The sequence below is a fragment of the Pseudonocardia acidicola genome, from assembly GCF_012911935.1.
Lineage (GTDB): Bacteria > Actinomycetota > Actinomycetes > Mycobacteriales > Pseudonocardiaceae > Pseudonocardia > Pseudonocardia acidicola.
This window is the reverse complement of the sequence record NZ_JAAXLA010000008.1, coordinates 57143-111985: the sequence shown is the minus strand read 5'-3', so window position 1 is coordinate 111985 and position 54843 is coordinate 57143. Positions and strand designations below refer to the sequence as shown.

The 54843-nt window shown below is 73.6% G+C and carries 58 protein-coding genes (1 of these 58 running past the window's edge); 37 read left to right on the top strand and 21 right to left on the bottom strand.

Going from position 1 to position 54843, the window contains the following annotated elements; genetic code table 11:
• The 4 genes from HF526_RS06830 to HF526_RS06820 form a co-directional block, all read left to right on the top strand.
• Positions 1-192: the 3' portion of a ribulose-phosphate 3-epimerase gene (locus HF526_RS06830; RefSeq protein WP_169380415.1), read on the top strand. It extends 516 nt beyond the left edge of the window; only the last 192 of its 708 coding nucleotides appear in the window; the start codon falls outside the window, past its left edge; its stop codon occupies positions 190-192.
• Complete coding sequence (locus HF526_RS06825) at positions 192-1139, top strand: phosphoribulokinase (RefSeq protein WP_169380414.1); 948 nt, start codon at positions 192-194, stop codon at positions 1137-1139. Before HF526_RS06830 ends, HF526_RS06825 begins: the two co-directional genes overlap by 1 nt.
• Positions 1140-1324: 185 nt before the next feature.
• Entirely contained in the window at positions 1325-1489 is a 165-nt protein-coding gene (locus HF526_RS35160) for a hypothetical protein (RefSeq protein WP_239028393.1), read from the top strand.
• Positions 1490-1550: 61 nt separating this feature from the next.
• Positions 1551-2357, top strand: a complete 807-nt coding sequence (locus HF526_RS06820; RefSeq protein ID WP_338051338.1) for an SDR family NAD(P)-dependent oxidoreductase — start codon at positions 1551-1553, stop codon at positions 2355-2357.
• Here HF526_RS06820 and HF526_RS06815 read toward each other — a convergent pair.
• Positions 2338-3660, bottom strand: a complete 1323-nt coding sequence (locus HF526_RS06815) for a lipopolysaccharide biosynthesis protein (protein ID WP_169380412.1) — start codon at positions 3658-3660, stop codon at positions 2338-2340. The genes HF526_RS06820 and HF526_RS06815 overlap by 20 nt on opposite strands.
• Positions 3661-3879: 219 nt before the next feature.
• Here HF526_RS06815 and betA point away from each other — a divergent pair, with 219 nt between their 5' ends.
• Positions 3880-5553: a choline dehydrogenase gene (betA, locus tag HF526_RS06810; RefSeq protein WP_169380411.1), complete on the top strand. Its 1674-nt coding sequence runs from the start codon at positions 3880-3882 to the stop codon at positions 5551-5553.
• Positions 5554-5745: 192 nt separating this feature from the next.
• Here betA and HF526_RS06805 read toward each other — a convergent pair whose 3' ends face one another.
• The gene (locus tag HF526_RS06805) at positions 5746-6063 is read right to left on the bottom strand and encodes a carboxymuconolactone decarboxylase family protein (RefSeq protein WP_169380410.1); all 318 of its coding nucleotides are present in this window, start codon (positions 6061-6063) and stop codon (positions 5746-5748) included.
• Between the two features lie 180 nt (positions 6064-6243).
• Between HF526_RS06805 and HF526_RS06800 the strand changes: the two genes are divergently transcribed.
• From HF526_RS06800 to HF526_RS06785, 4 genes are all read left to right on the top strand, one after another.
• A complete protein-coding gene (locus HF526_RS06800) occupies positions 6244-6693 on the top strand; it encodes a DUF488 domain-containing protein (RefSeq protein WP_169380409.1) in 450 nt (149 codons plus the stop codon).
• Positions 6694-6705: 12 nt separating this feature from the next.
• The gene (locus HF526_RS06795) at positions 6706-7677 is read left to right on the top strand and encodes an NADPH:quinone reductase (protein WP_169380408.1); all 972 of its coding nucleotides are present in this window, start codon (positions 6706-6708) and stop codon (positions 7675-7677) included.
• 9 nt (positions 7678-7686) lie between these two features.
• A complete protein-coding gene (locus HF526_RS06790) occupies positions 7687-8586 on the top strand; it encodes an NAD(P)-dependent oxidoreductase (protein ID WP_169380407.1) in 900 nt (299 codons plus the stop codon).
• A 109-nt stretch (positions 8587-8695) separates the two neighbouring features.
• Complete coding sequence (locus tag HF526_RS06785; RefSeq protein WP_338051337.1) at positions 8696-9796, top strand: NAD(P)-dependent alcohol dehydrogenase; 1101 nt, start codon at positions 8696-8698, stop codon at positions 9794-9796.
• Positions 9797-10037: 241 nt separating this feature from the next.
• Here the strand turns inward: HF526_RS06785 and HF526_RS06780 are convergent, their stop codons facing one another.
• Positions 10038-10481, bottom strand: a complete 444-nt coding sequence (locus tag HF526_RS06780; protein ID WP_169380318.1) for a hypothetical protein — start codon at positions 10479-10481, stop codon at positions 10038-10040.
• Between the two features lie 80 nt (positions 10482-10561).
• Positions 10562-10909, bottom strand: a complete 348-nt coding sequence (locus tag HF526_RS06775; RefSeq protein ID WP_169380405.1) for a hypothetical protein — start codon at positions 10907-10909, stop codon at positions 10562-10564.
• A gap of 140 nt (positions 10910-11049) precedes the next feature.
• Here HF526_RS06775 and HF526_RS06770 point away from each other — a divergent pair, with 140 nt between their 5' ends.
• Positions 11050-11382, top strand: a complete 333-nt coding sequence (locus HF526_RS06770; RefSeq protein ID WP_169380404.1) for a DUF2795 domain-containing protein — start codon at positions 11050-11052, stop codon at positions 11380-11382.
• Between the two features lie 146 nt (positions 11383-11528).
• Positions 11529-12404: an alpha/beta fold hydrolase gene (locus HF526_RS06765; protein ID WP_169380403.1), complete on the top strand. Its 876-nt coding sequence runs from the start codon at positions 11529-11531 to the stop codon at positions 12402-12404.
• A gap of 16 nt (positions 12405-12420) precedes the next feature.
• Here HF526_RS06765 and HF526_RS06760 read toward each other — a convergent pair whose 3' ends face one another.
• Both HF526_RS06760 and HF526_RS06755 read right to left on the bottom strand, forming a co-directional pair.
• Entirely contained in the window at positions 12421-13752 is a 1332-nt protein-coding gene (locus tag HF526_RS06760) for a nicotinate phosphoribosyltransferase (RefSeq protein WP_169380402.1), read from the bottom strand.
• A 31-nt stretch (positions 13753-13783) separates the two neighbouring features.
• Positions 13784-13972, bottom strand: a complete 189-nt coding sequence (locus HF526_RS06755; protein ID WP_239028392.1) for a hypothetical protein — start codon at positions 13970-13972, stop codon at positions 13784-13786.
• 315 nt (positions 13973-14287) lie between these two features.
• On the opposite strand from HF526_RS06755, the gene HF526_RS06750 reads away from it, so the two are divergent.
• From HF526_RS06750 to HF526_RS06740, 3 genes are all read left to right on the top strand, one after another.
• The gene (locus HF526_RS06750; protein ID WP_169380401.1) at positions 14288-14818 is read left to right on the top strand and encodes a ferritin-like domain-containing protein; all 531 of its coding nucleotides are present in this window, start codon (positions 14288-14290) and stop codon (positions 14816-14818) included.
• A gap of 72 nt (positions 14819-14890) precedes the next feature.
• A complete protein-coding gene (locus HF526_RS06745) occupies positions 14891-15610 on the top strand; it encodes a hypothetical protein (RefSeq protein WP_169380400.1) in 720 nt (239 codons plus the stop codon).
• A gap of 48 nt (positions 15611-15658) precedes the next feature.
• The gene (locus HF526_RS06740; RefSeq protein ID WP_169380399.1) at positions 15659-15937 is read left to right on the top strand and encodes a hypothetical protein; all 279 of its coding nucleotides are present in this window, start codon (positions 15659-15661) and stop codon (positions 15935-15937) included.
• 75 nt (positions 15938-16012) lie between these two features.
• Here the strand turns inward: HF526_RS06740 and HF526_RS06735 are convergent, their stop codons facing one another.
• Both HF526_RS06735 and HF526_RS06730 read right to left on the bottom strand, forming a co-directional pair.
• The gene (locus HF526_RS06735; protein WP_169380398.1) at positions 16013-16387 is read right to left on the bottom strand and encodes a rhodanese-like domain-containing protein; all 375 of its coding nucleotides are present in this window, start codon (positions 16385-16387) and stop codon (positions 16013-16015) included.
• Between the two features lie 42 nt (positions 16388-16429).
• Positions 16430-17245 (bottom strand): aldo/keto reductase, encoded by an 816-nt coding sequence (locus HF526_RS06730; protein ID WP_169380397.1) that lies wholly within the window; start codon positions 17243-17245, stop codon positions 16430-16432.
• A gap of 245 nt (positions 17246-17490) precedes the next feature.
• Here HF526_RS06730 and HF526_RS06725 point away from each other — a divergent pair, with 245 nt between their 5' ends.
• The 12 genes from HF526_RS06725 (at position 17491) to HF526_RS06670 (ending at position 26203) form a co-directional block, all read left to right on the top strand.
• Positions 17491-18456, top strand: a complete 966-nt coding sequence (locus tag HF526_RS06725) for an AraC family transcriptional regulator N-terminal domain-containing protein (protein WP_169380396.1) — start codon at positions 17491-17493, stop codon at positions 18454-18456.
• 204 nt (positions 18457-18660) lie between these two features.
• Positions 18661-19680 carry a DJ-1/PfpI family protein gene (locus tag HF526_RS06720; protein ID WP_169380395.1) on the top strand — a complete coding sequence of 340 codons (1020 nt, stop codon included), beginning with the start codon at positions 18661-18663 and terminating at the stop codon, positions 19678-19680.
• A 62-nt stretch (positions 19681-19742) separates the two neighbouring features.
• Positions 19743-20213: a nuclear transport factor 2 family protein gene (locus HF526_RS06715; protein WP_169380394.1), complete on the top strand. Its 471-nt coding sequence runs from the start codon at positions 19743-19745 to the stop codon at positions 20211-20213.
• Positions 20214-20224: 11 nt separating this feature from the next.
• Positions 20225-20689, top strand: a complete 465-nt coding sequence (locus HF526_RS06710; protein ID WP_169380393.1) for a nuclear transport factor 2 family protein — start codon at positions 20225-20227, stop codon at positions 20687-20689.
• Positions 20690-20699: 10 nt separating this feature from the next.
• Positions 20700-22217: a ferritin family protein gene (locus HF526_RS06705; protein WP_169380392.1), complete on the top strand. Its 1518-nt coding sequence runs from the start codon at positions 20700-20702 to the stop codon at positions 22215-22217.
• On the top strand, positions 22217-22537 hold the full coding sequence (locus HF526_RS06700) for a toluene-4-monooxygenase system B family protein (protein ID WP_169380391.1): 321 nt from the start codon (positions 22217-22219) through the stop codon (positions 22535-22537). Before HF526_RS06705 ends, HF526_RS06700 begins: the two co-directional genes overlap by 1 nt.
• Positions 22538-22549: 12 nt before the next feature.
• Positions 22550-22849, top strand: coding sequence for an MmoB/DmpM family protein (locus HF526_RS06695; protein ID WP_169380390.1), 300 nt, complete (start codon positions 22550-22552; stop codon positions 22847-22849).
• Positions 22846-23886 carry a ferritin family protein gene (locus HF526_RS06690; RefSeq protein WP_169380389.1) on the top strand — a complete coding sequence of 347 codons (1041 nt, stop codon included), beginning with the start codon at positions 22846-22848 and terminating at the stop codon, positions 23884-23886. The genes HF526_RS06695 and HF526_RS06690 overlap by 4 nt, the downstream gene beginning before the upstream one ends.
• A 14-nt stretch (positions 23887-23900) precedes the next feature.
• Entirely contained in the window at positions 23901-24227 is a 327-nt protein-coding gene (locus HF526_RS06685) for a Rieske (2Fe-2S) protein (RefSeq protein ID WP_338051336.1), read from the top strand.
• Entirely contained in the window at positions 24224-25456 is a 1233-nt protein-coding gene (locus tag HF526_RS06680) for an FAD-dependent oxidoreductase (protein WP_169380387.1), read from the top strand. The genes HF526_RS06685 and HF526_RS06680 overlap by 4 nt, the downstream gene beginning before the upstream one ends.
• Before the next feature lie 13 nt (positions 25457-25469).
• Positions 25470-25889, top strand: coding sequence for an uL22 family ribosomal protein (locus tag HF526_RS06675; protein ID WP_169380386.1), 420 nt, complete (start codon positions 25470-25472; stop codon positions 25887-25889).
• Positions 25877-26203: a metal-sulfur cluster assembly factor gene (locus HF526_RS06670; protein WP_169380385.1), complete on the top strand. Its 327-nt coding sequence runs from the start codon at positions 25877-25879 to the stop codon at positions 26201-26203. The genes HF526_RS06675 and HF526_RS06670 overlap by 13 nt, the downstream gene beginning before the upstream one ends.
• 69 nt (positions 26204-26272) lie before the next feature.
• On the opposite strand, the gene HF526_RS06665 is transcribed toward HF526_RS06670, so the two are convergent.
• Complete coding sequence (locus HF526_RS06665; protein WP_169380384.1) at positions 26273-26968, bottom strand: alpha/beta fold hydrolase; 696 nt, start codon at positions 26966-26968, stop codon at positions 26273-26275.
• Positions 26969-27034: 66 nt separating this feature from the next.
• Between HF526_RS06665 and HF526_RS06660 the strand changes: the two genes are divergently transcribed.
• From HF526_RS06660 to HF526_RS06640, 5 genes are all read left to right on the top strand, one after another.
• Positions 27035-27220, top strand: a complete 186-nt coding sequence (locus HF526_RS06660) for a hypothetical protein (RefSeq protein ID WP_169380383.1) — start codon at positions 27035-27037, stop codon at positions 27218-27220.
• Positions 27221-27387: 167 nt separating this feature from the next.
• Positions 27388-28959 carry a hypothetical protein gene (locus HF526_RS06655; RefSeq protein WP_169380382.1) on the top strand — a complete coding sequence of 524 codons (1572 nt, stop codon included), beginning with the start codon at positions 27388-27390 and terminating at the stop codon, positions 28957-28959.
• On the top strand, positions 28956-29684 hold the full coding sequence (locus tag HF526_RS06650; protein ID WP_169380381.1) for a hypothetical protein: 729 nt from the start codon (positions 28956-28958) through the stop codon (positions 29682-29684). Before HF526_RS06655 ends, HF526_RS06650 begins: the two co-directional genes overlap by 4 nt.
• The gene (locus tag HF526_RS06645) at positions 29681-34063 is read left to right on the top strand and encodes a coiled-coil domain-containing protein (protein WP_169380380.1); all 4383 of its coding nucleotides are present in this window, start codon (positions 29681-29683) and stop codon (positions 34061-34063) included. Before HF526_RS06650 ends, HF526_RS06645 begins: the two co-directional genes overlap by 4 nt.
• Positions 34060-34221 carry a hypothetical protein gene (locus HF526_RS06640; RefSeq protein ID WP_169380379.1) on the top strand — a complete coding sequence of 54 codons (162 nt, stop codon included), beginning with the start codon at positions 34060-34062 and terminating at the stop codon, positions 34219-34221. The genes HF526_RS06645 and HF526_RS06640 overlap by 4 nt, the downstream gene beginning before the upstream one ends.
• A 56-nt stretch (positions 34222-34277) precedes the next feature.
• Here HF526_RS06640 and HF526_RS06635 read toward each other — a convergent pair whose 3' ends face one another.
• The 4 genes from HF526_RS06635 to HF526_RS06620 all read right to left on the bottom strand — a co-directional run bounded on the left by HF526_RS06635 (position 34278) and on the right by HF526_RS06620 (position 38607).
• On the bottom strand, positions 34278-36863 hold the full coding sequence (locus HF526_RS06635) for a winged helix-turn-helix domain-containing protein (protein ID WP_169380378.1): 2586 nt from the start codon (positions 36861-36863) through the stop codon (positions 34278-34280).
• A 192-nt stretch (positions 36864-37055) separates the two neighbouring features.
• Positions 37056-37820: a DUF2267 domain-containing protein gene (locus tag HF526_RS06630; RefSeq protein ID WP_169380377.1), complete on the bottom strand. Its 765-nt coding sequence runs from the start codon at positions 37818-37820 to the stop codon at positions 37056-37058.
• A gap of 31 nt (positions 37821-37851) precedes the next feature.
• Complete coding sequence (locus HF526_RS06625; RefSeq protein WP_169380376.1) at positions 37852-38223, bottom strand: PRC-barrel domain containing protein; 372 nt, start codon at positions 38221-38223, stop codon at positions 37852-37854.
• 6 nt (positions 38224-38229) lie between these two features.
• Positions 38230-38607: a DUF2267 domain-containing protein gene (locus HF526_RS06620; protein WP_169380375.1), complete on the bottom strand. Its 378-nt coding sequence runs from the start codon at positions 38605-38607 to the stop codon at positions 38230-38232.
• 241 nt (positions 38608-38848) lie between these two features.
• On the opposite strand from HF526_RS06620, the gene HF526_RS06615 reads away from it, so the two are divergent.
• Together HF526_RS06615 and HF526_RS06610 are read left to right on the top strand one after the other, a co-directional pair.
• The gene (locus tag HF526_RS06615) at positions 38849-39319 is read left to right on the top strand and encodes a DUF7144 family membrane protein (RefSeq protein WP_169380374.1); all 471 of its coding nucleotides are present in this window, start codon (positions 38849-38851) and stop codon (positions 39317-39319) included.
• A gap of 121 nt (positions 39320-39440) precedes the next feature.
• Positions 39441-40304 (top strand): YhjD/YihY/BrkB family envelope integrity protein, encoded by an 864-nt coding sequence (locus HF526_RS06610; protein ID WP_169380373.1) that lies wholly within the window; start codon positions 39441-39443, stop codon positions 40302-40304.
• Positions 40305-40458: 154 nt separating this feature from the next.
• On the opposite strand, the gene HF526_RS06605 is transcribed toward HF526_RS06610, so the two are convergent.
• Positions 40459-41025, bottom strand: a complete 567-nt coding sequence (locus HF526_RS06605) for a potassium channel family protein (RefSeq protein ID WP_211176845.1) — start codon at positions 41023-41025, stop codon at positions 40459-40461.
• Between the two features lie 107 nt (positions 41026-41132).
• The gene (locus tag HF526_RS06600; protein ID WP_169380372.1) at positions 41133-42482 is read right to left on the bottom strand and encodes a diacylglycerol/lipid kinase family protein; all 1350 of its coding nucleotides are present in this window, start codon (positions 42480-42482) and stop codon (positions 41133-41135) included.
• Between the two features lie 178 nt (positions 42483-42660).
• Between HF526_RS06600 and HF526_RS06595 the strand changes: the two genes are divergently transcribed.
• Positions 42661-44412 (top strand): SHOCT domain-containing protein, encoded by a 1752-nt coding sequence (locus tag HF526_RS06595; protein WP_169380371.1) that lies wholly within the window; start codon positions 42661-42663, stop codon positions 44410-44412.
• On the opposite strand, the gene HF526_RS06590 is transcribed toward HF526_RS06595, so the two are convergent.
• The gene (locus tag HF526_RS06590; RefSeq protein WP_239028402.1) at positions 44394-45878 is read right to left on the bottom strand and encodes a chloride channel protein; all 1485 of its coding nucleotides are present in this window, start codon (positions 45876-45878) and stop codon (positions 44394-44396) included. The two genes, HF526_RS06595 and HF526_RS06590, sit on opposite strands and share 19 nt — an antisense overlap.
• 73 nt (positions 45879-45951) lie before the next feature.
• On the opposite strand from HF526_RS06590, the gene HF526_RS06585 reads away from it, so the two are divergent.
• Both HF526_RS06585 and HF526_RS06580 read left to right on the top strand, forming a co-directional pair.
• Positions 45952-47394 (top strand): DUF2252 domain-containing protein, encoded by a 1443-nt coding sequence (locus HF526_RS06585; protein WP_169380370.1) that lies wholly within the window; start codon positions 45952-45954, stop codon positions 47392-47394.
• Positions 47395-47464: 70 nt separating this feature from the next.
• Positions 47465-48685, top strand: coding sequence for an AI-2E family transporter (locus HF526_RS06580; protein ID WP_169380369.1), 1221 nt, complete (start codon positions 47465-47467; stop codon positions 48683-48685).
• Positions 48686-49007: 322 nt separating this feature from the next.
• Here HF526_RS06580 and HF526_RS06575 read toward each other — a convergent pair whose 3' ends face one another.
• Entirely contained in the window at positions 49008-49148 is a 141-nt protein-coding gene (locus HF526_RS06575; protein WP_239028390.1) for a hypothetical protein, read from the bottom strand.
• 10 nt (positions 49149-49158) lie between these two features.
• Complete coding sequence (locus HF526_RS06570; protein WP_169380368.1) at positions 49159-50838, bottom strand: MFS transporter; 1680 nt, start codon at positions 50836-50838, stop codon at positions 49159-49161.
• A 182-nt stretch (positions 50839-51020) separates the two neighbouring features.
• Between HF526_RS06570 and HF526_RS06565 the strand changes: the two genes are divergently transcribed.
• Positions 51021-51425, top strand: a complete 405-nt coding sequence (locus tag HF526_RS06565) for a YccF domain-containing protein (protein ID WP_169380367.1) — start codon at positions 51021-51023, stop codon at positions 51423-51425.
• Here HF526_RS06565 and HF526_RS06560 read toward each other — a convergent pair.
• Genes HF526_RS06560 through HF526_RS06550 form a run of 3 tightly spaced genes read right to left on the bottom strand, consistent with a single transcriptional unit; the run spans position 51376 to position 54736 of the window.
• Positions 51376-52770 (bottom strand): glycosyltransferase family 2 protein, encoded by a 1395-nt coding sequence (locus HF526_RS06560; protein WP_169380366.1) that lies wholly within the window; start codon positions 52768-52770, stop codon positions 51376-51378. The two genes, HF526_RS06565 and HF526_RS06560, sit on opposite strands and share 50 nt — an antisense overlap.
• Positions 52761-53726, bottom strand: coding sequence for a glycosyltransferase family protein (locus tag HF526_RS06555; protein WP_169380365.1), 966 nt, complete (start codon positions 53724-53726; stop codon positions 52761-52763). The genes HF526_RS06560 and HF526_RS06555 overlap by 10 nt, the downstream gene beginning before the upstream one ends.
• Positions 53723-54736, bottom strand: a complete 1014-nt coding sequence (locus HF526_RS06550; RefSeq protein WP_169380364.1) for a glycosyltransferase family protein — start codon at positions 54734-54736, stop codon at positions 53723-53725. The genes HF526_RS06555 and HF526_RS06550 overlap by 4 nt, the downstream gene beginning before the upstream one ends.
• Between the last annotated feature and the right edge of the window lie 107 nt (positions 54737-54843).

Sequence of the window (54843 nt, the reverse complement as noted above, 5' to 3'; positions counted from 1 at the left end):
GACGTCGCGCTGGAGGTCGACGGCGGGATCGACCCGGTCACCATCGGTGCGGCCGCGGCCGCCGGGGCCGACGTGTTCTGCGCCGGGCCGGGCCTGCTGTACGGGCCGGGCACGATGGCCGACCGGGTCGCGGAGCTGCGCGGCGCCGCGGCCGCCGCGCGAGACCTCCGGCTGCCCGTGGGCGCCGGCTGATGCCGGGAAAGACCGTGCGGATCGCCAGGGAGAAGCGCCGCCACCACGGCGACCGCCCGGTGCTGCTGGCCATCGCGGGTGACAGCGCGGCGGGCAAGACGACGCTGACCGCTGGCCTGGTCGAGGCGCTCGGCCCGGAGCGGTGCGTCTCGCTGTGCACCGACGACTACCACCGCTACGACCGCCGGGAGCGCCGGGAGCTGCCGTTCACGGCGCTGCACCCGCAGTGCAACTACATCGAGATCATGGAGCAGCACCTGCAGCTGCTCGCGACGGGGCAGCCGATCCTCAAACCGGTCTACGACCACACGACGGGCGAGCTCACCCGCCCGGTGCTGGTGGAGCCCAACGACTTCGTGATCGTCGAGGGCCTGTTCCCGCTCTACACCAAACTGGCCCGGGCGTGCTTCGACGTGACGGTGTTCGTGGACCCGCCCGAGGAGATCCGGCGGGAGTGGAAGACCTCCCGGGACACGCGCAAGCGCGGCTACACCCCCGAGCAGGTGCGCGCCGAGCTGGACCTGCGGGAACCCGAATCCGAGGCCTACATCCGCCCGCAGCGCGCGCACGCCGACATCGTCGTGCGGTTCGCGCCGATCCCGGGCCGCGTCGACCCACCGGGGACACCGTTGTCGGCCGAGCTCACGCTGCGCCCGACCGTCCCGCACCCCGACCTCAGTGAGGTGCTCGCGCCAGGGATCAACCGGGCGATGCACCTGAGGCTCGGCCGGGACACCGACGGACGCCCGGTCGACGTGCTGCACGCCCACGGCTACGCCGCGCGCGCGGACAGCACCGCGGTGGAGCAGCGCATCTGGTCGTCACTGGGCGAGTCGGGGCCCGGCGCGCCGGACTGCCTGGGCCGCATCACCTCCGAGCTGCGCAGCGAGCCGCTCGCGATCACCCAGCTGATGCTCCTCTACCACCTGCTCTGCGCCGCGCGATAGTCCCCGGAGCAGGGGGCCGGCGGATCGCCGGGCGGCAGGGCGGAGCGCCCGCGACGGTGCCACACTCCGGTGATGCCGGAGCCGTACACCGCGGTCGGTCTCATCCCCACGGTGCGGGGGATCCGCACCCGTGGCGACATCGGGCGCAATCTCGAGCACATCGCGCAGCTGTTCGCGGCGGCGTCGTGGCTGTCGAGCCTCGACCACGTCACCGGCCGGTCTACCCGAAGAACCTCTACGCCGAGCGCGCCCCGTACACCCACGCGGAGTTCCGCGAGCAGGTCATCGAGCGCCAGATCGAGCTCATGGTCTCCCGCGGGGTGTGGGTGGACCCCGGGAAGCAACGCTGAGCCGGGCCCGTGGCGTGCGTTCTCAGGGTCGCTTCAGGGACACCGGGCTAGCGTCCCGGCCGTGCCCACAGCGCTGATCACAGGGGCGAGCACCGGCCTCGGTGCCGCGTTCGCCCGGCGCCTCGGCGCGGAGGGCCATGATCTCGTTCTGGTCGCCCGGAACCGGGACCGCCTGGAGGCCGCGGCGGCCGGGCACCGCGCGGCGTTCGGGGTGAGGGTCGAGGTGCTGGCCGCCGATCTCGCCGATCCGGCCGCGCGGGCGCGGGTCGAGCGGCGGTTGACCGACCCGGACCTGTCCCCGGTCGACGTGCTGGTGAACAACGCCGCGGTCGAGACCTGCACCGAGTTCGCCCAGGCCCGCCTGGGAGAGCTGCAGACCGAGATCGCGGTCAACGTGACCGCCGTGCTGAGCCTGACCCACGCCGCGGTCCCCGGCATGATCGGCCGCGGCCGCGGCGCGGTGATCAACGTGGCCAGCTTCGCGGGGTACCTTCCCCCGCGCGGCTCGGCGTACGCGGCGAGCAAGGCGTGGGTGCTGGCGTTCACCGACACCGTCGCGGCGTCGCTGACCGGCACCGGGGTGGCCGCCCTCGCGTTGTGCCCCGGGCGCGTGCGCACGGACAAGCACGTGCGCACGGGGCGGCCGGTCGGCAGGGAGGGCTCGCCGCTCTGGCAGGACCCCGACGAGGTGGTCGACGCCTGCCTCGCCGATCTGCGGCGCGGCCGGTCGCTGAGCACCCCGGGCTGGGTCTACGCGTCGGTCGTCGGCGTGCTCGAGCTGCCGCGCCGGTCGCTGCGCGCGCTGGCCCGGCTGGCCGGACGTGGCCGGACGTCGCGGCCGCCTGCGGTCAGCGTGGCACGCCGCTGAGCCGGCGTGCCACGGCGGGCGCGAGCACCGCCGCCGCGCAGGCCAGCTGCACCAGGATGTAGGCCAGCGCGACCGGGGTCAGAACCGTGCCGACGGGCCCCCGGTGGACCGGCAGCACCATCACCGGCACGAGCACCAGCATCGAGCTGACCAGCTGCAACCGGGCGTAGCTCATGGCCCGGCCCACGGCCTGCCGGATGCCCAGTTCGTGAAGCACCACGAGCCGGAAGGCCAGCCCGATCAACAGCAGGCGCAGCACGCCGGTGGCCTCGGCATAGGCCGGACCGAAGATCGACAGAATCGGGCCGGCCACCAGCACACCGATGGCGAGGGCGGGCAGGAACAGGCCGAACATCCGGCGCCCCGCTGCGGCCCCCAGGGCGCTCGCGCGGTCCGGCTCGCGCGCGATCTGCGCGGACAGCGAGCTGGTGAAGAAGGTGGCGGCGGTGTCGACCACGATGATCGCCTGCCAGGCGATGAAGAACGCGGCGCCGGGCTCGGGTCCGAAGCGCAGCGTGACCAGCAGCGGGACCTGGTTGAACAGCAGCGCGACGCCGATGTGCGCGACCGCGGTCGGGCCGATGAACCCGACGACCTCCGCACGGCTGGGCAGGGCGCCCGCGGTCGCGCGGCGCGACACCCGCACGACCTGCACGGCGATCACCGCGGCACCGGCCACCGCCCACAGCGCGATCGGCGCCAGCCAGGACAGCACCACACCGGTCGCGCCGAGTCCCGCCGTCCCGAGCGCGAGGACCAGCCCGACGCGCACCACCGCGAACCCGGCGTTGCGGATCGGGGTCCACCAGGCGCGGCCGATCCCGACCAGGACGAAGTCCTGCAGCACGAACAGGCACCAGCCCACCGCGGCCAGCCCGAACACGACGGCCCCCAGCAGCGAGGTACCCGCCGCCGGTGCCCGGCCCAGCGCGATCTCGCCCAGAGCCGGGGTGAACGTGGCGTAGCCCAGGCCGGCGACGACGCTCAGGGGCACCAGCACGGCGAGCGTGCGGGCGAGCAGCACACCGGAGTGCCGGCCGGCCGCGGGCAGCCAGCGCAGCAACCCGACGCCCACGTGTAGTTGTGCGCAGCTGGCGACCAGGATGAACGCCGAGACGAACGCCGACGCGCGGCCCACGTCGGCCAGCGGCATCACCCGGGCGACGATCAGCCAGCTCACGAACCCGGCCAGCGAGCCGATGACCGACGACAGCGCCAGCGCCAGCCCGTCGCCGCGGCCGGTGGCGGCGGGCTCGGCACTCGGTGGTGACTCGACCCGGATGGTGTCGCGATCCACGCTCACGCCGGGATCATCGCATCCGGCGATACCGCTCCCGTTCGACCGGCGCCATTCCCGCATTCGCCGGCAGCCGGTCGAATTAGGCGTTTTGTCGCAGTCTATTTGCCGTTCACGTAGCCGTGTTGTGGACGCCTTTTCTGCGATGGTCCACCGCTGCCTGTCGAGTGTTCCGATAACCTTCCGTGCCGCTGGTGGTAACCGTCGCCGAACAGGGGGAACACGATGGGCACGCCGCGCTACGACTTCGTCATCGTGGGCGGTGGATCGGCCGGGTGCGTGCTTGCGAACCGGCTGAGCGCCGATCCGGCGAACCGTGTCCTCGTCCTCGAGGCCGGGCGGCCGGACCACATCTGGGACGTGCTCGTCCACATGCCGGCCGCGTTGGCGTTCCCGATGGACAACGCGCTCTACGACCATCGCTACGTCACCGAGCCCGAGCCTCACCTGCACGGCAGGCGGATCAAGTTGCCGGCCGGGAAGCTGCTCGGGGGTACCAGCAGCATCAACGGAATGATCTTCCAGCGGGGCAACCCGATGGACTACGAGCGCTGGGCTGCGGGTCCCGGCATGCAGGACTGGGACTACGCCCACTGCCTGCCGTACTTCCGGCGATTGGAGGCCGCCCCCGGGGGGTCGGCGGGCTTCCGCGGGACCGACGGCCCGGTCCAGCTGGACCGGGGGCGGGCGGCGAACCCGCTGTTCCGGGCGTTCCTCGAGGCGGCCCGGCAGGCCGGCTATCCCACCACCGACGACGTCAACGGGTACCGGCAGGAGGGCTTCGGCACCTTCGACCGCAACATCCGCCGCGGCCGCCGGATGTCCGCGGCGCGCGCCTACCTGCACCCCGTGCGGCACCGGCGCAACCTCGAGGTGCAGTCCGGGGCGACCGTCAGCCGGGTCGTCTTCGAGGGCACCCGCGCGGTGGGCGTGGAGTACGCGCCCCGGCGCGGGCGGGCCCGGCTCGTGCGGGCCGGTGAGGTGATCCTGAGCAGCGGAGCCGTCAAGACCCCGCACATCCTGCAGGTCTCCGGCGTCGGTGACGCCGACCGACTCAGTTCGCTCGGCGTGCCGGTCGTGGCGCATCTGCCCGGGGTGGGGGAGAACCTGCAGGACCACCTCGAGGTCACGATCCAGCACAGTTGCACCCAGCCGGTGTCGCTCGGCCCGACCGCGGAGTTGCGCAACGGGCCGTGGATCGGCTTCCAGTGGCTGTTCCTGCGTTCCGGGCCCGGCGTCACGAACCATTTCGAGGCGGGTGGGTTCGTCCGCAGCAACGACGAGGTGGCCTACCCGAATCTCATGTTCCAATTCCTCCCGATCGCGGTGCGCAGCTATCCCAGCTCGCCGGTCGACCGGCACGGATATCAGGCCCATGTCGGCCCCGTCGGATCCGACTCGCGTGGTTCGGTGCGCATCGTTTCCGCCAACCCTGCGCAGCGTCCGGCCATTCGGTTCAACTACCTGTCGACCGAAAGGGACCGGCGGGAATGGGTCGAGGCGATCCGGGTCGGCCGCGACATCCTCGGGCAGCCGGCCTTCGCCCCGTTCGACGGCGGTGAGGCGGCGCCGGGGCCCGGGGTCCGCACCGACGAGCAGGTCCTGGACTGGGTCGCGGACCACGCCGTCTCGGCGATGCACTACTGCGGCAGCGCCCCGATGGGCGTCGGCGAACAGGCCGTGGTCGACCCGGCGACGATGCGGGTGCACGGCGTCGAGGGCCTGCGCGTGGTCGACGCCTCGGTCATGCCCGCCATCACCAACGCGAACACGTGCGCGCCGGTGCTGATGATCGCCGAGAAGTCCGCGGACCTCATCCTCGGCAACACCCTGCTGCCGCCCGCGGGCGTCGAGTTCCACCGCCACCGGGTCCCCGGCCCGATCGACGTCGCCGGCTAGTGCTGCGTGGGGCGGCCGGCGCGGTCGCGGCGGCCCTTCCCGCCTGAGTCGTCGCTCCGTGGCCGGAGGGGGCCAGCCGGAGGATGGCGCGGTGGTGCAGGACCCCGAACGCTGATCACAGCCCGGACCTGAGGCCCGGCCGTCGTGCACCACCTGAGTGCGCGGAGCGCCGGGCCCACCGCGTGCACGGTCTCACTCCTCGCCGAGGGTCTCCTGGGCGATCGCGGACGCCGAGATGGCGGCCGGGAAGCCGCCGTAGAACGCGAGATGGGTGATGAGCGCGGCGAGCTCGTCGCGGGTCACCCCGTTGGCCCGGGCCCGTTGCAGGTGGGCCGGCAGCTGCTCGGGCCGGTGGAGGACGACGAGCGCCGCCACGGTCGCGATGCTGCGGTCGCGCGGGCTCAGGGTCGGGTCCGCCCACACCGTGTCGAACAGTGGGCTGTCGACCAGGTCGCTGAGCTGCGGGGTGAAAGCGCGCGCCGCGTCGCGCGGTGAGACGTGCTCGGTCATGTCGTCGCCTTTCGTGACCGGGGTGCTAGCGGGAATGTTCGTACCGGACCCGCGGAGCCGGCGCCCGCCGGCGCGCGGGACCCGGGGAGCGCCCTCCGCCCGACAGGTCAGCGGGAATCGCGGCTGGTCGCGCCGTCAGGCCGAAGAAGTCGGGTCTGCCCCGCGACCAGGCTTGCCGCGATGAACACCCCGAGCAGCGGCAGCGGCCCAGAGCGGCCGGACGTCCAGACCCCGGTCGCGGTCCGGCCGGACGTCCGGGTGCGCCGCGTCCACGACCCCACGGACCCCCATGACGGCACCCGGGTTCTGATCGACCGCCTGTGGCCGCGGGGGCCGCGCAGGCACCGGGCCGCGATCGACGAGTGGTGCCCGGAGGCCGCCCCGTCCACGCAGCTGCGCCGCTGGTACGGCCACGGCCCGGACCGGTTCGACGAGTTCGCCCGCCGCTACCGGTTCGCGCTGCAGGACCCGCTCCGGTCCGCGAGGCTGCACCATCTGCAGGAGGTGGCGGCGCGCGGCCCGCTGACCCTGCTCACCGCGACCCGGCGTCCTGAGATCAGTGCGGCGGCGGGGCTCGCGGACGTGATCCGGGAGTCGGCGCCGGTCCCGTCGACCAGCGCGCGGGGATGAGGAGAGGCGCCAATGCGAGCTGCGGTCTACGACCACACCGGCCCGGCCCGGGAGGTGCTGCGGGTGGTGGACATCGAGCGTCCGGAACCGGGGCCCGGTGAGGTCCGGGTGCGGGTGCACGTCTCGGGGGTGAACCCGACCGACGTCAAGGCGCGCAGCGGTCAGGTGCCGCGCCCGATCGACGAGTTCCAGATCCCGCACCAGGACGGCGCCGGCGAGATCGACGCGGTGGGGGAGGGCGTCGACGAGAAGCGTGTCGGCCAGCGGGTGTGGGTCTGGTTCGCCGCGGCCGGCCGACGCTGGGGTACCGCGGCGGAGTGGACCGTCGTCCCGGACGACCAGGCGGTGCTCCTGCCCCCGACCGCGTCCGATGAGCTCGGCGCCATGCTCGGGGTGCCGGCGATGACGGCGCACCGCTGCCTGTGGGTGGACGAGCCGCCCGACGGGCAGACCGTGCTCGTCGCGGGCGGTGCCGGCGCGGTCGGGCACTTCGCCGTCGAGCTGGCGAAGTGGACGGGGGCCCGCGTCGTGGCCACGGCGGGCGGACCGGACCAGATCGCGCGGGCCCGTGCGGCCGGCGCCGACCCCGTCGTCGACTACCGCGCACCGGACGTGCTCGAGCAGATCCAGGCGTTCGCGCCGCTCGTCGACCGGGTCGTCGAGGTCGCACTGAGCGCGAACCTGCAGCTGGACCTCGCCCTGTCCGGCCCGAACACCCGGATCGTCACGTACTCGTCGCCGGAGCCGGAGGTCACCATCCGGGTCCGCGACTGCATGAACCACAACGTGGACATGCGGTTCGTGCTGCTGTACGGGGTGCCGCGCCCGGCGCTGCGGGCGGCGGTCCGCACGATCACCGTCGCGCTGACCGAGCTGGTGCTCACCGAGCTGCCGGTGCACCGGTTCACCCTCGACCAGATCGCGGAGGCGCACGAGGCCGTGGAGAAGGGGATCAGCGGCAAGGTGCTCGTCTACCTGCAATGAGGAGTTCACATGGCCGGCAACGGGATCGAACGGGTGGGCTTCATCGGCCTCGGCGCCATGGGCCGGCGGATGGCCGCAACGCTGCGGCGCGCGGGCTTCGAGTTGACCGTGTGGAACCGGACCCGATCGGTGGCCGAAGCCTTCGCCACGCAACACGGGGCCCTCGTCGCGGACACGCCCGCCCAGCTCGGGGCCCGGGTCGACGCCGTGGTCACCATGGTCACCGACGGCGACGCGGTGGCCGCCGTGCTCACCGGCCCGGACGGGGTGGCCGCGGGCGCCCCGCTCGGGCTGCTGTGCGTGGACTGCTCGACGATCGGACCCACCGCCGCGCGGCGCATCGCCGGTGTGCTCGCGCAGCAGGAGATCGCCTTCGTCGACGCCCCCGTCTCGGGTTCGCTGCCCGGCGCCGAGGCGGGCACGCTGACGATCATGGTCGGCGGCCGCGACGAGGACGTGCAGCGCGCCCGGCCGCTGCTGGACGCCATGGGCGAGCTGATCGTGCACGTCGGGGACCTCGGCCAGGGCCAGATGGTGAAGGTCATCTCGAACGCGATGGCCGTGGCCAACGTGGTGGCCGTCGGCGAGTCGCTGCTGCTGGCCAAGCGCGCCGGGGTCGACCTCGACGCCTTCCAGCGGGTCGTGCCCGGCACGTCCGGTGCCTCCCGGATGCTGGATCAGAAGGCCACCCCGATGCGCACGCACGACTACACCCCGATGTTCACGCTCGAGTTGATGCTCAAGGACGTGCGGCTGTGCCTGGAGGAGGCGCAGGCCAACGGCATCCCCTACGGCAGCGCCGCCCTGGGGCGGCAGTGGCTGGCGGCCGGCAAGGGCCGCGGTCTCGGCGAGCTGGACTACGCCGCCGTCATCGAGCCCCTCGAGGGCGCCGCGGGCGAACGCCTCTAGCGCGCGGCGCGCGACACCCACACTCTGACCCGTTCGGGACGCTGGAGCCGCCGACCCGGTGACGACGGGGCCGGACGCGGCAGCGGGGCCGTGGGAACGGAGGCAGCGGGTGCGCGCAGCGGTGGTGGACGAGCGGTCGGCCCCCTTCACGGTGGAGGACGTGCAGTTGGAGCGCCCGCGCCCGAACGAGGTGCGGGTGCGGATGGTGGCCACCGGCATCTGCCACACCGACCTCGCGGTGCGGGACCGGTTCCTGCCCACCCCGATGCCGATCGTGCTGGGCCACGAGGGCGCCGGGGTGATCGAGGAGGTCGGCTCGGACGTCCGTTCGGTGCGCCCCGGCGACCACGTCGTGCTCGGCTACGCCTTCTGCGGGGAGTGCCCGAGCTGCACGGCCGGCAAGCCGGCGTACTGCGTGCACCGCGGAGTGCTCCGATACGGCGGCACCAGGCCCGACGGTTCGCACACCCTGCGCCGCGCCGGCGGCGAGCTCTACGGCAGCTTCTTCGGGCAGTCCTCGTTCGCCGAGTACGCGCTGGCCGACGAGCGGTTCGTCGTGCCGGTGCCGGGCGACGCGCCACTGGAATACCTCGGCCCCCTGGGCTGCAGCGTGCAGACCGGGGTCGGCAGCGTGCTGGCGGCACTGCGCCCGGACCCGGGCGCGAGCCTGGCCGTGTTCGGGACCGGGCCGGTCGGGATGAGCGCGGTGCTCGGCGCCGGCCTGGCCGGCTGTGACCCGATCATCGCGGTGGATCTGCGTCCCGGGCGGTTGCAGCTGGCCCGCGAGCTCGGCGCCACGCACACGGTGAACCCGACCGAGGACGATCCCGTCATCGCGATCCGGGACCTGACCGGCGGCGGGGCGGCGTTCAGCGTCGAGACCACGGCGGTGCCCACGGTGCTGCGGGCCGCCGTCGACAGCCTGGGCATCCGGGGTCGGTGCGGCACGGTCGGGGTGGCACCCGCCGGGGCCGAGGCGAGCTTCGAGATGAACACCCTGCTGTTCGGCCGGTCGGTGCAGGGCATCCTGCTCGGCGACCGGGTACCGCGGGAGTTCGTCCCGGAGCTGGTCGACCTGCACCTGGCCGGGAAGCTGCCGTTCGACCGGTTCTGCCGGTTCTACGAGCTGGATCGGATCAACGAGGCCGTCGCCGCCACCGAGGGTGACGGAGAGGTGCTCAAGCCGCTCGTCACGTTCGGCAGGACCTGATCACCAGCGGATGCGCGTCCGCGCATCCCGGCACCGTCGAGGTCGCGGTGCTGCCGCCGGTGGACACCTCGGGCCGGCGGCCCGGGACCGTGGACGAGCACGTCGAGCAGGTCCGCGAGCAGTTCGTCCCGACGCTCGCGCACCGGCCGGGAGTCCACGCAGGACGAGCGCGTGCCGAGCCGGCTGCCGCCCCGCTGACCCGGGGCGCCCCATCCACCGGCTCGGCGCGACGCCCGGCGGGTCAGCCGCGGGGCCCCGCCCCGGCGCGCTCCCGGTTCTGCGCGCCCTCCGTGTGCTCCTGCCCCCCGGTGCCGGCCCGGTCCTCGCGGCGTTGCGCATTCTGCGCGCGCACGTCCTCGACGGCGAACCGCTCGGCGATGATCGACGCCGCACCGATCGCGAGTGCCACCGGCCACTCGATGATCTCGATGGCGGCCAGCGCGGCGAGCCCGCCGAGCCAGAGCAGCCGCTTGGGGTCGAGGTTGCGTGGTATCAGCAGCGGCAGGCGGCGTTCGCCCGCGGGGCGGCCGTCGCCGCCGGGGCGCTCCTCCCCGGCCTCGGCCGGGGCTTCAGCGACCGGGACCTCGGCCGGGGCTTCGGCGACCTTGGCCTCGGCGGGGGCCTCCTCGGTCGTACGGCGTGTCGTCTCGGTCCTCGTCGCCGCAGGGCGTGATCGGGGCGGCATGGCCGGTCTCCTTCCGTTGTCCGAACAGGTCGCGGCGGTTACCCGGGCCGCGGCCGGCCGCCACCATCGTCGTCCGGCCGTCACCCCCGCACCAGGTGCAGACGGCGGGCCAGCTCAAGTTGTTGTGCGACGCGCTCGGCCTCCTCGGCATCCTTCTGCTCGTCCTCCAGCGTGAAGACGGCCTCGTCGTCGCCCCCGACCGGCTTCGCGGCGCCTTCCAGGAACTGCCCGACAGCGCGGACGACGATCGGCAGTGCGTGGTGGGTCAGCAGCTTGATGAACGGCACCGCGGCGATGAACACCCCCAGCGGGGGTTCGACCAGTCCGGCAGTCACGGCGACCCAGACGCCGGTGTAGTAGCCGAGCGAGCGGGGCACGTCGACGGAGACCGGGCCGATGCAGACCTTGAGCACGCTGTCGGTGGCCATGCCGGCTCCTCCCAGGGGTGCACAGGCGAGTCAACCGGGAGCGGGGCCGACTGCAACCGACCTGCCAGTGCGAGGCCGCGCCCCGCGGCTCACGCTCACAGGCCCACGCCGGGCGGCGCCGCCGCGTCGAGCATGGGGTCATGGCGGCGTACACCACCCGCGACCGGCTCAAGAAGGCCCTGATCGACGCCGACTATCCGGCGACGAAGGAACAGCTCATCGAGACCGCGCTGCGCAACGGCGCCGACGAGATGACGCTCAAGGCGCTGCGGTCGATCCCGCCGGTGGACTACCACAGCTTCACCGAGGTGGAGGCCTCGGTCGAGATCCGCGATGACGACCCGGAGCTCGACGCGGCACTCAAGGCGGAACGCCGCAGGATGCACACCCACCCCGGGCTCAGCGAACGGACGAAGGATGTGCCTGCCCCCAACCCGATCGTCGAGGAGCTGGGGGAGAACCGGGGGAGCTGATCTCCCGCCGCGCATCCCCGCCCGGCGGCGGGGCGCCGCCCACGCCGCCGAACAGGGCCAGTGGCTGCGTGGTGCGGGTCTTCCGTCCCGTGCGCCGGATGTCGTCCGGTGCCGAGGATCGACGGGCAACCGCCGAGGAGGCGATGATGACATCCGGGGGCGACCCGGGCAGACGCCTGGGGTGGCCGTCCTGCACGGTCCGGGGCCGTCCGGTCTCGTATCTGTCTGCAGGCGACGGGCCACCACTGCTGTTCCTGCACGGCTGGGGCCTCAGCCACGCCTCCTACCGGGGCACCCTGCGCCGGCTGGTCGATCACGGGATGCGCGTGCTCGCTCCGGCGCTGCCCGGTTTCGGGGGGACCCCGGACCTGCCCGCGGACGAGCTGAGCCTGGCCGGGTACGCGCGATGGACCGGCGACTTCCTCGACGCGGTCGGCGTCGCCGAACCGGTGACGCTGGTCGGGCACTCCTTCGGCGGCGGCGTCGCGATCCGCATCGCGCACGACGGGCCCCACCGGGTCTCCCGGCTGGTGCTGGTGAACAGCATCGGCGGGTCGGCCTGGACCGACGGGACGGGCGTGCTCCGGGCGATGCGCGAGCGCCCGATGTGGGACTGGGGCCTGCACCTGCGTGCCGACGTGTTGCCGCTGCGCCGGCTGACCCGGGTACTCCCGGTGATCATGGACGACGCGGTCGGCAATCTGCTGCGCAATCCGCTGGCGATCTGGCGGGTCGCGAATCTGGCCCGCACCGCGGACCTGCGCGCCGAGCTCGAGGTGCTCAAACGGCGCCGGCTGCCGGTCGTCGTGATCTGGGGCCGCCGGGACCGGGTGATCCCGGCGGCGTCCATGGCGGCCCTGTCCGCGGCGCTCGGCGATCCGGGTGTGGTGACCGTGGACGGCAACCACAGCTGGCTGCTCAGCGACCCGCGCGCGTTCGTCGAGGTGATCACCAACGTGCTGCAGCCGGGCGTCGCGGACCCCGGTGAGGACGCCGGCCCGGCGACGGGCTGCTCCGCCTGAGCCGATCGACCCCGGCTCAGTCCGGAGCCGGCGCTGTCGCCAGCTCACCGCGCAGGTGCATGGTCGCGGCCACCAACGCGCCGCTGGGCCGGATCGCCAGCGGCCGCGGGCCGCGCAGCCGCCGGGCCGCCTCGGGCAGCCGGCGCAGATCGGCCTCGAACCGCTCCCGGGCGGCGGCCGGCTGCTCCGCCGGCGCCACCTGGATGCCGCCGACCATGACCGGCTCCAGCAACGCCCGGTACCCGTGCGGCGGGCGTTGCCGGCGCAGGCCGAGGACGTCGTCCTGCCCGGGGCCGCCCCGGAAGACCTGCTTGGCCTCGGGCGCGGTGGCCTTGCCGGGGGACAGCCTCATCACCGGCCGACCGGCGTACTCGACGAGCGTGTAGGCGGTGTCCAGCGCCTCGGCGTCGGCGCTCGTGCCCGGTGCCGTGCCGATGCCGTACGCGTCGATCGGGGCCCCCGTGCGGGCGAGCCGGGCGACGGCGTGCTCGTCGAGCCCGCCGCTGACCACGATCCGGGCCTCCGGCAACCCCGCACCGTCGAGCAGTGTGCGGACCCGGCGGGCCAGCGGGCCCAGGTCGCCGGAACCGAACCGGACCCCGATCGGGCCGCGCAGGGCCAGCTCACGGGCGACGTCGATCGCGGTGAACACCCCGCCCACCGTGTCGTAGGTGTCGACGACGAACACCACCCGGTCCGGGAAGTCCTCGGCGAAAGCGCGGAAGGCCGAGCGCTCGTCGGGGAAGGCCAGGACGTAGGAGTGCGACATCGTGCCGACAGCGGGCAGCCCGTAGCGCTGCGCGGCGGCGACGTCGCCGGTGCCCGCGAACCCGGTGACGGCACGCGCCCGGGCGGTGGCCATCGCGGCGTCCCGGCCGTGGCCGTGCCGGGCGCCGAGGTCCAGGCAGTCCGCATCGCCGGCGGCGATCCGGCAGCGGGCCGCCCTGGTGGCCACCGCGGTGGCGAAGGTGACCGTGTCGAGCAGGCGGGTCCCGACCAACTGGGCCTGGGCGATCGGCGCGTCGATCTCCAGCAGCGGCACTCCCGCCGGCACGATCCGGCCCTCCGGCACGGCCCTCACGTCACCGCTGAAGGTGAGCCCGGCCAGCGCCCGCGCCGCCCGCGCGGGCAGGCCGAGCTCCGTGCGCAGGTAGGGCCGCTCGTCGGCGTCGACGGCGAATCCGGAGAGGAACTCCAGGCACCCGTCCAGCCCGGCGGCGACCAGGAATCCGTGATCGGCCGGCATGGCCCGCGCGAACAGGCTGAACGTGGCGGTTCCGGTCATCCCCCGGCGCAGGTAGCTGGCTGCCATCTGCAGCTCGGAGAGATCGGTGTGCAGCGGGGTCATGGCGGTCCGTCGCGTCCGCGCGTCGCCGCGGTCACGGCCGGCCCGCCTTGGCCCGGCCCGCTGCAGCAGCCGGCCGCCGCCGGCACAGCGCCCGGGCGACCTCCAGCGCGACCGGGACACCGCCGCGCGGCAGCCCCAGCACGACGACGTCCTCCCCGCGCAGGTGCGTCAACCGCGCGGCCGGCCGCCGGCCGGCGTCGATGCGGTCGTCGAACAGCATCGCAGCACTGTCGCGGGAGTCGGTCCGGCCGGACCAGGGGCGAGGGTCCCGCGGCGGGTGGATCGTCCGGCCGGTCTGTCGTCACTGCGGCTTCAGTCCGCTTCGGACAGCGCCGGGCGGGCCGGACCGGTGCCCCGGGGCTGGTCACGGCGGGTGCGGCCACCGGCCGGGCCGGGCGGTCGCCTCGGTCTGGCGGGCCGAGAAGGACCGGGCGCGTTCGTCACGGCGGGTCGGCGCCACGACGTCGTCGGATCCACAAAGGTCGTCCTCGGTGTCGGTGACCCCAGCACCTTCAGCGGGGCATGGAGGAACGTCATGGCCGACTTTTTGACCGATGTGAAGGTTCTCCGCGACCGGGCCCGGGCCGAGATCGGCAAGGGTCCGGTGACCAGCGCGTACGGTGCCGATCTGGACCGGGTGCTCGGCGTGTTGCAGGAGGCCCTGGCCACCGAGATCGTGTGCGTGCTGCGCTACAAGCAGCACCATTATGCGGCGAAGGGGCTCGACGCCGAGCCGGTGGCGAAGGAGTTCGCCGAGCACGCCGCCGAGGAGCAGGAGCACGCCGACAAGTTGGCGGCCCGGATCGACCAGTTGGGCGGCGTCCCGGACATGAACCCGGACACGTTGACCGGGCGCGCGCACTCCCAGTACACGACCGCTGAGCAGTTGATCGACATGATCAAGGAGAACCTCGTCGCGGAGCGTGTGGCGATCTCGTCCTACACCGAGATCATCAAGTGGCTCGGGGACGGGGACGTCACCACTCGGAGGCTCTTCGAAGAGATCCTCGCGGTCGAGGAGGAGCACGCCGACGACATGATCAGCTTTCTGGAACGGATGACGTAGGAAGCCGGCGGCCGCTCGTCGGTGGCCGTCGGGAGAGCGGAGTCGCTCTGACATCCGCGGTGAGGCGCAGCCATGACAAATGCGGCAGTCGATGCCGATGTGCGCGATTACGACGTCGGCGTCTTCCGGCAATTGAACGACTTCCAGATAGCGAGAGGCCATCTCGAGGATGGCCGCGATTACGTCACCGAACTCGGGGACGTCATCTGTCATTACGGAATGCATGAGCTCGTCGGGGTGACGTTGCTGCACAAGCATTTCGAGATCGCCGACGACGAGCTGGTCGTCCGGGAGTTCGTCGACAACGTCTCCTACATGAAGCCCTGGCGGATCGACGCGCTGCCGCGGCTGCTGCCCTACCTGTGGAAGGTCGAGATCGACGACGGCCGGGCCGGCTACTTCCCGCTCGAGTTCGTCGAGTACCCCGCGCAGATCCGGCCCGAGGCCGAGCGCGACCTGCAGCGGTTGCGCGCCTCGTCGGCCTTCCTGGCCGCGTTCGCCAACAAGCTGGACGAACTGGGGCTGCGCGAGGTCTTCGGCCTCGCGCACCTGCGTTCCCGCGACGGCCTGGTCATCGGCGAGGGGGAGACGCTGCTGGAGACCACCGACGAGGAGCGGCGCATCCTCACCCTCCGCCCCGCGCGCGGGTCCGAGGTCGAGGGGCTCGACACCACCCAGACCCTGTGGATCTACCGGCCGGCGATGTCGCGGATCGGCGCGAGCATCACCGGTGCCGTATGCGGCCTGCATTGTGCCGCACATTGCTTTGTGCACTGCACCGCCCACTACTAATGAGTCGGCTCCGGCCGGCGAACCCTACATCGTTGAGGAGGATCGGGAATGACTCAAGGCGGACGGGGACGAGGGCGTACGCGGACCTCGGCGGGTGAGCAACAACCGCAGCAGGAACAGACCACCGGCGGCGGTGAATCCACCGAGCTGCGCGACTTCAAGACACGGGCACGGGCACTTCCCGAGGACGAGCGCGCTGAGGCCTTCCAGAGCGACGAGTTCCGCCAGTTGATCGCCCAGGCGGCGGTCCCGGCCGTCGTGGCGGAGGCCGAGTGCGCGTCCCACTGTTTCTCGCACTGCGGCAGCCACTGCTTCGGGCACGGCTGACCCCTTCGGCACGAGTGTCGGGGCCCGGTGCGCGTCCGCCGGGCCCCGACGCCGTCCCGCTGCCCGGGGCGCGGCTCACGCGCCCGCGATCGTCCCCGGGCTCCCGTCGGCGCGGACCACCGGCAACCCGGCGTTCGCCCACGCGGTCATCCCCCCGGCGAGGTTGCGCACGCCGAAGCCGGCGGCCAGCAGCCTGGCCGCCGCTTTCGCCCCCCGGTGCCCCGTCCGGCACGTCGTGACGATCAGCCGGTCCCGGGGCAGCGCGTCCGGGTCGAGTTGCTCCAGCGGCATGTTCACCGCCCCCGGGGCGTGCCCGGCGGCGAACTCGTCGGGCTCGCGCACGTCGACGAGGAGCGCGCCGTCATGGATCAGCCGGGTGGCCTCGGCCGGGTCGACCTGGGGGACGTCGGCGGTCTCGACACCACCGCCGGTGCTCGTCTCGGTATTCATGACGGCTCGGGTACCCACCACGGCCCGCGCATTGCGCAGCGGTCACCGCTTGCGGCGCAGGGCCGCGAGCCGGGCGACGGTCTCACGCTCCTCGGGGCCGAACCACGGCGGGGACCCGGCCTCGACGTTCTCGATCACTCGCCCCGGGTGCGAGGTGGCCGGGATGGCCACATGGCAGCGCGGATCGCTGAGCACCCACTTGAGCAGCACCTGCGCCCAGGTGCGTACACCGAACGGCTGCAGGAACGCGATCGCCTCGTCGCCGGGGTCGGCGGCCAGCAGTTCGCCCTCGCCGAACGGGCGCATCACGATGACGCCGAGACCCTGATCCGCGGCGAGCGGCAGGATCCGCTGCTCCACCTCCCGTTCGAACGGGTTGTAGGGGATCTGCACGGCCTGGATCCGGCCGGTCCTGATCACGGTCTCCAACTCGGGGAAGGCGGTGGCCGACCAGTGCGTCGCGCCGATCAGGTCGATCTGCCCGCCGTCGCGGGCCGCCTCCAGGGTCGGCAGGTGGTCCCGCCAGGCCACCAGGTTGTGGATCTGCATGACCTCGACCCGGCCTCCGAAGTACGCCAGCGCCCGCTTGAGCTGCTGGCGGCCCTCCTCCCTGGAGTCGGTCCAGATCTTGTCGGCCACCACCACCTCCGGGCGCCGGTCGCCCAGCGCCTCGGCCAGCAACTCCTCGGCGCGGCCGTACATGGGCGAGGAGTCGTAGAGCCGCACCCCGGCGGCCAGCGCCGTGGTGATCACCTCGACGTGGCCGCCGGTGCGCGCCGCGTCCTCGAGCCGCCGCCAGGTCCCCAGCCCCACGACCGGGACCTCCTGCTCCCACGTGCCCAATCGTCGCCGTTCCACCGGGGCAGGATCCCACCCCCGCGCGCCCTCAAACCCGCCCCGCAGACGGCGTTGTGCAGACCTGACGGTCCCTGGGGTACCGGCGTGGGCGCGCTGTGCAGACATGACGCGGTCAGTGCGGCTAAGCGATCACTTAGGAACGCGTTGTCAGGGACTGTGGCGCCCGTCATCATCGACGGCCACCGCGCGCGACGCGGCGCGTCCGGAGGGCGTGCGCTCGTGCTCCGAGCAGGATCGGAGACTTCGTGAACGGACGGGAACTGGCACTCGAGGAGCGGCTCGTCCCGGGCGACCTGATCGCGACGCTCGCCGAACGGACGCCTGTGGTGGGCCCCAACCCGACCGACTGGCCGGGACTGACCTTCTACAGGTTCCACGGGCCGACGGCCCCGCAGTGGGACGACGTCGGATCGCTGTCGCTGGCCGTCGTCGCGCAGGGCCGCAAGGCCGTCACGGTGAACGGGGTCCGCCACGTCTACGACCCGTTCAACTACCTCGTGCTCAACCGCGGCCTCCGGTTCACCGCGGAGATCCTCGCCGGGAGCGTGGAGAAACCCTACCTGTCGTTCGTGCTGCAGATCGACCCGGCGATGGTGCGCCGGATCTGCGCGGACATGATGGAACGGGCGGCCACGACGTTCCACCGTCCGGTGCCGCGCGCGACACCGGACGCCTACGTCTCGCCCCTGGACCAGGACCTGCTCGGCGCGGCGCTGCGCTTCGTCAGGTCGGTCGTGAACGGCTCCGACCGTCGGGTCCTCGCGCCCATCTACCTGCAGGAGATCGTCTACCGCATCCTGCAGTCCGAGCAGTGCGACCGGCTCGTCGACGCGGCGGCGGAGGAGAGCGGCAAGAACCCCGTCTCCGACGTCATCAACTACGTGACCGAACGGATCTCCGAGCCGCTCACCATCGCCGACCTGGCCGAGCACGTGTGCATGAGCCCGTCGACGTTCGCGCACCTGTTCCGTGACGTCACCGGGATGTCGCCCTACCAGTTCGTCAAGCGGCTGCGCCTGGACCGGGCCCGGGGACTGCTCGTCGACGGTTCGCGCAACGTCAGCGAGGTCGCCAAGAGCGTCGGGTACGCGAGCCTGTCGTCGTTCATCACGGAGTTCAAGCGGCACTTCGGGGTCACCCCGCGGGCCTACGCCGAGGCCCAGCGCGGCGGCGTCGCGTTGCGCGTCGACAGGGCGACCGCGCCGGTGTAGCCGCCGGCCGATGCGCGTCCGCGCCGCGCCCGGGCACCCACGCCCGGGCGCGTCGTGCTGCCCGCACACCGGTTGTGCCGTCCTCGCCAAGATCGCAGGAATGCGCAGATTCTCCGCAGGAATGGGGCTAACCCGCAGGTCCAGGCCTCCTTACTGTTTCCGATCACACCGCCGGACACCGTTGGCCCAGCCCCGGGAGTGCCCATGCCGCGACTGCTGTTCCTCGTCTCCAGTGCCCGCGAGATGACCCTCGCCGACGGCTCGCCCTACGAAACCGGTTACTTCGCCGAGGAGGCCGCCACGCCGTACCGGCGGTTCACCGAGGCCGGCCTGGACGTCGTGGTGGCGACCCCGGACGGGCGCCCGCCGCACGCCGACCCCTACGGCCTGGAGCCGATCTTCCACATCCCCGACGAGGACGAGGACTTCCTCGGCTCGATCACCCGCACCTTCGCCCCCGACGTCGACGACATCCGGCTGACGCTGCACCAGTTCACCGCGCTGGATCTCGCGGCGGCCCGCCGGATCGTCCTGGCGATGCGCGAGGCCGGAACGCCCACCGAGGAGGCGCGCGACCTCGTCACGGAGGCCGCGCACGCCGCGTGGCGCCAGGACCGCAACCTCGGCGACGTGCTTGTCGAGGACGGCCTGGCGGGTCCGCTGTCCCGGGAAGGCGTGGACCGGGCCGTGCAGGAGTACCGCGCCGCGTCCCGGCAGATCTCCGACGGCCTCGCCGCCGAGCTCGCCGCGATCCCCGGGTTCCGCGAGCCTCGGGACCTCTCGGCGATGACCGACGCCGAGGTCGCCGAGTTCGACGCGGTGTTCGTCCCCGGCGGGCACGGGCCCATGGTCGATCTCGCGGACAACCCCGGCGTGCGGCGGGTGCTGCAGACCCTGCAGGGGAAGCACTCCACCATCGCGATGCTCTGCCACGGCCCGGCCGCGCTGCTGGCCGGCGGCGGCCGCGACGACGGCCAGTGGCTGTTCGAGGGCTACCGGCTGACCTGTTTCACCGACGAGGAGGAGGACCAGACCCGCGTCGGCAAGCTCGGCATGCCCTGGTACCTCGACACCGCACTGAAGAACGCCGGCGCGATCTTCGACGACGCGCCCGCGGCCTGGGTGTCACACGTCGTCGTCGACCGCAACCTCATCACCGGGCAGAACCCCGGATCCTCCGACGCCGTCGCCGACGCCGTCCTCAAGTCGCTCGCGGTCCTGTGAGACCGCGTCAGCTGATCCGCCGGCTGCTGGGCCGCCGGCCGACCCCCGAGGAGCGCAGCCCGATGACCAGCCCCGACGGGCCCCCCAACACCGATCCGCGCAGCGTCGTCACGGCTTTCTTCCGGTCCCTCGCCGACCGCGATCTCGACGGCGCGTTCGCGCTGCTCGCGCCCGACGCCGAGGTCGAGGTGCTCCCGGCGGCCGGGCAGATCTCGATGGACCCGGCCTCGGCCGGACGGGCGTACTTCGCCGCCACCGTGAGCGCGTTCCCCGACCTGCTGCTCACCGTGCACCGCACGGTCGTGGTGGGCGACGGCGGCGACGGCGCTGTGCTGACCGAGCTCTCGCTCGAAGGCACCCAGGCCGCCGACTACCTCGGCGCACTCAACCAGGAGAAGCACCTGGACCTGCGGCAGGCGTGGCTGCTCCAGGTCGACGGCGGGCTCATCCGCAGCGTGCGGGGCTTCTGGGACGAGAACCAGCTGTTCCGCCGCCTGGCCGTGAAGCGGCTCGACCGGATCGCGATCGTCTGAGGGGACAGGACATGACACTCACCAGCCCACCGCGCACCGCGGCCCGGACGGTGGAGGCGTTCCTCGACGCCTACCGCCGCCAGCAGGTCGACGAGATGGTCGAGCTCTGCACCGACAACGCCGACTTCTCCTACGTGCCGATCGAGATCTGGGGCCGCCAGCGCGTGGTCCGCGGCGACGGCAAGGTCGCCACGATCGGCAAGACGCTCTGGACCGGGCTGATCAACGCCTTCCCGGATCTGACCAACACCGTGCACTCGGTGCGCGCCAACGCCTCCGGCGACGTTGTCGTCGAGGTGACCATCGGCGGCACCCAGGCGGGCGCCTGGGCCAACATGGCCGCCCGCGGCGGCTCGTTCGCCGAACCGCACCTGTTCGTCTTCCGGGTCACCGACGACGGGCTCATCGACTCCGTCACCGCGTACTGGAACAACGCCAGCATCAGCCGCCAGCTCGGCCACCTCGAAGTGGACTAGGGAGGCCCCAGTGACCCTGTTGAAGCGCGAGGAATACCAGCACCTCGTCCGTGACGTCGACTGGACCTTCACCTACGTCGACGACGAGGCCGTGTTCCCGGAGTGGCACTGCGGGACCGGCAAGGTGCCCCGCGAGGCGTGGCTGAACTGGGAGGAGGACTACAAGGTCTGCTACCCCGAGTACGTCGCGACCCAGCGGGAGAAGGAGGGCTCGGCGTACGCGGTCAAGGCCGCGCTGCAGCGATCCCGGGCCTGGGAGACGCTGTCGGAGGGCTGGAAGTCCTCGACGAAGATGCACTTCGGCGGGGTCACCCTCGTCGAGTACGAGGCGGTGCTCGCCGAGCTGAAGATGGCCCGGTTCGGGCTCAACGGCGCCTGGCGGAACATGGCGGCCTTCGGCGCGCTGGACGAGATCCGGCACTGCCAGATCACGCTGTTCTTCGGCCACGAGTTCGTGGGCAAGGACGCGCAGTACGACTGGACGCAGAAGATGTTCCACACCAATGACTGGGTGGCCATCTCGCTGCGCAACCTGTTCGACGGGATGATGGTCACCCCGAACGTGGTGGACCTGGCGATCCAGGTGCCGCTGACCTTCGAGACCGGCTTCACGAACCTGCAGTTCGTGGCGCTGTCGGCCGACGCGCTGGAGTCCGGCGACGTCAACTTCGCCAACATGATCAGCTCGATCCAGACCGACGAGGCCCGGCACGCCCAGCAGGGCGGCCCGACCCTGGAGATCCTGGTCGAGCACGACCCGATCCGCGCCCAGTGGGTCATCGACAAGGCGTTCTGGGGTTCCGCCCGCGCCTTCGCGGCGCTGACCGGGCCGGCGATGGACTACTACACCCCCCTGGAGCACCGGAAGCAGTCCTACCGGGAGTTCATGGAGGAGTGGATCGTCGACCAGTTCATCCGGACGATCGAGGACTACGGCCTGCGCAGGCCCTGGTTCTGGGACGAGTTCATGAAGGGCCTCGACACCTGGCACCACTCCCTGCACATGGGTCTGTGGTACTGGCGGCCGACGCTGTGGTGGAAGCCGACCGCCGGTGTCACCCGCGACGAGCGGGACTGGCTGCGCGAGAAGTACCCGAACTGGGAGACCGTGTACGGGGACAAGTGGGACGTCATCATCGACAACGTCAACTCTCAGAACATGGAGGCGACGCTCCCGGAGACGCTGCCGTGGCTGTGCAGCATGTGTCACCTGCCGTGCTGCACCCCGACCCTGGGCTATGACGGCAAGTGGCGGGTCCGGGACCACCCGCTGACCCACAACGGCGTCACCTACCACTTCTGCACGGCCGGCTGCCGGCAGATCTGGTGGAAGGACCGCGACAACCTCAACCACCCGACCGTCATCGACCGGTTCCTCGCCGGCGAGATCCAGCCCATGGACGTCGGCGGCATCCTCGGCTACATGGGGCTCACCCCCGACGTCATGGGCGAGGACCCCGACTACTCATGGGCGGCGGAGTACAAGGATCGGCTGGCCGTGCCGCGCGTCCCGGTGGCGGGTGCCTGATGACCACCACCGAGAACACCGAGACCACCGAGAACACCGAGACCACCGAGAACACCGAGGCCCCGGCCGAACCGCAGCTCGTCCCGATCAATGCGATCTTCGCCGAGGACTTCGTGCAGATCCTCGTCGCGGTGACCACGGCGAACACGATCGTCGAGGTCGCCGAGGCGGTGGCCCACCACGCCGAGGGTAAGCGCGTCCCGCGCCGGGACGCCGCGAAGGTCGTGTTCCACAACGGAAAGCGGCTCCGTCCGGATCTCACCGTGGCCCAGGCGGGAATCAACCCGCTCGACCACGTCCGCGTCGAGTACGACATCTGAGGGGGAGGAACCGTGGACAGACCGGTGGGGCCCGTGTTGCGCATGTGCGACGAGGTCGAGTCCGTGATCAGTGCCATCCGGGACGACAACCCGGAATCCGACATCGAGGTGATCGACCGCGGCTCCTACGTCCGCGTCCAGGCCCCGGGCCGGGTGCGGGTGACCGAGGCGTCGCTGCAGCGCCACCTCGGCCCGTCGTTCGAGCTGCGCTCGCTGGAGACGATGTTGTCCTCTTTCGCCGGGCGGATCAGCACGACGAGCGACGAGATCTCCTGGGAATGGACGACCAGGCGCGAGGGGGCCACCCGATGAGCGACAACACCGCGCCGCGGCGGCGGCGCACCTGGAGCGCGTTCGGCGACGTCCGGAGGCTGCCCAGCGAGTACGAGGTGATGACGCACGAGACGAACTGGACGCTGCGGGCGGGCCGTGCGTCGGCGTTCGAGCAGAACCCGTCGTCGGCGGCGAACCTGTGGTTCCTCACCTACCGGGAGAACTCGCCGCTGAAGGCGGAGGACTGGAACGGCTTCCGCGATCCCGACCAGCTGACCTACCGCGCCTACGTCGCCCACCAGAACGACGAGGAGACGAAGGTCGAGGGCCTGCTCGCCCAGTTCGCCGAGATCGGGGCCGACGCCGCGCACACCGACGGGTGGCTGCGCGTGCTCGGGACGGTGTTCACCCCGGCCCGCTACCCCCTGCACGGGGCGCAGCAGGTGCAGGCCTACATCGGGCACATCGCCCCGTCGTCCTACATCACCAACGCGGCCGCGTTCACCGCCGCGGACCTGCTGCGCCGGGTCACCCGCGTCGCCTACCGGACCCGTGAGCTCGAGCTCGCCCGGCCGGGGTGCGGCATCGGGACGGCCGAACGCGCTCTGTGGGAGGACGACCCGGCCTGGCAGGGCGCCCGTAAGGCGATCGAGACCGCGCTGATCGCCTACGACTGGGCCGAGGCGTTCACCGCGATGAACCTCGTGCTGCTGCCCACGCTGGACGACGTGCTGCTGACCCAGTTCGGCCGGTTGGCCAAGGCCAACTCCGACGACCTGAGCTGGCTGCTGTCCGGCCTGCTGGGTGCCGACTCCAAGCGGCGTGACCGGTGGAGCGCGGCACTGGCGGCGTTCGCGGTCGCCGACCGGCCCGGAAACGCCGACGTGCTCACCAAGTGGATCGACAAGTGGGCGTCGCGGGCGGACGAGGCCGCGGCCGGGCTCGCCGGACTGCTGGCCTCGGCGCCGGTGGACCCGCCGTCCGTCGAGGACGTCGTGGCCTCGGCGCGGGCGGCCCGGGCCGCGTTGTACGAGCAGGCGGGCATCGTGCCCACCGGCCTGGCGGCGAGCGGCTGACGATGAGTGCAGCGGTGACGAACACGGCGTCCTGGGTCCCGGTGCTGCGGCTCGACGAGCTCTGGGAGGGTGAGATGACCGCCGTCACGGTCAACGGGGTCAGCGTGCTGCTGGTCAACGTGGACGGGGGCGTGCGGGCCTACCGCAACCGCTGCCCGCACCAGGAGTGGGCGCTGGATGAGGGCGATTTCGACGGTGAGGTCATCGTCTGCTCCCGGCATCTGTGGGAGTTCGACGCGCGCAGCGGCGCCGGTCGCAACCCGGCGACCTGCTCGCTGGCGGGTTACCCGTGCCGGGTCGACGAGAACGGCATGATCCAGGTCGACCTGGGCTCGCCGTGACCCGGCGCCGGTTCGTCATCGTCGGGGGCGGGGTGGCCGGGGCGTCGGCCGCCTCGACCCTGCGCCGGGAGGGGTTCGACGGGGAGGTCCTGCTCGTCGGCGACGAGCCGCACCTTCCCTACGAACGGCCTCCGCTGTCGAAGGAGTGGCTGGCCGGAACGGCTCCCTCGCCCGCCGTGTACCCCGAGCAGTGGTACGCCGACAACGCCGTGGAACCGCTCACCGGGACCAGGGTGGCGGGGCTCGACGTGACCGCACGCCGGATCACGCTCGGTGACGGTCGTACGGTGGGATACGACGCGGTGCTGATCGCGACCGGCGGGCAGGCGCGCCGGATCCCCGGGCTCAGCGACGTCGACGCGGAACGGGTGCACCACCTGCGCACCCGTGCCGACTCCGATGCGTTGCGGGCCCGGCTGCGCCCGGGCCGGCGCCTCGTCGTCCTGGGCGGTGGGTTCGTCGGCTGCGAGGTCGCGGCCACCGCCCGCACGCTGGGCGTCGAGGTGACGATCCTGGAGATGGCGGCGGCGCCGCTGGAGCGGGCGCTGGGCACTGAGCTGGGGGGAGTGTTCGCCCGGATCCACCGCGCCGCGGGCGTCGAGCTGCGCTGCGGGGAGCGGGTGGAGTCGGTGGCCCGCAACGGCGACGGGCTGGTCGTGCACACCGACCGCGGCACGCTGGAGTGCTCGACCCTGCTCGTCGCGGCCGGTCTGGTCCGCGACACCGAGGTGTGGGCCGCGGCCGGGGTGCCGTGCGCCGACGGAGTGCTCGTCGACGCCGGCTGCCGCACGGACCTGCCCGGGGTGTTCGCCGCCGGCGACGTGGCCGCGCACGAGCATCCGCGGTACGGGCGGCTGCGGGTCGAACACCACGACAGCGCCGTGCGGCAGGGCGCCGTCGCCGCCCGGAACATGCTGGGTGCCGGGGTCGTGTTCGACGATCCGCACTGGTTCTGGTCCGACCAGTACGAGCACACGCTGCAGAGCTACGGCGGTGTCGGTGAGAGTGGGCTGGACGCGGTCGTGGTCCGGGGCCGGCCGGACGAGGCATCGTTCGTCCGGTTCGGACTGCGCGGGGGCCGGGTGGTGTCGGTGCTCGGGCTGGACCGCGGGCCCGAGGTGATGGCCGGACGGCGGCTGGTGCAGTCCGGGGTCCCGGTGGCGGCCGACCAGTTGCGCGACGAGTCGGTGGAGCTGCGCCGGCTCGTCCGCAGGCCCGCCCGGGCATGAGGGGGGAGCGACGGTGGAGATCTCCTACGCACCGGGACTGGTGGTCGCCGAGGCGCCGCAGGCCCGGATCGACCAGGCGGCGGCCCGGCGGGCGCTGGACCGGGTGATCGGACTGCCCGCCAACGAGGCGTTGGCGCTACTGATCCATCCGGGGTCCGGTACCTGCGAGCCGGTGGCCCGGGTGCTGCAGGGCGCGGTGTCCGCGGCCCGGCGCGACCTCGGGGTCGCCGCCGCGACCTGCGCGGTCTACGGCGGCGAGATCGCCGACGGCGAGCCGGTGACCCGGGTGCGCCGGCAGGCGCACGGGCTGGCCAGTTGGATCACGACGCAGACCACCCGGATCCGGGTCGAGCTGCGGGTGCCGGTGCTGCGGCTGGTGACCGGGACGACGAGCGAACCGGACGATCAGGGAGGGGCACGATGGGCCCGGTAGCCGGCACGAGACCCGCCATCGCCGACGTCGAGGAGGCGTTGCGCGAGGTGATCGATCCCGACCTGGGGGTGAACGTCGTCGACCTCGGCTTCGTCCGCGAGATCGACCTGGCCGCCGACCCGGCGGTCCTCACGATGACGCTGACCTCACCGGCGTGCCCGCTGACCGGCGTCATGGAGGACCAGATGCGCACCGCGCTGGCCGACCTGCTGCCCGCCTACGAGGTCCGCTGGGTCTTCCTCCCGGCCTGGACCCCGGCCCGCATCACCGACGACGGGCGCGACCAACTCCGCGCCATCGGTTTCACCTTCTGACTGCACGGCCTGGGAGCCGTAACGCTCCCAGGCCCTGCGCCCAGGGTGCGTTGTGGGGAGATGACGCGGTCAGGGATCGAGGGTGAGGAGGAGGGCGGCCAGCTCTTGCGGGCGGTTCTCCGCGACCAGGTGGCTGGTGGCGATCTCGTGGTAGTTCCAGGCCGGGGAGGTCCGGGCGTGCTGCGCCGGGGCCTCGAACGCGGCGCCGTCCGGGTCGGCGGTGGCCCGGATGTAGGTCAGCCGCAGCGGAAGGTCCTCGAGTGGCTTGGCCAGCCGCACCGGTTCGGTGAACGTCCGGATCGGCTGCGCGGTACGCCGCGGGCGGGAGAACGCCGCCTGCTCGGGGTTGTCGTACTCGCGCTCCAGCGGCGGGATCAGCCATGGAGCCCCGAGCTCGGTCCCGGCAGGCGAGCCGCCGCCGCGCAGCGTGCTGACGCTGTCGCCGTCGCCGGGGACGAACGCGTCGAGGTAGACGAGGTCGCGCACCCGGTCGCCGATGTGCTCGAGCGCCCCGGTGACGACCATGCCGCCGTAGGAGAACCCGAGCAGCACGATGTCGTCGAGGTCCTCGTAGCGGATGGTGTTGACGACGTCGAGGATGTGCGTCGACAGGCTCACCTGCGGGCTGGTCAGGTGCGAGCGTTCGCCGATCCCGGTCAGGCTCGGGGTGAAGACCTCGTGGCCCGCGGCGCGCAGCAGCGGCCGGAGCTTGCGGAAGCCGTAGGAGCCACCCCACGCGCCGTGCACCAGGACGTAGGTCGACATCAGCGTCTCCTCCTCGCGATCGGTTCGAGTGTCGATGATGCGCGAACGATGCCAGGCTCTGCACCCATGAGCGACGAGCAATGGTTCTACTGCCTCAAGCACCACGCCGTGGAGCCCCGCGAGGGCTGCCGGGCCGACGACCGGCTGGGCCCCTACCCCGACAAGGAGACCGCCGCCCGGGCCCTGGAGATCGCCCGGGAGCGCACCGAGGCCGCCGACCGCTACGACCAGGAATGGGACGAGACCGACTGATCCGAATGCCATCGGGGTGGCTTTGCTGACGTCCAGTGCCGGCGAGGCCACCCCGATGCGTGTCGGAGTGGGGCGGGACCCGGAGGCTGTCGGGGGCGTGTCCTAATGTGCCTCCCGGCGATCGACGCGTGCCGATCGCCGGGGGCGGCAGTACGCGGTCGAGGGTGATGACGGGTTCGGTTCCGGGGGCGACGCCCGGTGGTGGCGTGGTCTCGCCCGCCGCGGATGCGACGGCGCGCGCCCGCTGGCGGTCGCTGGTGCTCACCGACCCGGTCGCCCGGCTGGTCCGCAACGCCGCACACGCCGGCATCGACGACGAGGTCTACGACCTGCGCCAGCTCGCGCTGGCCGCGGTCGATCTCGTCGTCGGGTCGATGGGGTTCGCGCGGGAGGCGACCCTCGACGAGGTCGTCGACGCGCTGGCCGGGATCGCCGCGCGGATGCGCCCGGCCGAGGAGCACGCGAGCGAGTGGCGCGACGTCGCCCGGGCCGTGATGAAGGGCCTGCTCAACGACGCGCACGAGCAGCGCCGCTTCACCTACCACTTCGCCGAGATGTCCCACGGCGGGCAAGCCCGTTTCGAGCCCTACAGCTTCCGGCTGCTGTCGCTGCGCGACTGCGAGTACGGGCCGGTGCTGGTCGCGAGCGACCAGGCGGTGACGCTGTTCCTGCACGGCCTCGACGTCGACCTCGAGGACGCCGACCGGGCGCTCGCCCACGTGCTGCAGCGCCAGCTCGACGACCAGCGCTTCGACGCCGCGGTCCGCACCGCCGCGCAGGCCGAGCGCACGAGCGTCGGCATGTCCGCCACGCTGACCGAACTGCTCGACACCACCCGGCGCGACGTGGGGGCGCACGACTGGCTGGTCGACGTCCCCGAGCGGCTCGTCCGGGCCCGCCGGCACGTGGAGAGCCGGATCGCCGAGGACGACCGGTTCCTCGAACACGTGCAGGCCGGCCTGGACGCCGAGGCCTCGCCCGACGTGCGCGTCGCGTCCGGTCGGATCGTCGACCTGCTCGGCCGGGCCAAGCAGATCCACCTCGACCTGGAGCGGCGGCTGGTCGGGGCCCGGGAGGTGTTCCTGGCCGCACAGGTCCGGCAGCGGCTCGCCCGGCGCCGGCGGCTGCGGATGATGGCGCTGGGCGACCAGCTGCTCACGCCGGTGCTCGGTCTGGACCGGGAGGCCGCGGGCGCCGTCGTGGCGGAGTTCGCCGACCGGGCCCTGGGGGTGAGAGTCGCGCGCCTGGTGCGGTTCGACGACCTGGTCGACGCCTTGTGGGCGTCGCCGCGGGTCCGGGAGGCGCCGGAACCCGAGGCCGAGGACCTCGGCCTGGACGCCGCAGACGACGAGGCCGAGGACGTCCAGCGCTACCCGTCCGCGGTCGTGGCGGCGGCCCGCGCCGTCCTGGACACCGCCGAGTGCGCCCCGGTGCGGCTGTCGGAGCTGCTCGACGCTCTCGAACGGGGTGCCGGCGGCGGCGACCTCGACGCCGCCGAGGTCGCCGAACTGGTGCTGCTCTCCGCGTTGTGGGCCTTCGCCCCCGACGTCGGGGACGACGAGCCCGCAGAGGCGCCCGGTGAGCTCGACGTGCTCGCCGCCGGGCTGGTGGCCGAGGACGACGGAACACCGCTGCGCCACCGGCTCGCGGCCGGGCGTGACCTGCTGATCAGCCGCCGGCCCCGGGCCGGGATGGACGTGGCCGCCCTCGACGGCGAGCTCGAGGGGAGCCTGGCATGACGAGTGTGGCGGCGGATCTCACCGACGTCCGCGCGGCCGCGGAGCTGGTCGCCTTCGGCCTGACCCGCCGGTCGCGCCCGGTCGAGGGCAGCGAGTACCGGACGCTGCTCGATCGCTACCGCACCGAGCTGCGGTTCCGCGACGTCGTCGACACCATGGCGGAGGGACTGGGCCTGGCCGTTCTCGGCACGCCGCGGTCGGGCATCGTGCTCGCTCCGGAGCCCTCCGGCCCGTTCGCCACCAAGCTCGGTGATCTGCGGGCGATGGACGCGGGCGAGAAACTCGTCTTCGGCCTGGTGCTGCTGGGGATCGCCGCGTACGCCTACCCGAACGAGGTGGACTTCGACGACCCGGAGACCAAGCTGGTCGACGTCGTCAAGATCGACGACTTCATCCGGGCCGCGATCGGTGCGCTCGCGGCGCAGGCGGGCGGCTCTGCCGCCGAGGGCAGCCCCGAGGAGCGCGCCCGCGCCGCCGCCGAGGTCTACGCCGACCTGCCGCAGCTGATCACCACCCAGACCGGGCGGCGTGGCCGGGGCTGCACCCTGCGGGCCGTCGAGGAGGTGTGCGGCTGGCTGGTCGAGCAGGGGGCGGCCCGGGAGGCACCCACCCTCGGCCCGGACACCTATCACCTGACCGACCGCTTCCGGCTGCTCGTCGCCGACAGCGCCGGCAACGCAGCGCTCGACGTGCTGCGCGAGGTCCGCCGGGAGGCCGCGTCATGAGCACCGGCACGGTGATGTGGAAGATGCGCCGGGTCCGCCTCGACCGCATCGGGCCGGCGGCGGCCCGGTTCCTCGACGTCACCCTCGACTTCACCGACGACGCGGGCTACCCGCTCGACACGATCCTGTGGCTGCGCAACGGCGGCGGGAAGTCGACGGTGCTGTCGCTGATCTGCGCGCTGATCCGGCCGCACCGCCGCGACTTCCTCGCCACCGCCGCCACCGGCAAGCACCTCGAGGACTACGTGCTCGGCGCCGACACCGCGCACGTCGTCGTCGAGTGGTCCGGGCCGAGCGGGCGCCGGCTGGTCACCGGGGCGGTGTACGAGTGGGCCGACCGGACCCAGCCGGCCGACCCGAACCGCGACCACGACCGGCTGGGCGCGCGCTGGTACGTGTTCAGCCCCGCCGAGGGACGCGCCGAACTCGATCTGCTGCCGTTCACCACGGACGGGCGGCCGACGCCGATGCGCGAGTTCGTCGCGGCAGTCCGGGCCTGGGACGCGATCCCCGGCTGCGGCGTCGCGGTCACCGACGGCCAGGACCGGTGGAGCCGGCTGCTCGACGACCACGGACTCGACCCGGCGATCTTCACCGCGATCCTGCAGATGAACGCCACCGAGGGCGGTATCGAGGGACAGTTCCAGTTCTCGGGCGCCGACAAGTTCGTCCGCTACCTGCTGGAGCTGATCGTCGACCCGGAGGTCTCGGGTCAGGTCTCGGCGATCCTCGAGCGGGTCCGTTCCGGGCTGGCCGAGCGCCCGGAGCTACTGGCCGACCTCACGTTCGCCGACGAGGCCGCGCCGCTGCTGCGCGAGCTGGCGCAGGCCCGCGGCGAGCACACCCGCGCCGCCGAGGCCGCGGCCGTGCAGGAACGGGCCGCGGCGGCGCTGGCCACCGAGCTCACCGCGGCGGCCGAGCAGGCCGAGCAGGACGTGCGAACCTCCGGCGAGGTCGTGGAGGCGCAGACCGCGCGAGCGGCGCAGGAGGCGGCGGCCGCCGCGGCGGCGACCACCCGGGAGACCGGGTTGCGCCGGCTCGCCGCGCAGTACCGGCTGGCTGCGGCCCGCGCGGAGGGCGACCGGCTGCGCGCCGAACAGGAGCGGGCGGGCGCCCGGCTCGCGGCGTGGAACGCCGTCCCGGCGCTGCAGGCGCTGCGGGCGGCCCGGCACCGGGTGGCGTCGCTGGAGGAGCAACTCACCGCGGTCACCGCCGAGGCCGAACCGCTGCGCCGGCGGCGCGACGAGACGGCGGTGACCTACGCGGTCGCGCTCGACGCCGCCATCGCCGAGGCCGACGAGCGGATCGCGCGGCTCGTGGCGGACGCCGAGGCGGAGCGGGCCGGGGAAGACGCCGCGCGGACGCGCTGGCAGCAGGCGTCCCAGGAGCGCGGTCGGCTCTCCGGCAGCCTGACGACGCTCACCGGGACGCTCTCGGACCTCGACACCGACATCGCCACCGCCGCCGCCGCGGGCCACCTCGCGGCGGGGGAGGACATCGAGGCGGCGATCGAGCGCCACGAGGCCACCGACCAGGAGGCCGCCGACGCCCTCGACGAGCTGCGCGCCGACCGCGCGCGGCTGCAGGAGCGCCGCAGCGAGCTGGCGGCGGCCGCGGACGAGCTCGACGCCGAGCGCCGCACCGTCGAGCAGCGCCGCCGCGACGACCTCGTCCGGCTGCGCGGCCTGACCGAACGCATCGACGAGCTGGCCGGCGACGAGCGGCTGCGCGCGCTCGCCGGCGGCGCGGACATCGACCCGGTCGCCGAGGCCGGCGACCTGGTGGAGGCCCTGACCGTGGCGATCGCGCGGGCCGAGCGGCAGCGCATCGAGCTCGCGGTCGACGGTGCGGAGGACGAGCGGTCGCTCGCGGCGCTGGCCACGACCGGCCTGCTGCCGGGGACCCTCGACCTGGTCCGGGCGCACGACGCTCTGGAGCGGGCCGGGATCCCGGCGGCCACCGGCTGGAGCTACCTCGCCCACGCCGTGCCACCGGACCGGCACGCCGCGGTCCTGCAGGCCGCGCCCGCGCTGGCCGCCGGGCTGCTGATCTACGACCCCCAGGACCTGCCCGCGGCCCGGCGGGTGCTGACCGACGCGGCGCTGCGGCCCACGTCGGCGGTGGTCCTCGCGACCACCGCCGACCTCGACCGCGTGGTCACGGCGGCGGGTGTGGACGGGGAGACGCCGTTCCTCGTGCCGCCCGCGCCCGCGCTCACCGACAGGACCGCGGCGGGTGCGGAGATCACCGCCCGGGAGCGGGCCCGCGCCGGTCGCGCCGCCACGGACGCCGAGTTGGCCGGCGCCCACGACCAGGACGCCGACCGCAGGCGCCGGCTGCAGCAGCTGCGGGCCGACTGCCCGCCGGGCACCGTGGAGGCCCTGACCGCGTCGATCGCGACCACCGACCAGCAGCTCACCGAGCTCGCCGGCGAGCTCGCCCGGGTGGCCGCCGAGCATGCGGCGCTGGCCGACCGGGAGACCGCCCTGGAGGTGCGCCGCACGGAGCTGGAGGGCAGCAGGCGGGCGGCCGCGGCGGCTCAGGGGGTGCTGTCGGGTCTGCTCATCCGGGCCCGCAACGCCGCGCCGCAGCGGACCCTGGCCGCGGCGTTGCCCGGGCAGATCGCCGACTGCGCCGCCGCGATGGACCGGGAGGCCGGGGCGGAGGCCGAGCACCGGCGGCGGGCCGAGGCCGCAGTGGAGCAGACCGCCGCACTGCGGCGCACGGTGGCCGCGCAGCGTCACGAACGGGCGGCACTGCCCGCTGCGGCGCCCGGTCACGCGTCCGGGGTCCTGCCGCTGGCCGCCGCGAGGCGGGCATGGGAGACCGCCGACCAGGCCTACCGGCGGGAGGTCTCGGAGTCGGCCCTCGCGGTGTCGCTGGAGGAGGCGAAACGGGCCGTCGAGGGTCCCAGCGCGCAGGTCGAGGGGCTGTCGGCACCGGTGCGAGAGGCGGCCGGGGCGCTGCTCGACACCCCCGACGCCGCCGACCCCGAGACCCGGGCACTGGCCACGGCGCGCGCGGAGGCGGAGGCATCCCGGCTCGCCGAGGCCATCGGCGAGGCGACTGCCGAGACCCGGGAGGCGCGCCGGGAGCTCGACCGCCACCCGGCCGGTACGGACGACGACGCGGAGCCCGAGGCGGCGCCGCCGGCGACCCGCGAGGAGGCCCTGCTCGCCGCCGAGGGGGCCGAGCAGACGCACCGGGAGCACCTGGCACGGCGCGACGAGGCCGAGCACGCCGCGCGGACGGCCCGGGAGCGCCAGGCCGCGGCCCGGGAGCGTGCCACCGGGATGCGTCACCTGGTCGAGCTGCTGGGTGTCCCGGCGGACGACACCTCCGGCACGGCGGGAGACCCCCGCACGGTCGACGAGGCACACGAGGCCGTCGCGGGGATGAAGGCCCGGCTCGACGCGGCCTCCGCCGAGACCCGCCGGCACGCCCGGGCAGTCGACGAGATCGCCCGGCGGATCGTGCTGTGGGCCGCCGCCGACCGCTTCGCCGGGGTCAAGCCCGAGGTGCGCGACCGGTTCCGGATCACCGACGTCGCCGCCGAGCTCGGCCCCGTCGCCGACTCGCTCGCCGCCGACCTCGACGTGTTCGCCGCCAATCTGCGCGAGCGGCTCGCCGAGCTCGACGAGCACAAGGCCGTCGTCGTCACGGCCATGACCGGGATGGTGCGGCAGGCGCTGAAGTCACTGGCGCGGGCGCAGGCGCTCTCCGAGCTGCCCGACACGCTCGGTGACTGGGCGGGCCAGCGGTTCCTGGAGGTCGGGCCCCGGGCGAGCGTCGAGACGGCCGACGCGGTCGTCCGCGACCGTTGCTCCCGGCTCGTCGACGCGCTCACCGCGCGTGGCGTCGAGGTCCCCCGCGGCCAGGAGCTGCTGTGGCAGGCCACCAGCGCGGTCGTCGGCGACGGCAACTGGAAGGCCCGGGTGCTCAAGCCGTCGACCACGTTCGCCCTGGAGCGGGTATCGGTGGAGCGCATGCGCAAGTGGTCGGGCGGGGAGAAGGTGACCATCTCGCTGCTGCTGTTCTGCATGGTTGCCAAGTTGCGCGCCACCAGCCGCGGCCGCGACCTGCCCGGCTTCGGCGCGCTGCCGCTGGACAACCCGCTGGGCAAGGCCAACTACGTGGTCTTCCTGAACCTGCAGCGCAAGGTGGCTGCGGCCAACGGCGTCCAGCTCATCTTCCTGACCGGCGTCGGTGACATGAAGGCGGTCGGCCGCTTCCCCAACATCATCCGGCTGCGCAACACCGCCAACCGCAATCGCGAGTACGTGCGGGTGGCCGACCGCACGCTCGCCGGCGACGACCCGGCGGGCGTCGTCGACATCACGCGGGTGTGGCGCGACGACCCGGTGCTGACCCTGCTGTGAGCGCCTCGGAGTCCGGGCTCTCGCCCTTGGCGCAGCGGCTCGCCGCGGTGGTCGCGACATCGAGGCGGGCCCGGGTGGCGCTGATCGTCGAGAACTTCGCGACCTCTGCGAATGCGCACCTCGCGGCCGACGGCGTCGGTTGGTCGGGCACGCCCTGACCGGCAGCGGGCAGCCGCACCTGGGCCGACCCTCGACACGCCACCCGCCGGGCCGGTCAGACGTGGCCGATGAGCGGCGCTCCGTCGCGCACCGACGACGGGCCGGCAACGGGTTGCAGCGGCAGCAACGCCCGCTCGTAGGCGGTCACGACGGCGGTGCGGCGGGTGCTGACCCCGAGCTTCGCGTAGATCGCCCGAACATGCGACTTCACCGTGTTGATGGAGATGGCGAGGTCGTCGGCGATCTCGTCGAGGGACAGCAGCGAGGGCAGCAGCGACAGGACGGTGAGCTCCCGCTCGCTGAGCAGCGTGGCGCGCGCGGGGGCCTCGGCGGGCCAGCGCGCAGCGACGGCCCGCGCGGCCAACGGCTCGGCCGTGCCGAAGCTGCCCAGCGTGTGCACCAGCAGCTCCCTGACCTGCGGGCCGGCGAGGGTGAACGGGCGCAGGGCGTCGAGCGCCTCGGCGTGATGCAGCGCGGCGTCCAGCGCGCGCCGGGCCGCCGGGCGGTCGTCCCCGGCGAGGGCCAGCCGGCACTCGAGCAGCCGCGCCTCGACCATCGTCGGCGAGGCCAGCGGACGGACGGTTCCGGCGAGCAGCGGCGCAAGCCGTTCCCGCGCGGCCGGCAGCCGGCCCTCCGCGGTGTCGGCCCAGGACCGCATGAGCACCAGCTCGCCGGCGACGTCGAGTCGCTCGGTCAGCCAGCTGAGCACGGTGGAGGCGGCCGCCGCATGGTGCAGCAGCAGCGCGGCGCGGTGTTCCAGCAGCGCCGCCGCGGCCACCTGCTCGGCCGGCACGAACAGCGCACCGAGCTCCAGGCGGGCCTGCTGCATCGCGCTCAGCCCGGCCGCGGGCTCGCCGAGGTCGAACCGGGCCGCTGCGTGCAGCACGCCGAGCACGTGGGCCAGCGACGGATGCACCGGACCGGCGAACCGCAGCCCCAGCGTGGCGTGATGGCGGGCGAGTTCGGGTTCGGCCCGCAGCAGCGCCGCGTCGGCCAGCATCGCATGTGCGGTGCGCGACCACGCCGACCCCTGCCAGCCGCAGGCTCCGGCGAGGACCGCCGCGTCCTCGCTCTCGGCGACCATCGCCCGGGGATTCCCCCCGAGCCCGGCGGCCACGCCGGCCAGCGTCGCGCACTGCATCTCGAGGTAGCGGTAATCGTGCTGGCGCGCGATCCGCATGGTCGCCGCGAGCTCGGCGGGGACGCTGCCGCGATCGACGAACCAGAGCAGCCGGGAACGCGCCCGGGTCACCCGGGCCAGCGCGTCGACGGCGGTGTCGGCAGGGGCCACCCCGTCCAGCCGGCGTGCCGCCCGGCGGGCCCGGTCGGGCTCGCCGGTCGCCACGGCCACCCCGAACTCGGCGGCGTCGCGCAGCACGGCGAGCTCGGTCGACCCGCTGTCCGGCAGGCCGGCTCCCACGGTCGCGAGCTCGCGTTGCGCTGCGGCCGGGTCACCGTCCTCGAGGTACAGCAGGGCAGAGGCCAGGGCCGGCCACGGGTCGTTGCGGTGCGGCCCCGAGTCGAGCCGGTCGAGGGCTCGCCGCAGCGCGCGGTGATCGCCGGTGAGCAGCAGCGGGACGGCGAGCCGCTGCAGCAGGCCCTGCAGCCCGGCCCGGTCGTCGGCCCGGACGGCGTGCTCGATGGCCTGGAGCGGCCGTTGCCGGTCGGCCCACCAGCCGGCCGCCCGCATGTGCAGCCCGGCCACCAGACCCGGACGTTGCCGCTCCAGGTGCGCCTGCAGGTACGACCGCAGCAGGGGGCGTGTCCGGAACTCCTCGACCGCCTGCGGCCGCTGCAGGACCAGTGACGTCCGGTGCACGAGGTCGTCGAGGAGCTCGGGTGCGTCCTCGCGGTCGGTCAGCTCCGCGGCCAGACCGGGCGGCACCGCGCTGCAGATGCTGGTGAGGCGCAGCAGCTCCTGGTGCTCGTCCCGCAGCCCGGCGAGCACCTCGCCCTCCAGGTACTCGGCCAGCGGGTGGTGGTCGGCGGCGAAAGAGGTGAGGAAGGCGTCGATGTCGGCGGTGTCCCGCAGGGAGATCGCGGCCAGCCGGAGCCCGGCGGCCCACCCGTCGCAGATCTCGTGGAGCGTTCTGATCTGCTGCGGCCCCAGCGCCAGCCCGCTGGCCGCGACGAGTCCCGCGGTCTCGGTGCGGGAGAACTGCAGTTGGTCCGCGCGCAGCTCGGAGAGCCGGTCCTCGAGCCGCAGCCGGGACAGGCCCAGCGGCGGGTCCACCCGGCCGGAGAGGACGAGATGCACGCCGGGCGGACGGCTCCGCAGCAGCGTGCGCAGGGCCCGCAGCGCCTCGGGATCGCGGATCTCCTCGACGTTGTCCAGGACCAGCCGCAGACCCCGGGGGAGCGCCTCGACGGCGCTGATCAGTTCGTCGACGGTGTCCGGCGGCTCGCCTGGCAGCACGCCCAGCAAGCCCGACCACAGCCGCGCGGGGTCGTTGTCCTCCTCGTCGAGCCGCAGCCACGCGGTGCGAACGCGCCCGCACCGCGCCCAGTCGGCCAGGGCGGTCGTCTTCCCGAACCCCGGCGGCGCGCTGACCAATGTGATCGCCGTGCCGGCGGCTCCGTCGAGCAGCGCACGGACCCGGGGTCTGCCGACGAAACCCACCGGGGGCTCCGGTATCGCCATCTTCGATGGTGACAGGTGCACCATGCTGTCAACCTCCGGGTCCCACCACCATCACCGGCGAAGCATGAGGCGATCGACGCTAGCCGCGGCCGCTGCGGACCAAGCAGAGACTTTGGTCCTGGGATGGGGTGCGCCGCGGCCCGGATCGACCGCGCCGCGGCGCACGGAGATGTGGTGGCCCGTTGGGCCATGTCAGTAGGCCCGCTGGGTGCCCAGCAGGTGCCGGTACTCCTCGGGCAACTGCACCCTGACATCGAAGAACTCGTCGCCGACGTCCTCGCGCAGCGTCGCGAACACCGCCGGGATCGCCCGGGCGGCGCGTTCGATGGGCAGCCCGGAGCGCTCGGCCACCCGCAGCCCGAATTCCTGCACCGTCATCCGGGGGTTCTGATGCTCCTTGCCGCGATGCAGCGCCTCGTGCAGCGCCAGCGGCAGGTTGGCGGCGAGGTCGTCGGCGTCGCCGGGCGCGACGCGCTCCGCGAGGGTCTCCAGCACCGCCTCGCTGACCCGCCGGGCCTCGTCGGTGCCGATCCCCCCGGCGCGCCGGGACACCCGTTCGAGGAACCGATCCAACGGGTCGATCACCGAACGGCCGGACAGCAGCGGTCCGTAGTCCTGGGGAAGCTGCGCCTGAACGTGGGCGAAGACGTCCGGGCCGATCGCCTGCGGCAGGATCGCGAACACGGCCGCGGCGTCCCGCTCGGCGCTCTCCGGGTCGCTGCCCTCCCGCTCGGCCACCCGCCGGACGAACTCCTCGGCGCTGAAGGCCCGCGGGCCGGTGTCGGTGTAGAGGTAGGGCTGCAACTCCGGCGGCAGCCGCTCCATGACGTCGGCGGCCTCCGTCTTGGACAGGTGCTCGGCCAGCGTGGTGAGGACGGCTTGCACGGCCCGCTCGGTGCCTCCCCGGTCGCGCTTCGTCATCTGCTGGACGAGCGTGATGAACTGTTCGTAGTCCATCCCCGGTTCCTCTCTGCGGCGTCGCCGCCGCTCATCGGGCCGTGATCCAGTCCCAGACGCGTCGCAGCCTGGCCTCCAGCGGGCTCTCCGCCGGAATGCTGCCGTCCACGGCCACCCGTGGCCGGGACGGCTCCCGAGGTTCGTGCAGGTCGTCGCGCCGTACCGCGAGCAGCACACCCCGTTCGTACAGCCCGGCGATCTGGTCGGCGTCGGCGTAGCGGTGGTTCCCGGGCAGCGGCTCGGTGTGCACGATGACGCCCTCGAAGATGTCCATCGGGACGTCGGCAAGCACGTGGTCGACCACCCCGATGCGCTGCCCGTCCCGGTCGTACACCGCAGTTCCCTCGGCGAGCGCGAGGTAGGCGATGGGCCGCCCGAGATCGTGAGCGGTGACGGGGTCCACCACTGGCTACCCCGTGGTCTCGACGAGCTGGGCGAACTCCTTGCCCAGCTGGCCCATCACGTCGTGCCATTCCTTACCGGTCACGGTGTCGCGGATCGTGGCGAGCACCGCGACGATCCCGGCCGCCGCCTTCTCCTCGTCGACCTCCGCGCGTTCGGCCACCCGGCGGCGGAACTCGGCCACGCCGAAGCTCTCCGCGTGTTCCGAGGTCGGCAGCAGGTCTTCGCGGAACGACCGCGGCAGCTGGTTGGCCAGATCCTCGGCCTCGCCCCCGGTCAGCCGCTCGGAGAGCGTCCGCATCGTCGCGTGGGCGATGGCCTCGGCCTCGATGCGCGACAACCCGGCGCGCTCGGCGACCTTCTGGATGAAGCTCTCGTGGGACATCGGCTACTCCCCGGTGTGCTGTGCGGATCACCCTCGTCGTGTCGCGGGCCGCGGGCACCGACCTGGCCCGGCCAACTCGGTGCCGCCGGCTCGGCACCACAGGACAGGGCGACCCACGCGATCACCTGCCGCGGGTGAGGTTCGGCGGCGCCCGGCGTCGCACGATCGACGCGTCCGGGTTGTCCTTGTTCGGTACCTGCTGCCGTCGACTCGCCCGGACGGGAGAAGGGGAGTGGGAACGATGTCCGAGACGAGTCATGCCGCCGCGACGGGAGCGGACCAGGTCCGGTCGGGCGCGCCGCCGCGAACGACGGTCACCGAGCCGTCCGCCTGGGTGGGTTGGGCCGTCTTCGCGGCGGTCCTCATGATCCTCATGGGGGTGTTCCACGCGATCGCCGGTCTCGTGGCGCTCTTCAACCAGACCTACTACGTGGTTCCCGCAGCGAACATGGTGGTGACCGTCAGCTACACCGGGTGGGGCTGGGTGCACCTGATCGGCGGCATCGTCATCTTCCTGGCGGGGGTGGCGCTGCTGGCGGGGCAGACCTGGGCCCGCGTCGTGGCGATCGTCCTCGCCGGGCTCAGTGCGATCGTGAACGTCGCGTTTCTCACGGCGTGGCCGGTGTGGTCGGTGATCGTCATCGCACTCGACGTCATGGTCATCTACGCGCTCACCGTGCACGGCAAGGAACTGAAGGCCGAGGCCTACTGAGGCCTGCTGAGGTGACCGGCCCGGCCGCCGCCGGCGGGCTGCTCGCCGTGCGGGCCGCCGCCCGCTGCGGCGGCGGAAGAGGAGTCCGGATGCGGCGGCCTGCGGTCGGAGCGTCGGCGTGATGCGGGTCGGGGTCCGCATCACGCAGACCCGTAAGCGGATCGACGAGTCGCGGGTGGGGCACGTCCAGCGCCGGTTCACCGAGCTCGACCTGGTCAACCAGGCGACCATCCTGGCCGCGCTCGCGTTCATGCTGCTCATCCCGGTGCTGGTGACCGTGGCCGCGCTGCTGCCGCTGGGCACCGCGGACGGGGTACCGGCGGCCGCCGGCCGTCGCTTCGGCCTGACCGACGCGGCGACCGCCGACCTGCGGCAGCTGTTCCCCACCCGGGCGACCGTGCGCGGGGCGTCGACCGCGTTCGGCACCGCCCTCACCCTGCTCTCGGCCTACGCGTGGCCCACCGCGCTGCAGAAGGCCTACGAGATCGCGTGGAACGTCCCCGCCAAGGGCTGGAAAGCGCTGTGGCGCCCGCTGGTGTGGCTGGTCGTGTTCGTCGCCATCGGCGCGCTGCTGCTCGAGGTCGGCCCGCTGATCAACGTCCCGGAGCCGGGCCGGTCGGCGCTGCAGTTGCTGATCTGGGCTCCGCTGCTGTTCGTGTGGACGTGGTGGACCCAGCACTTCCTGCTCGCCGGTCGAGTGGGGTGGCGGCTGCTGCTGCCCGGGGCCGTCGCGATGACGATCGGACTGCTGGCCCTGCGGCTGGGCGCGACACTGTTCCTGTCCTCGACGATCACCTACCACTACCGCGAGTACGGCCCGCTCGGCATCGTGTTCATGCTGCTGTCCTGGTTCATCGCGTTCAGCGTGGTGATGCTGGGGGGCGCGGTCGTCGGTGTCGCCCTGCGTGAACACCGGCTGCGCCGGGCCGCTGCCGAGCGGGCGGCCCCGATCGACTCCACCGGTGAGGTCAGCCAGCCACCCTGACGGCGTGGAAGTTCCCCACGGCCGTGGGCACCGACAACGCCCCGCAGGTCCTGGAGGCCTTCGGCGGCACCGACGCGGAGTTGCTGCACACGAACCTGTCCGCGGAACAGGAGAAGAAGCTGCGCGAGGCATTCGCCGAGACCGAGGACCGAGGTCACCCGCCGCGCCCGACCGGGCCGTCGTCGGGCCGGTCGGCGTCGCGACGGCTGCGGCCGAGCCGCACCGCGCCCAGCACTGCTCGCAACAGCACTCCGATGACGAGCAGGTTGGTCACCATCTGCACCGTCACGACCACGCGGGCGACCGGGGTCACCGGCGCGATGTCGCCGAACCCCACCGTGGAGAACACGGTCATCGTGAAGTACAGCGCGTCGGTGCGGCCGACGGGCTGGGTGAACGACAGCGGCTGGCTGTCGGCGAGCATGTAGTAGAAGGCGGCGAACAGCAGCAGGTACAGGGGGACGGCGGCCGCGAGCGTCTCGATGGCCCGCATGGCGGGATAGGGGGAGCGCACGATCGACCGGACCTGCCAGGTCGCGAACACGGTGATCGCGACGAGGCCCCCCAGGAGCTGGAGCAGGGTGACCGGAGTGGCTCTGCGGGTGAGCGGGACCAGGTAGTAGACGGTGATCAGCGCAGCTACCGTGAGCGTGGAGCGCAGCAGCGCCCAGGCCACGGCACGCCTGTTGGGGCCGGTGGCGGTTTGGTCGTCTCCGGTCATGGCGGTCATGCTGGGCGCGGCCCCGGCTGCGGTCGCCACCTGTGCAGGATGACCGGCCCGGTCGCCGGCCGCGGCTCACGACGACGTGTCCGGCAGCACGCCGTCGATCATGTGACCCGGCCGGCGGCGATCGCGGCGAGCGCGCGCAGGCCCGCCACGACGCCGTCGGGTTCGAGCGCGGAGGGTGACGCTCCGGGGTGGCGGCGAGCGACCCGGGCGCGCAGCACCCCGGGGCGGATCCGGAACCGGATCGGGGGCGGGAGCACGACCGTCTCGCCGTCGACTCCGAGCGGCACCGGTCCCTCGGAGTCCACGTCGAACGCGGTCGCCGACCACAGCCACCACGGCGACGGCGTCGCGCCGCCATCCTGCGGACGGGCCGGGATCACCGCGACCCCGAGCACGCCGGCGTCGATCCGCGGGCGGGTGCCGGCGCCGGCACCGTGCCCGAGACGATAGCGGTTGTTCGAGACCAGGATCGTGGCCGCCGCCCGGAGCGGTTGCCCGTCCGGCCCGGTCCAGCACAGCTCCGGTGCGCGGTCGTCCGGGTAGAGCACGATCGGCAGCGTGCCGAGCAGGGTGCGCAGCTCGGCGTCGGGGTGGCGCTCCTTCCGCACCCTCCCGGCATAGCGGCCCATCGAGACGGTGTTGACGAACACCCGCCCGTTGACGTCGCCGAGATCGACGAGGTGTTCGCCGCCGTCGACGAACGCGTCGAGGGCGCCGACGGGGTCCTGAGGATCCACGCCCAGGTCGAGCGCGAACTGGTTGCGGGTCCCGGCCGGGATGCACGCGTAGGGCAGCGCGTACTCCGCGGCCACCCCGGCGACCACCGCCTGCGCGCGGTCGTCGCCGGCGACGGCGACCGCGTCGGCGCCGTCGGCCACCGCGGTGCGCACCAGCGCGTCGAGGTCGTCTCCGGGGGTGAGGCCGATGGTCCGGATCCCGCGGGCCGCCGCCTCGTCGGCCAGCCCGACCCGGGCCGCCGCGCCGCTGCCCGAGCGCGGGTCGACGAACAGCACGGGGCGCTGCGGCCGCGGCGCCGCCGGCAGCCGCACCTGCACCCGGAACGCCACCCGGGCGGCCGCGTGCGACAACCAGACCCCGGTGCTGATCACCAGGAGGTCATGCCACCCGCCGTCGGACGTCAGCGGCAGCGCGGCCCCGGCCAGCGCGAGGGCCGCGATCAGCAGGCCCGCGAGCCGGGTGACGCCCCGGCGCAGCACCCCGAACCAGGCCGCCGCCAGGGCGGCCGCCACGCAGACCAGCACGCCCAGCCCGCGCGGGAACCCCAGGACCGCCGCGATGACGGCGAGCACGAGCGTGGTCGCCGCTGCGAGCAGTGCGATGACCGCGGCGAGCCGCTGCCCTCCGGTGAGCGTGACGCTGCCGGCGGTGGGGGGCGGTACGAACGGGGGCGGTATCGGTGGCGAACCGGTCCGGCCGGTATCGGTCATGCCGCTGCTCCTCGCCCGCGCGCCCACGGCCGCGGCCGACGAGCCACGGTGACCAGCGAGGATCCGGGGCCGCGGCGGTGCGGACGTCATCCGCCCGGGGTGATTCCCGCAGGCCCGGCGGCGACGACCCTCAACGGAGGTCCTGCGGAGCGCTCTGCGGAGCGGTGGAGGAGAGGCCATGCGCCGTTTCGTCGTCGGCCTGCTGATCGTCGTCAGTGCCGTGTGCCTGGTGTTGTCCAGCGCGTCGTTGTGGACCCGCCGGCACGTGATCAACACCGAGGTCTTCGTCTCCGGGGCTCAGGTGGTCCTGGACCAACCGGCGGTGCAGGCCCGGCTCGACGCCGGCGTCACCGACACGATCATGGCCCAGCCGGACGTGCAGAAGGCGATCGACGACGCGGTGTCGGTCCTGCCGCCGCGGCTGCAGAGCTTCCGGCCCTCGATCGAGGACGGCGCCCGGTCGCTGCTGTCCAAGGGCGTGCAGACGGTGCTCACCTCACCTGCCTTCGCCTCGCTGACCACCGCGGCTCTCACCTCGGCGCACACACAGCTGGTGAACGGGCAGTCGGTGACGTTCACCCTCGGGCAGGCCAAGGCTCTCATCCCCCCGCAGAACCGCACCGGGCTCGCCGGCCAGGTGATCAACCTGATCCCGAGCGACATCGGGGTCACCGTGCTCACCCGCGCGGACGCGCCGAAGCTGTACACGGCCATCGACCTGCTGAAGTCGCTGTGGTTGTGGACCGGCCTGCTCGCGATCGCGGCACTGATCGGCGCCCTGGTGGTGTCCCACCGCACGCTGCGCACGCTGCGCGCCTGGTCGGTGACGACCCTGGTGCTCGGTCTGCTGGTACTGATCGCGCTGCGGCTGGCCCAGGGACCGCTGCTCGCGCAGGTCAAGCCGGAGAACGTGGAGGCTGCGAGCGCGGTCTACGGCCTGGTTGCCGCCAGCCTGCGCACCTGGACGCTGTGGCTGGTCGCGGGCGTGGCCGTGATCCTCGTGGTGACGCTGCTGTGGGGCCGGCTGGGCCTGATCCCGGCCATCCGGCGCGGCTACCACGCCGCCGTCGCGCAGATCCGCCGGCGCCGGCAGTCGCACGAGGCGGCCCGCGCGGCCGCCGCCGAGCGGGCCGCCGCCGGTGCCGAGGCCGGCGGGGCCGCCGCCGTGCCGGCCGAGCCGTGGACGCACCGCGTCGCCGCCGACACCCGGACGTTCATCGACGGGATGGGCCTGCCGCAGCGGCTCGCCGGCCTCGCCGTGTTCCTCCGGCGGAACCTGCGGGCGGCGCGTTGGCTCGGTGTCGTGCTCGGCGCGCTGGTGTTGCTGTTCTGGCCGCAGCCGACGCTGTCCGTGCTGATCTGGGTGGCCGCGCTGGTGGTGCTGTACCTGGGGCTGCTGGAGTGGATCCAGGCCCAGGCGCCGGAGCCGGGTGCGGCGCCGGTACCGACGGCGCAGCCCGATCGACTCGGGCCCCCGCCGGAGGGTGGACAGCCCGAACCGGCGCTCGCCGGCGCCGGCGGTGCTGCCGAGCAGGCGCACGCCGCGGCGCCCATGCCGGCCCCGGGCCCGGCTGTGGTCGGTGGTGCCGAGCAGGCGCAGGCGGCGACGCCCGTGACCGCGCCGGCTGCACCTACCGCGCCGGCAGGGGAGGCCGCCGCGCCGGCCGGAGTGCCCGCCGGGCACACCGCCGCACCGGCTGCACCGCCGGCCCCGCCCGCACCCGGCACCGCACCCGGCGCGGCCCCGGCTCCACCGGCCCCGCCCCCGCCGGTCCCTGCCGCGCAGGCCCGCCGCCCGGTGACCGCGGAGAACCTGTCCACCATGGGCAGCCGGCTGGACCTGCTGATGCGGCTGGGGGACGCTCGGGCCGCCGGGGTCCTCACCGAGGAGGAGTTCGTCCGGGAGAAGACTCAGCTGCTGGCACTCTGAGGGCCGGGAACCGGCCTGCGGGCGGGCCGTCCGGTCGCCCCCTGCTCGGCGGGTTCGTCCTCCGTGGCGGGTTCACCGGCGGGCGCCGCCGGGGCCGGGGGAGTGAGCCGGGCGGTCACCACGTGCGCGACCACGACCGCGACGATGACCAGCGGCATCGCGGCGAGCCCGTCGGAACCGAGCAGCAGCGAGGGCAGCAGCACCGATGTCAAGGGGAGCCGCAGCATCGCCACGGACATGCCACCGATACCGATGGCCACCCCGGCCACCAGCGAGAGCCCCGGCAGGTGGGACGCCGCGATACCGCCTGCCGCGCCGATGAACATCGCCGGGAACACCGGGCCGCCACGGAAGCTGCTCAGCGACACGGCGTAGGCCAGCCCCTTGCAGGCCAGGAGCAGCAGGAGTGCGCCCACCGGGTAGCCGGCGTGGTTCCCGATCAGCGGACCGAGCTGGTCCTGCCCGGAGAACAGCACGTCCGACCAGCCCTTGCCGGTCACCGCCGTGTAGAGAACGGCGCAGCCCGCCACGACGAGCCCGGCCACCGGCGTCAGCAGTAGGAGCCGCCGCTCGACCCGCGCCCGCAGCACCAGGGCCAGTCGGTGGATCCCGGTGCCGATGAACGCGGCCGCGACACCGAACGCGACCGCCCAGCCGAACCCGGCGACGGTCGGCGAGGTGAGCGCGGGCAGGCCGGGTATCGCCAGCGAGAACGCCCCGAGCCCGGTCAGCGAGCCCAGCCCGAGGAAGATCAGGGAACCGATCCCGGCGGCCAGCAAGCCCGGGACGAGCACCAGCCCGAGCATGGTCCCGCCGATCCCGGAGGCCTCCATCAACAGGAATGCCGCTGGCAACGGCGACCCGAACAGGGCGCTGATGGACGCGAAGCTGCCCGCGGCGGCCAGCACCGCGGCCGCCTGGGCGGGCGGGTCGCGACGGGCCAGCCGCACCGCGCAGACCCCGAGCCCGCCGCCGAGGGCGATCAGCGGGGCCTCGGGTCCGAGTGCGGCACCGAAGGCCAGGGTGGCCAGCGCGGCGGCCACGACGCCGGGCAGCTCTCGCGGCGTGGGGGCGCCGCCGGCGTGGAAGCCGTCGACGGGCGAATGGCCGCCGTGCCCGGGCAGGTGGCGGATCGCGAGGGCGACCAGCAGGCCACCGATCAGCAGCAGCGGGATCGGCCACCACAGCGGAGCCACAGCCAGACCCAGCGCGACCGGCAGCTCCCGGAACAGCCACCGTTGCAGCGCGGAGACGAGCACCAGGAAGCCGTACGCCGCCGCGGAGATCGGGATCCCGACGAGTGCGGCCAGCACGAGGAGCTGCACGTAGCTGCGGCTGCGCAGCAGTGCCACGGGATCGGCAGGCGCCGCCGGGCCGGCAGGTCCGGATGGATCCATCTCGACCTCCTCGCGGACGTCCGGGCACGCCGCCCGCAGCAGGGTGGCGGCCGTGCCCCGACGTGCCATCACCCAAGGTGGATGATGCGCATCCGCCCGGCGCCGGGCAGCGTCGCGTTCGGTGCCGAACCGAGGAGCCACGATGACCCAGACCGCCGCCCGTCGCGGACGGGCCCGGACCAGCGCGTCCGAGAGGCAGCTGACCCCGGCGGAGCGCGCCGCGGCGGGCCGGGCGGCGCGGGCGCGTGTCCCGCGCTCCGCCCACGCCGCCTTCGACCCCGGGCCGTCGCGGCCGGGCCCCGTCGAGCTGCTGGAGAGCCAGGCCGCCGATCGGGTTCCGGAGCTCGTGCCGATCCGGTACGGGCGGATGGCGGTCTCCCCGTTCTCCTTCTTCCGGGGCGCCGCCCTGGTGATGGCCGCCGACCTGGCCGGGACGCCGCAGTCGGGGCTCGGCGTGCAGCTGTGCGGGGACGCGCACCTGTCCAACTTCGGCATCTTCGGTTCCCCGGAGCGACAGCTGCTCTTCGACGTCAACGACTTCGACGAGACGCTGCCCGGGCCGTGGGAGTGGGACGTCAAGCGGCTCGCGGCCAGCCTGGAGATCGCCGCGCGGGACAACGGCTTCTCGGCCAAGGACCGCCGCCCCATCGTGCCGGCGGCGGTGCGCGGCTACCGCCAGGCGATGCGCGCCTTCGCCGGCATGACCAACCTCCAGGTCTGGTACTCCCGCGCCGGCATGGCCCAGATCCAGGCCGAGCTCGACCGCCAGTTGCGCGCCCGCCAGCGGGCCAGGCTGTCGCGCATCCTCGAGAAGGCGCACACCAGGGACAGCATGCAGGCGCTGGAGAAGCTGGTCGCACAGACGGACGGCAAGCCCCGGATCGTGGCCGACCCGCCGCTGGTCGTGCCGATCGACGACCTGTATCCCGAGGGCATCGAGCGAGACCGGTTCGAGGAGCAGCTCCATGACCTGCTGCGCGGGTACCGGCGCTCCCTGCAGGGTGACCGGCGCACGCTGGTCGAGCAGTACCGCCCCGTCGACCTGGCCCGCAAGGTGGTCGGGGTGGGCAGCGTCGGCACCCGGTGCTGGATCGTGCTGCTGTTCGGCCGCGACGAGACCGACCCGCTGTTCCTGCAGATCAAGGAGGCGGGACCGTCCGTCCTCGAGAGGTTCCTCGGCGCCAGCCGGTACGACAACGCCGGGCACCGGGTGGTGGCCGGGCAGCGGTTGATGCAGGCCGCGAGCGACATCTTCCTGGGCTGGCAGCGGACCGCGGGCATCGACGGGAAGACCCGGGACTTCTACGTCCGCCAGCTGCGGGACTGGAAGGCGTCGGCCGAGATCGAGACGATGGTGCCCTCGGGCGTGCAGGCGTACGCGGAGCTCTGCGGCTGGGCGCTGGCCCGGGCACACGCGCGCTCCGGTGACCGCATCGCCATCGCGGCCTATCTGGGTGGCGGCGACGCATTCGACCGCGCGATCGCGACGTTCGCCGAGGTGTACGCCGACCAGAACGAACGCGACCACGCCCAATTGCGGGAGGCCATCGCGTCGGGACGGGTCACCGCGCAGGCCGGTCTCTAGGCGTGGCCGCGCCGGGAGACCGCCCGCCGCGGGTGAGGTCTGTGCCCTTGCGGGGCCTTAGCGTCGCGGGATGAGCACCTCGCCCGCGCCGGCAGCCGGCGCAGTCGGCGACGCCGACGGCGAAACCGGCCCCGGCGCGCCGGCCGCCCCTACGCTCCCGCGCGGCCTGATCGTCCTGCTGGGGGCCGCGGCCGCGGTCGTCGTCATCGCGGGTGTCAAGGAGGTCGCGTGGCTGCTCGGGCCGATCCTCCTCGCCATGATCATCGTCATCGCGGTGAGCCCCGTGCAGCGATGGACACGGCGGCACGGGTGGCCGTCCTGGCTGTCGACGCTGGTGCTGGTGCTCGCGGTCTACGCGGTGATCGTCGCGCTGGTGCTCACCGTGGTGGTCTCGGTCGCCCAGCTGGCCACGTTGCTGCCCACCTACGCGACGCAGATCCAGAACCTGCTCAAGAACATCACCGACGCGCTGCAGAAGCTGGGCGTCGACCCGCAGACCGCCAAGACCACGGCGAGCTCTGCGGACCTCGGCAAGCTCGTCGGCGTGGTCGGCTCGCTGCTGGCGAGCCTGACGAGCGTGCTGACGAGCGTGGTGTTCCTGCTGGCGCTGCTGCTGTTCCTCAGCGCAGAGAGCAGCGGCGTTCCCGCCCGGATGGCGGAGATCGCCGCCGACCGGGCGCCCATCGCGGCCGCCCTGGGGGACTTCGCCCGGGGCACCCGCAGCTACCTCGTCGTCACGACGGTCTTCGGGCTGATCGTCGCCGTGCTCGACACGATCGGGCTGGCGCTGCTCGGGGTCCCGCTCGCGATCCTGTGGGGCGTCCTCGCCTTCATCACGAACTACATCCCCAACATCGGGTTCATCCTGGGCCTCATCCCGCCGGCGCTGCTCGCGCTGCTCACCGGCGGCTGGAAGCTGATGCTCTGGGTGATCGTCCTCTATTGCGTGCTGAACCTGGTGATCCAGTCGCTGGTCCAGCCGCGGTTCGTCGGCGACTCGGTCGGCCTGTCGACCACCATGTCGTTCGTCGTGCTGTTCTTCTGGACCTGGGTGCTCGGTCCGCTCGGGGCGCTGCTGGCCATCCCGATGACGCTGTTGGCGAAGGCCCTGCTGGTGGACACCGATCCGCGGGCCGGCTGGGTCGCTGCGCTGATCCGGTCGCCGGACCGGCCGAGCCGGGCCGAGAAGAAGGCCGCGAAGGCGCACGCATCCGGGGAGGCGGGGGACGGTTCCTGCCCGGACGAGAAGGCCGACCGGGTGCCGGCGGCGGCCGACCGCCGGCCGGGATAGCCGGGCCGGGGCCGGTCAGGTACCGAGGATGCGGGCCTGCTGGGCCGTCCCGGCGACGACGGCGGTGCGGGCGACGCCACGCAGCAGACCCGCATGACCGTCCTGCTGTGATCGGTGGTCGACCCGTGTGCCCCGGCGGTCAGCGCGCCGTTGCGGCCCCGCTGCCCGCCGCACCCCGGGCCGCGGCGGCCCGCCCCCTGGCCCGGTGTGAGCGCGTACTGGACCAGAGCACCCACGCCTGCCACGAGCGTCCGGTCCACACCGCGTGATCGGTCCACGGCGAAGGACGTCGTTGCTGCTCCATCTGCGTGCTCCCTCCTGCTCAGGCTTGTGTCTCGACCGCGTCCAGCGACGCGAGCAGGGCCCGGACCGGAATCCGCCGGCCGGCGACCGTCTGCGCGCCGGCGCGGCGGAGCGCCCGAGCGAGCGGCGCGGCCCAGCGGTTCCCGGCGAAAACAGTCATCCGGTCCATCTCATGTCATCTCTGGCGGCGACGGCGCGTGCCGATCCTGGCTGCGCGGCGCCGCCGCCGTCGTCACCCGAGGGGGATGAGCCGCGGCCGCCCCCGCCTTCGGCTTCTCGGCGAGCCGGACGGTCGGCAGATCCCGGGTGAGGAACAGGCTGAACAGGGCGACCGCCGCCGCCGCGAGCAGCGCGACCTTCAGTGCCTGCACCTGCGCGTCGGCATAGGTGGCGGCGAGCGCGTCGGCCTCGGCGGGCGGGATGTGCGCCTGGGCCAGCGTGGCGCGCACCTGATCGACGGGCACGAAGGAGATGCCGGCCTCGATGGCGGTGCCGGCCTGCTGCTTGACAGCGTCGGAGACCTGCGGATTCGCGGCGAGCCCGGCCTGCGCGCCGCTCGCCAGCGCGCCGATGAGGATGGCGCCGATCAACGCGGTGCCGAGCGACGAGCCGAGGTTCTGGGAGGTGTACTGCAGGCCGCCGACCTCGCTGCGGTCGGCCTCGCCCACGCTCGACTGGGCCACGTTGCCCAGCTGGGCGGCGAGCAGCCCCATGCCGATCCCCAGCACGGCCATGGCCACCGCGAAGGACACGTCGTCGAGCTGCGGTCCGATCGCCGCGACCAGCCACAGCGTGGCGGCGACCAGCACCCCGAAACCGATCCGGACCACCTGCCGGGGAGCGGCGACCCGGTTGAGCAGTGGCGCGCTCATCGACGTCAGCAACATCGTGATCGAGACCGGGAGCAGCCGCAGGCCGGTCTCGAACGCGTTGAAGCCCAGCACGACCTGCAGGTACAGCGGGATCGTGAAGAAGACGCCGAGCAGGATCAGGTTCTGCGCGAGCAGCGTGGACAGCGCGGCGCGCAGCGGCCGGATGCCGAACAGACTCCACCGGAACAGCGGATCGCGACCCTGGGCCTCCCGGTGGCGGAGCCACGTGCGCAGCAGCCCCAGGGCCACGAGCCCGGTGGCGATGACGAAGGGGGTCAGCGAGAACCCGAAGATCGTGACCGGCGAGTTGCGCGGCCGCAGCCAACCCCACGTGCTGCTCTGCAGGACGCCGAGCACCACCAGGGCCAGCCCGATCACCGACAGCGCGGCACCGACCAGGTCCAGCTCGCGGCGCGGGCCGGTGGCGGCCACGTCGCCGATCCAGCGGATCGTCGCCAGGATCAGCAGCACGACCACGACCTCGCCGGCGAACACCAGCCGCCAGGTGAGGTAGGTGGTCACCCAGCCGCCGAGCAGCGGCCCCACCGCGATACCCGCGCCCGCCAGCCCACCGATCACGCCGTAGGCGATCGCGCGCTCCCGGCCGGCGTAGTTGCCGCCGACCAGCGCGGCCAGGGCCGGCAGTACGAGCGCGCCGCCGAGTCCCTCGATGACCGACCAGCCGAGGGCGAGCACCCACAGCGTGGGCGCGATCGCGGTGAGCAGTGAGCCGACTCCGTAGACCACCAGGCCGACGCCGAACGCCCGCCGCCGGCCGATCAGGTCGCCGATCTTGCTGCCGGTGATCAGGAAGGCGGCCATCACCAGGGTGTAGAGGGTGATGACGGCCTGGATCGCGGTGACGGTGGTGTGGAAGTCCGCCACCAGCTGGCTGATCGACACGTTCATGACCGAGGTGTCGAGCACGACGAGGAACTGGGCCGCGCCGAGGACGATCAGCGGTTTCCACCGGTTCATGCGCGACGACCTCCCCGGGCACGCGACATCCAGGGCGGGCCGCGCGGGCGCATCATGTCGGCCCTCCGGCGGGGGATTCATCACCCTCGTCGGGTGAACGAGCAGCCGTCGCCCGCCGGGGGTGAGGCATCGCCGGGATCGTGCGGGCAGACTGGAGGTCCCCTGGACGAGGACCGAACGCCATGCGCACCGTGCTCAACGTCATCTGGCTGCTGCTCTGCGGGATCTGGCTGGCCATCGGCTACGCGATCGCGGGCGTCATCTGCTGCCTGCTCATCGTGACGATCCCGTTCGGCCTGGCTGCGTTCCGCATCGCCGACTTCTCGCTGTGGCCGTTCGGTCGCCAGCTGGTGAAGCGTCCCGATGCCGGCGCGCCGTCCACGATCGGCAACATCATCTGGATCATCTTCGCCGGCTGGTGGCTCGCGCTGGGCCACCTGGCCACGGCCATCGCGCTGGCCGTGACGATCATCGGCATCCCGCTGGCGATCGCGAACCTGAAGCTGATCCCGGTCTCGCTCGTCCCGCTGGGCCGCGTCATCGTGTCCGTCGACGACCGCGAACTGCGCCAGCCGGTCGGGGCCTGAGCGGGCGCGGTTCCGCCGCCGCGGCGAAGAACCCGGCCAGGTCGTCACGCGGCGCCGGGCCGGGGTCCAGCTCGACCACGCCGGTGCCGAACGCGTGCGCGCACACGGTGGCCGCGGGGAGCCGGCCGGCCCAGCGCCGTGCCCGCCCGCGAGCCCGTGCCGACACGGCGGTGCCGACGGTCGCACCGGCCGAGCGCAGCTCGACCGCGCCCAGGTCGTCGCACACGATGCGTTGCACGGCGGCCGCGACGGCGTCGGGCGGCAGGGCCGCCGGTCGGTGCAGGCGCAGGTGTATCCGGGCCCGGCGCAGCTGGTCGGGGGTCCACGCCGCGGTGCCGGCCACCCCGGCGTAGAGCTCGGACAGGGCTGCGGTATCCGGGCCGCCGGGCAGCCGGATCCGCAGGTCGCGGTGGGTCTGGCCGAGGAGGGCGTGCACACAGCGGGCGGTGTCGGGCAGCGACCAGCCTGCCTCGAGGTCGACCAGCACGTCCGGCACCGCGCCGGGCAGCGCGACGCCCCGGGTGGCCGGTTCCGGGATGAGCGCGGCGAGCCGGGTGGCCTCGGCGTCCTTGCGCGTCCGGTCGGCCGCCCGGCCGGCCCAGTCGGGGCCGTCGTGCCAGGCCACCGCGTCCCGCTCGTGCACGAGCACCGCCCCGGCGTTCCAGGCCCGGTAGGCCAGATCCCAGTCTTCGCCGCCGTAACCGACGAACCGCTCGTCGAAACCGCCGAGATCGGCGAACAGGGCCCGCCGGCAGGCCAGCACCGCGCTGATCACGAAGCGGAAGCTGCGGCCGTCGGCGTCGAGCAGGTCGCGGCTGGTGCGGTAGCCGTCGCGCAGCCATCCGGGTTCGGGCAGCTCGGGTGGTGCGGCGCCGGCACCGGTCAACCAGGCGGTCACGGTCGCGGGGGACAAGCCGCTCAGGTCGGCGTGCCGGCGCCGCCCGACGGCGAGCACGTCGGGACAGACCGCGATCCGCCGGACGATCTGCTCGACGAATCCGGGCTCCGGGACGGTGTCGGCGTCGAGGAACACCAGGACCTCACCGGTCGCGTGCCGCGCGCCGAGGTTGCGCGCGGCGGCGGCGCGGAAGCCGCGGTCGTCCTGGCGCACCACCCGCACCGGCGGGCCGCCGCGCGGGGACCGTGGCGGCGTGGCCGATCCGTCGTCGGTGATGATCACTTCGGCCGGTGGGCGGGTCTGGGCGCACAGCGCGGCCCAGGTGCGGGCGAGTTGCGCGGGCTGCTCGTAGTGCGCCACCACGATCGACACCCGCGGATGCGGTACCGGGTACGGGGCGAGCAGGTCCCAGCGGTTGCCGGGGACCAGGACGTCGGTCAGGGCCATCCGCTACACCCCAGCAGCCGCCGGTAGATCGCGACGTGGGCGGCGCCGACATCGGGACGCGGCGGCGGGCCGTCGAGCCGGGTGAACGTGTCGTCGGCCAGGCCGCGGCGCAGGTCGGCGTCGAGCGCGGCGTCGCCCTCGTACAGGTGCAGCGTCCCGGGACGGCGCCGCTCCAGCTCGCACGCGTAGGTCCCGCGGGCGACGAGCGGGCGGCGCCCGCAGGCCAGCCACGTCGCGAGCGATCCGCTCGCGCTCACCCCCCGGTAGGGCGCCAGCGCCACCGTGACGGTGCGTGCCCCAGCCGCGAGGTCGGCGTCGGTGAGCGGGCCGGTGACCAGCAGCTCGACCCCCCGGTGCGCGGCCCGCCGGAGCAGCGCGGCGTACAGCTCGTCGTGGCCGGGCGCCACCGCGCCGAGCGCCACGACCAGCGGGGCGGCGCCGGTCCGGGCCGCCGCGTCGATCGCCGCGGCGTGCCCCTTGCCGGGATGGACGAACCCCAGCACACCGAGCGTGGTCCGCCCGGCCCACTCCGGCGCGACGCCGCCGTCGGGCAGCGGCTCGATCGGCAGTTCGACCATGTGCGGCACCCGGCCGGTGAGCCGCTCGACCTTCGCCGCCTCGTGCTCGGCCGACACGATGACGCCGTCGCACGCGGCGATCACCCGGGCGTACCCGGCGCCGCGCCGGGCGTCGCGCGCCGGATCCGGGTCGGCTCCGGGCACGTCGTGCAGCGTCACGACCAGCGGGCGGGGCGCGCTCCGCGCCCAGGCGGTGAACGCGTCGGCGGCCGAGGCGATGTCGGCGCCGTAGAGCGCGTCGGTGAACTGGGCGTGGGTGAGCTGGGCGCCCAGCTCGACCGGGCGGGCGCCGTGCTCGGCCGCCAGCCGTGCCACGTCGGCCGCGTGCCGCACGACGCCGTGGTGCGCCGGGCCCGGTGCGTGGACCAGGACCTTCATCCGCCGGCCGCCAGGGACGCGTAGATCGTGGCGTGCGCCTTCGCGATCTCGATGCGCTGCGCGGCCCGGTCCACCGCGCCGGCCCGCCACGACGGTCGCCACGCGTACGCGGTCCGGACCGCAGCGGTCAGCGCCGCGGCGTCGAGCCCCGCCTCGTCGTGGCCGTAGACCAGGCAGGGCCCCTGCTCGGAGTAGAAACCGCAGCTGGGTGCCACCACCGCGGTGCCGAGGTCGCGGCAGGCCTCCAGCCAGCCCGAATGCGTGCCGAAGCGGTAGGGGAGCACCGACGCGTCGAGCCCGGCGAGGTAGTCCCACAGCGCGTCGTCGGAGAACCGGGGGTGCACTCGGACGTCGAGGTCCGGCAGCGCCGCCGCGAACGCCCGGCCGGGCTCGTCGTCGTGCACGTCGATCCGCAGCCGGGCCCCGGGCAGACCCGCCACCGCGGCGGCGACCACCCGGGCGACCGGCCCCGGGTCGGCGTTCGCGCGCAGGTTCTTCGCGTGCAGGCCCACGACGAAGCCGTCGTGCTCGGGGCGCGGCGCGGCCAGCCGGGCCAGGTCCACGACGTGCGGGTGCGGCACGACGGCCGGCTCCCGGCCCCACCGCGCGCGGATCGCCGCGGCCGCCCCGGAGGTCAGCGTGATCAGCGCAGCGGCGGCCGGGACGAGCACGTCGAGCGCGGCGTCGTGCTGCGCGGGGTCGCGGTGGTGCGGGTTGCGCAGGTCGTGCACGGTCAGCACGAACGGGCGCCGGTGCGCGCGCAGCGCCGCGACCAGCTCGCGCAGCTGTCCGGGGGTGCGGTCGTCGAACCCGAAGTGCAGGTGGAAGACGTCGAAGTCGTCGGCGTGCGCGGCGACCCAGGACGGCTCCAGCATCGGTGGTGGCCACCACTGCCCGGGCGGGGCGCCCGGCACGGGGGGATCGGGAAGGCGCACGACGCCGTCGTCGCCCACCGGGTCGGCGAGATGCCGGACGTAGACGTGGTCGCTCGGAACTGACGCGATCCGCAAACGGGGACCTCCGCTCTCGGCTGGGCAGGATGCCGCCCGACGCCGGAATGCCCCGTCCGCGCCGATCTCAACCGGACGGGCGGAACCGCCCCGTCACAGGCACGATG

Bases quoted from the DNA above. Each gene is read 5' to 3' on its own strand.
- HF526_RS06825 (WP_169380414.1), top strand. From the start codon at position 192: ATGCCGGGAAAGACCGTGCGGATCGCCAGGGAGAAGCGCCGCCACCAC.
- betA (WP_169380411.1), top strand. From the start codon at position 3,880: ATGGGCACGCCGCGCTACGACTTCGTCATCGTGGGCGGTGGATCGGCC.
- HF526_RS06805 (WP_169380410.1), bottom strand. From the start codon at position 6,063: ATGACCGAGCACGTCTCACCGCGCGACGCGGCGCGCGCTTTCACCCCG.
- HF526_RS06800 (WP_169380409.1), top strand. From the start codon at position 6,244: ATGAACACCCCGAGCAGCGGCAGCGGCCCAGAGCGGCCGGACGTCCAG.
- HF526_RS06795 (WP_169380408.1), top strand. From the start codon at position 6,706: ATGCGAGCTGCGGTCTACGACCACACCGGCCCGGCCCGGGAGGTGCTG.
- HF526_RS06790 (WP_169380407.1), top strand. From the start codon at position 7,687: ATGGCCGGCAACGGGATCGAACGGGTGGGCTTCATCGGCCTCGGCGCC.
- HF526_RS06780 (WP_169380318.1), bottom strand. From the start codon at position 10,481: ATGCCGCCCCGATCACGCCCTGCGGCGACGAGGACCGAGACGACACGC.
- HF526_RS06775 (WP_169380405.1), bottom strand. From the start codon at position 10,909: ATGGCCACCGACAGCGTGCTCAAGGTCTGCATCGGCCCGGTCTCCGTC.
- HF526_RS06770 (WP_169380404.1), top strand. From the start codon at position 11,050: ATGGCGGCGTACACCACCCGCGACCGGCTCAAGAAGGCCCTGATCGAC.
- HF526_RS06765 (WP_169380403.1), top strand. From the start codon at position 11,529: ATGACATCCGGGGGCGACCCGGGCAGACGCCTGGGGTGGCCGTCCTGC.
- HF526_RS06760 (WP_169380402.1), bottom strand. From the start codon at position 13,752: ATGACCCCGCTGCACACCGATCTCTCCGAGCTGCAGATGGCAGCCAGC.
- HF526_RS06755 (WP_239028392.1), bottom strand. From the start codon at position 13,972: ATGCTGTTCGACGACCGCATCGACGCCGGCCGGCGGCCGGCCGCGCGG.
- HF526_RS06750 (WP_169380401.1), top strand. From the start codon at position 14,288: ATGGCCGACTTTTTGACCGATGTGAAGGTTCTCCGCGACCGGGCCCGG.
- HF526_RS06745 (WP_169380400.1), top strand. From the start codon at position 14,891: ATGACAAATGCGGCAGTCGATGCCGATGTGCGCGATTACGACGTCGGC.
- HF526_RS06740 (WP_169380399.1), top strand. From the start codon at position 15,659: ATGACTCAAGGCGGACGGGGACGAGGGCGTACGCGGACCTCGGCGGGT.
- HF526_RS06735 (WP_169380398.1), bottom strand. From the start codon at position 16,387: ATGAATACCGAGACGAGCACCGGCGGTGGTGTCGAGACCGCCGACGTC.
- HF526_RS06720 (WP_169380395.1), top strand. From the start codon at position 18,661: ATGCCGCGACTGCTGTTCCTCGTCTCCAGTGCCCGCGAGATGACCCTC.
- HF526_RS06715 (WP_169380394.1), top strand. From the start codon at position 19,743: ATGACCAGCCCCGACGGGCCCCCCAACACCGATCCGCGCAGCGTCGTC.
- HF526_RS06710 (WP_169380393.1), top strand. From the start codon at position 20,225: ATGACACTCACCAGCCCACCGCGCACCGCGGCCCGGACGGTGGAGGCG.
- HF526_RS06700 (WP_169380391.1), top strand. From the start codon at position 22,217: ATGACCACCACCGAGAACACCGAGACCACCGAGAACACCGAGACCACC.
- HF526_RS06690 (WP_169380389.1), top strand. From the start codon at position 22,846: ATGAGCGACAACACCGCGCCGCGGCGGCGGCGCACCTGGAGCGCGTTC.
- HF526_RS06670 (WP_169380385.1), top strand. From the start codon at position 25,877: ATGGGCCCGGTAGCCGGCACGAGACCCGCCATCGCCGACGTCGAGGAG.
- HF526_RS06665 (WP_169380384.1), bottom strand. From the start codon at position 26,968: ATGTCGACCTACGTCCTGGTGCACGGCGCGTGGGGTGGCTCCTACGGC.
- HF526_RS06660 (WP_169380383.1), top strand. From the start codon at position 27,035: ATGAGCGACGAGCAATGGTTCTACTGCCTCAAGCACCACGCCGTGGAG.
- HF526_RS06655 (WP_169380382.1), top strand. From the start codon at position 27,388: ATGACGGGTTCGGTTCCGGGGGCGACGCCCGGTGGTGGCGTGGTCTCG.
- HF526_RS06650 (WP_169380381.1), top strand. From the start codon at position 28,956: ATGACGAGTGTGGCGGCGGATCTCACCGACGTCCGCGCGGCCGCGGAG.
- HF526_RS06645 (WP_169380380.1), top strand. From the start codon at position 29,681: ATGAGCACCGGCACGGTGATGTGGAAGATGCGCCGGGTCCGCCTCGAC.
- HF526_RS06635 (WP_169380378.1), bottom strand. From the start codon at position 36,863: ATGGCGATACCGGAGCCCCCGGTGGGTTTCGTCGGCAGACCCCGGGTC.
- HF526_RS06630 (WP_169380377.1), bottom strand. From the start codon at position 37,820: ATGGACTACGAACAGTTCATCACGCTCGTCCAGCAGATGACGAAGCGC.
- HF526_RS06620 (WP_169380375.1), bottom strand. From the start codon at position 38,607: ATGTCCCACGAGAGCTTCATCCAGAAGGTCGCCGAGCGCGCCGGGTTG.
- HF526_RS06615 (WP_169380374.1), top strand. From the start codon at position 38,849: ATGTCCGAGACGAGTCATGCCGCCGCGACGGGAGCGGACCAGGTCCGG.
- HF526_RS06610 (WP_169380373.1), top strand. From the start codon at position 39,441: ATGCGGGTCGGGGTCCGCATCACGCAGACCCGTAAGCGGATCGACGAG.
- HF526_RS06605 (WP_211176845.1), bottom strand. From the start codon at position 41,025: ATGACCGGAGACGACCAAACCGCCACCGGCCCCAACAGGCGTGCCGTG.
- HF526_RS06600 (WP_169380372.1), bottom strand. From the start codon at position 42,482: ATGACCGATACCGGCCGGACCGGTTCGCCACCGATACCGCCCCCGTTC.
- HF526_RS06595 (WP_169380371.1), top strand. From the start codon at position 42,661: ATGCGCCGTTTCGTCGTCGGCCTGCTGATCGTCGTCAGTGCCGTGTGC.
- HF526_RS06590 (WP_239028402.1), bottom strand. From the start codon at position 45,878: ATGGCACGTCGGGGCACGGCCGCCACCCTGCTGCGGGCGGCGTGCCCG.
- HF526_RS06585 (WP_169380370.1), top strand. From the start codon at position 45,952: ATGACCCAGACCGCCGCCCGTCGCGGACGGGCCCGGACCAGCGCGTCC.
- HF526_RS06580 (WP_169380369.1), top strand. From the start codon at position 47,465: ATGAGCACCTCGCCCGCGCCGGCAGCCGGCGCAGTCGGCGACGCCGAC.
- HF526_RS06575 (WP_239028390.1), bottom strand. From the start codon at position 49,148: ATGACTGTTTTCGCCGGGAACCGCTGGGCCGCGCCGCTCGCTCGGGCG.
- HF526_RS06570 (WP_169380368.1), bottom strand. From the start codon at position 50,838: ATGAACCGGTGGAAACCGCTGATCGTCCTCGGCGCGGCCCAGTTCCTC.
- HF526_RS06565 (WP_169380367.1), top strand. From the start codon at position 51,021: ATGCGCACCGTGCTCAACGTCATCTGGCTGCTGCTCTGCGGGATCTGG.
- HF526_RS06560 (WP_169380366.1), bottom strand. From the start codon at position 52,770: ATGGCCCTGACCGACGTCCTGGTCCCCGGCAACCGCTGGGACCTGCTC.
- HF526_RS06555 (WP_169380365.1), bottom strand. From the start codon at position 53,726: ATGAAGGTCCTGGTCCACGCACCGGGCCCGGCGCACCACGGCGTCGTG.